General features: G+C 67.2%; 51 protein-coding genes and 1 pseudogene (1 of these 52 only partly in view). 27 read left to right on the top strand and 25 right to left on the bottom strand.

The features are described from left to right. Positions 1–50: 50 nt before the first annotated feature. Positions 51–311 (bottom strand): annotated as a pseudogene (locus tag AX744_RS10405) (helix-turn-helix domain-containing protein); the annotation flags it as partial. A gap of 148 nt (positions 312–459) precedes the next feature. On the opposite strand from AX744_RS10405, the gene hutH reads away from it, so the two are divergent. Genes hutH through hutI form a run of 3 tightly spaced genes read left to right on the top strand, consistent with a single transcriptional unit; the run spans position 460 to position 4,849 of the window. Continuing rightward, entirely contained in the window at positions 460–2,001 is a 1,542-nt protein-coding gene (gene hutH / locus AX744_RS10410; protein WP_061016745.1) for a histidine ammonia-lyase, read from the top strand. Beyond that, positions 1,994–3,673, top strand: a complete 1,680-nt coding sequence (gene hutU, locus AX744_RS10415; protein ID WP_061016747.1) for a urocanate hydratase — start codon at positions 1,994–1,996, stop codon at positions 3,671–3,673. The genes hutH and hutU overlap by 8 nt, the downstream gene beginning before the upstream one ends. A gap of 12 nt (positions 3,674–3,685) precedes the next feature. After that, on the top strand, positions 3,686–4,849 hold the full coding sequence (gene hutI / locus AX744_RS10420; RefSeq protein WP_061016749.1) for an imidazolonepropionase: 1,164 nt from the start codon (positions 3,686–3,688) through the stop codon (positions 4,847–4,849). A 43-nt stretch (positions 4,850–4,892) separates the two neighbouring features. Here hutI and AX744_RS10425 read toward each other — a convergent pair whose 3' ends face one another. The 4 genes from AX744_RS10425 to AX744_RS10440 are packed head-to-tail and all read right to left on the bottom strand — an operon-like array spanning position 4,893 to position 9,941. Then, positions 4,893–6,758 carry a glycogen debranching N-terminal domain-containing protein gene (locus AX744_RS10425; RefSeq protein WP_061016751.1) on the bottom strand — a complete coding sequence of 622 codons (1,866 nt, stop codon included), beginning with the start codon at positions 6,756–6,758 and terminating at the stop codon, positions 4,893–4,895. After that, positions 6,755–7,597, bottom strand: a complete 843-nt coding sequence (locus tag AX744_RS10430; protein ID WP_113680247.1) for a carbohydrate ABC transporter permease — start codon at positions 7,595–7,597, stop codon at positions 6,755–6,757. The genes AX744_RS10425 and AX744_RS10430 overlap by 4 nt, the downstream gene beginning before the upstream one ends. After that, positions 7,594–8,688: a carbohydrate ABC transporter permease gene (locus AX744_RS10435; RefSeq protein WP_061016753.1), complete on the bottom strand. Its 1,095-nt coding sequence runs from the start codon at positions 8,686–8,688 to the stop codon at positions 7,594–7,596. The genes AX744_RS10430 and AX744_RS10435 overlap by 4 nt, the downstream gene beginning before the upstream one ends. A 2-nt stretch (positions 8,689–8,690) precedes the next feature. Further along, positions 8,691–9,941, bottom strand: coding sequence for a sugar ABC transporter substrate-binding protein (locus AX744_RS10440; RefSeq protein ID WP_046746961.1), 1,251 nt, complete (start codon positions 9,939–9,941; stop codon positions 8,691–8,693). A 166-nt stretch (positions 9,942–10,107) separates the two neighbouring features. On the opposite strand from AX744_RS10440, the gene AX744_RS10445 reads away from it, so the two are divergent. Then, on the top strand, positions 10,108–11,112 hold the full coding sequence (locus AX744_RS10445) for a LacI family DNA-binding transcriptional regulator (RefSeq protein WP_058632767.1): 1,005 nt from the start codon (positions 10,108–10,110) through the stop codon (positions 11,110–11,112). Between the two features lie 15 nt (positions 11,113–11,127). Here the strand turns inward: AX744_RS10445 and AX744_RS10450 are convergent, their stop codons facing one another. Beyond that, a complete protein-coding gene (locus AX744_RS10450; protein WP_061016755.1) occupies positions 11,128–12,363 on the bottom strand; it encodes an MFS transporter in 1,236 nt (411 codons plus the stop codon). An 82-nt stretch (positions 12,364–12,445) separates the two neighbouring features. On the opposite strand from AX744_RS10450, the gene AX744_RS10455 reads away from it, so the two are divergent. From AX744_RS10455 to AX744_RS10485, 7 genes are all read left to right on the top strand, one after another. Further along, complete coding sequence (locus AX744_RS10455; protein WP_045262331.1) at positions 12,446–12,751, top strand: ArsR/SmtB family transcription factor; 306 nt, start codon at positions 12,446–12,448, stop codon at positions 12,749–12,751. A 59-nt stretch (positions 12,752–12,810) separates the two neighbouring features. Then, positions 12,811–13,377, top strand: coding sequence for a TetR/AcrR family transcriptional regulator (locus tag AX744_RS10460; RefSeq protein ID WP_061016757.1), 567 nt, complete (start codon positions 12,811–12,813; stop codon positions 13,375–13,377). Between the two features lie 108 nt (positions 13,378–13,485). Beyond that, entirely contained in the window at positions 13,486–14,910 is a 1,425-nt protein-coding gene (locus AX744_RS10465) for a DHA2 family efflux MFS transporter permease subunit (protein WP_061016759.1), read from the top strand. A 218-nt stretch (positions 14,911–15,128) separates the two neighbouring features. Next, on the top strand, positions 15,129–15,905 hold the full coding sequence (locus AX744_RS10470; protein WP_061016761.1) for a DUF2520 domain-containing protein: 777 nt from the start codon (positions 15,129–15,131) through the stop codon (positions 15,903–15,905). Continuing rightward, entirely contained in the window at positions 15,902–16,786 is an 885-nt protein-coding gene (gene panC / locus AX744_RS10475; RefSeq protein ID WP_061016763.1) for a pantoate--beta-alanine ligase, read from the top strand. The genes AX744_RS10470 and panC overlap by 4 nt, the downstream gene beginning before the upstream one ends. Continuing rightward, entirely contained in the window at positions 16,783–17,652 is an 870-nt protein-coding gene (panB, locus tag AX744_RS10480) for a 3-methyl-2-oxobutanoate hydroxymethyltransferase (protein ID WP_061016765.1), read from the top strand. The genes panC and panB overlap by 4 nt, the downstream gene beginning before the upstream one ends. A 123-nt stretch (positions 17,653–17,775) precedes the next feature. Next, positions 17,776–18,819: a hypothetical protein gene (locus AX744_RS10485; RefSeq protein WP_061016766.1), complete on the top strand. Its 1,044-nt coding sequence runs from the start codon at positions 17,776–17,778 to the stop codon at positions 18,817–18,819. 251 nt (positions 18,820–19,070) lie between these two features. Here the strand turns inward: AX744_RS10485 and AX744_RS10495 are convergent, their stop codons facing one another. Then, the gene (locus AX744_RS10495) at positions 19,071–20,681 is read right to left on the bottom strand and encodes a glycosyltransferase family 2 protein (RefSeq protein WP_061016771.1); all 1,611 of its coding nucleotides are present in this window, start codon (positions 20,679–20,681) and stop codon (positions 19,071–19,073) included. A 225-nt stretch (positions 20,682–20,906) separates the two neighbouring features. Here AX744_RS10495 and AX744_RS10500 point away from each other — a divergent pair, with 225 nt between their 5' ends. The 3 genes from AX744_RS10500 (at position 20,907) to AX744_RS10510 (ending at position 25,394) form a co-directional block, all read left to right on the top strand. Further along, positions 20,907–21,542, top strand: a complete 636-nt coding sequence (locus tag AX744_RS10500) for a PadR family transcriptional regulator (RefSeq protein WP_197429215.1) — start codon at positions 20,907–20,909, stop codon at positions 21,540–21,542. Positions 21,543–21,587: 45 nt separating this feature from the next. Continuing rightward, positions 21,588–23,282: an ABC1 kinase family protein gene (locus tag AX744_RS10505; protein ID WP_061016773.1), complete on the top strand. Its 1,695-nt coding sequence runs from the start codon at positions 21,588–21,590 to the stop codon at positions 23,280–23,282. 120 nt (positions 23,283–23,402) lie between these two features. Beyond that, complete coding sequence (locus tag AX744_RS10510) at positions 23,403–25,394, top strand: BCCT family transporter (RefSeq protein ID WP_046746950.1); 1,992 nt, start codon at positions 23,403–23,405, stop codon at positions 25,392–25,394. Positions 25,395–25,433: 39 nt separating this feature from the next. Here AX744_RS10510 and AX744_RS10515 read toward each other — a convergent pair whose 3' ends face one another. Then, positions 25,434–27,113 carry an SDR family oxidoreductase gene (locus tag AX744_RS10515; RefSeq protein WP_082738485.1) on the bottom strand — a complete coding sequence of 560 codons (1,680 nt, stop codon included), beginning with the start codon at positions 27,111–27,113 and terminating at the stop codon, positions 25,434–25,436. A 149-nt stretch (positions 27,114–27,262) separates the two neighbouring features. Here AX744_RS10515 and AX744_RS10520 point away from each other — a divergent pair, with 149 nt between their 5' ends. From AX744_RS10520 to AX744_RS10530, 3 genes are all read left to right on the top strand, one after another. Beyond that, complete coding sequence (locus AX744_RS10520; RefSeq protein WP_061016775.1) at positions 27,263–28,486, top strand: MFS transporter; 1,224 nt, start codon at positions 27,263–27,265, stop codon at positions 28,484–28,486. Between the two features lie 293 nt (positions 28,487–28,779). Further along, positions 28,780–29,262 carry an SRPBCC domain-containing protein gene (locus AX744_RS10525; protein ID WP_061016777.1) on the top strand — a complete coding sequence of 161 codons (483 nt, stop codon included), beginning with the start codon at positions 28,780–28,782 and terminating at the stop codon, positions 29,260–29,262. Then, on the top strand, positions 29,259–29,576 hold the full coding sequence (locus AX744_RS10530; protein ID WP_045262318.1) for an ArsR/SmtB family transcription factor: 318 nt from the start codon (positions 29,259–29,261) through the stop codon (positions 29,574–29,576). The genes AX744_RS10525 and AX744_RS10530 overlap by 4 nt, the downstream gene beginning before the upstream one ends. Before the next feature lie 8 nt (positions 29,577–29,584). On the opposite strand, the gene AX744_RS10535 is transcribed toward AX744_RS10530, so the two are convergent. Together AX744_RS10535 and AX744_RS10540 are read right to left on the bottom strand one after the other, a co-directional pair. After that, on the bottom strand, positions 29,585–30,139 hold the full coding sequence (locus AX744_RS10535) for a MarR family winged helix-turn-helix transcriptional regulator (RefSeq protein ID WP_046746946.1): 555 nt from the start codon (positions 30,137–30,139) through the stop codon (positions 29,585–29,587). Continuing rightward, positions 30,139–30,378, bottom strand: coding sequence for a hypothetical protein (locus tag AX744_RS10540; protein WP_058632740.1), 240 nt, complete (start codon positions 30,376–30,378; stop codon positions 30,139–30,141). Before AX744_RS10540 ends, AX744_RS10535 begins: the two co-directional genes overlap by 1 nt. 149 nt (positions 30,379–30,527) lie before the next feature. On the opposite strand from AX744_RS10540, the gene AX744_RS10545 reads away from it, so the two are divergent. Further along, positions 30,528–30,950: a MarR family winged helix-turn-helix transcriptional regulator gene (locus AX744_RS10545; protein WP_227751321.1), complete on the top strand. Its 423-nt coding sequence runs from the start codon at positions 30,528–30,530 to the stop codon at positions 30,948–30,950. Positions 30,951–31,021: 71 nt separating this feature from the next. Further along, a complete protein-coding gene (locus tag AX744_RS10550) occupies positions 31,022–31,348 on the top strand; it encodes a DUF7882 family protein (RefSeq protein WP_061016778.1) in 327 nt (108 codons plus the stop codon). A gap of 147 nt (positions 31,349–31,495) precedes the next feature. On the opposite strand, the gene AX744_RS10555 is transcribed toward AX744_RS10550, so the two are convergent. Beyond that, a complete protein-coding gene (locus AX744_RS10555) occupies positions 31,496–32,248 on the bottom strand; it encodes an SDR family NAD(P)-dependent oxidoreductase (protein WP_045262344.1) in 753 nt (250 codons plus the stop codon). A gap of 107 nt (positions 32,249–32,355) precedes the next feature. Continuing rightward, on the bottom strand, positions 32,356–32,862 hold the full coding sequence (locus AX744_RS10560) for a MarR family winged helix-turn-helix transcriptional regulator (protein ID WP_058632739.1): 507 nt from the start codon (positions 32,860–32,862) through the stop codon (positions 32,356–32,358). A gap of 128 nt (positions 32,863–32,990) precedes the next feature. On the opposite strand from AX744_RS10560, the gene AX744_RS10565 reads away from it, so the two are divergent. Then, complete coding sequence (locus AX744_RS10565; RefSeq protein WP_061016780.1) at positions 32,991–33,782, top strand: SDR family NAD(P)-dependent oxidoreductase; 792 nt, start codon at positions 32,991–32,993, stop codon at positions 33,780–33,782. Positions 33,783–33,839: 57 nt separating this feature from the next. On the opposite strand, the gene AX744_RS10570 is transcribed toward AX744_RS10565, so the two are convergent. From AX744_RS10570 to AX744_RS10580, 4 genes are all read right to left on the bottom strand, one after another. Continuing rightward, on the bottom strand, positions 33,840–34,982 hold the full coding sequence (locus tag AX744_RS10570; RefSeq protein ID WP_061016782.1) for an epoxide hydrolase family protein: 1,143 nt from the start codon (positions 34,980–34,982) through the stop codon (positions 33,840–33,842). A 257-nt stretch (positions 34,983–35,239) separates the two neighbouring features. After that, positions 35,240–36,043, bottom strand: coding sequence for a hypothetical protein (locus AX744_RS10575; protein WP_061016784.1), 804 nt, complete (start codon positions 36,041–36,043; stop codon positions 35,240–35,242). 72 nt (positions 36,044–36,115) lie between these two features. Then, entirely contained in the window at positions 36,116–36,835 is a 720-nt protein-coding gene (locus AX744_RS21255; RefSeq protein WP_079112065.1) for an RES domain-containing protein, read from the bottom strand. Then, positions 36,751–37,524 (bottom strand): hypothetical protein, encoded by a 774-nt coding sequence (locus tag AX744_RS10580; RefSeq protein ID WP_061016786.1) that lies wholly within the window; start codon positions 37,522–37,524, stop codon positions 36,751–36,753. Before AX744_RS10580 ends, AX744_RS21255 begins: the two co-directional genes overlap by 85 nt. Before the next feature lie 312 nt (positions 37,525–37,836). Between AX744_RS10580 and AX744_RS10585 the strand changes: the two genes are divergently transcribed. Continuing rightward, a complete protein-coding gene (locus AX744_RS10585) occupies positions 37,837–41,538 on the top strand; it encodes a hypothetical protein (protein WP_061016788.1) in 3,702 nt (1,233 codons plus the stop codon). Positions 41,539–41,584: 46 nt separating this feature from the next. Here the strand turns inward: AX744_RS10585 and AX744_RS10590 are convergent, their stop codons facing one another. Continuing rightward, positions 41,585–42,235, bottom strand: coding sequence for a hypothetical protein (locus AX744_RS10590; protein ID WP_061016790.1), 651 nt, complete (start codon positions 42,233–42,235; stop codon positions 41,585–41,587). Between the two features lie 264 nt (positions 42,236–42,499). Between AX744_RS10590 and AX744_RS10595 the strand changes: the two genes are divergently transcribed. The 3 genes from AX744_RS10595 (at position 42,500) to AX744_RS10605 (ending at position 46,600) form a co-directional block, all read left to right on the top strand. Further along, positions 42,500–45,250 carry an NACHT domain-containing protein gene (locus tag AX744_RS10595; RefSeq protein WP_149084206.1) on the top strand — a complete coding sequence of 917 codons (2,751 nt, stop codon included), beginning with the start codon at positions 42,500–42,502 and terminating at the stop codon, positions 45,248–45,250. 76 nt (positions 45,251–45,326) lie between these two features. Next, a complete protein-coding gene (locus AX744_RS10600; RefSeq protein ID WP_061016796.1) occupies positions 45,327–45,644 on the top strand; it encodes an ArsR/SmtB family transcription factor in 318 nt (105 codons plus the stop codon). Continuing rightward, positions 45,641–46,600: an arsenate reductase/protein-tyrosine-phosphatase family protein gene (locus tag AX744_RS10605; protein ID WP_231728787.1), complete on the top strand. Its 960-nt coding sequence runs from the start codon at positions 45,641–45,643 to the stop codon at positions 46,598–46,600. The genes AX744_RS10600 and AX744_RS10605 overlap by 4 nt, the downstream gene beginning before the upstream one ends. On the opposite strand, the gene AX744_RS10610 is transcribed toward AX744_RS10605, so the two are convergent. The 5 genes from AX744_RS10610 to AX744_RS10630 form a co-directional block, all read right to left on the bottom strand. Further along, entirely contained in the window at positions 46,582–47,271 is a 690-nt protein-coding gene (locus AX744_RS10610) for a winged helix-turn-helix domain-containing protein (RefSeq protein WP_061016798.1), read from the bottom strand. The two genes, AX744_RS10605 and AX744_RS10610, sit on opposite strands and share 19 nt — an antisense overlap. Next, positions 47,268–48,041, bottom strand: coding sequence for a phosphate ABC transporter ATP-binding protein PstB (pstB, locus tag AX744_RS10615; protein WP_082738487.1), 774 nt, complete (start codon positions 48,039–48,041; stop codon positions 47,268–47,270). The genes AX744_RS10610 and pstB overlap by 4 nt, the downstream gene beginning before the upstream one ends. Positions 48,042–48,133: 92 nt before the next feature. After that, complete coding sequence (gene pstA, locus AX744_RS10620) at positions 48,134–49,048, bottom strand: phosphate ABC transporter permease PstA (protein WP_061016800.1); 915 nt, start codon at positions 49,046–49,048, stop codon at positions 48,134–48,136. Continuing rightward, entirely contained in the window at positions 49,048–50,004 is a 957-nt protein-coding gene (pstC, locus tag AX744_RS10625) for a phosphate ABC transporter permease subunit PstC (RefSeq protein WP_017201968.1), read from the bottom strand. The genes pstA and pstC overlap by 1 nt, the downstream gene beginning before the upstream one ends. A gap of 14 nt (positions 50,005–50,018) precedes the next feature. Beyond that, positions 50,019–50,984 carry a PstS family phosphate ABC transporter substrate-binding protein gene (locus tag AX744_RS10630; protein ID WP_231728788.1) on the bottom strand — a complete coding sequence of 322 codons (966 nt, stop codon included), beginning with the start codon at positions 50,982–50,984 and terminating at the stop codon, positions 50,019–50,021. A gap of 252 nt (positions 50,985–51,236) precedes the next feature. On the opposite strand from AX744_RS10630, the gene AX744_RS10635 reads away from it, so the two are divergent. Next, positions 51,237–52,706, top strand: a complete 1,470-nt coding sequence (locus AX744_RS10635) for an FAD-dependent oxidoreductase (protein ID WP_017201966.1) — start codon at positions 51,237–51,239, stop codon at positions 52,704–52,706. Here AX744_RS10635 and AX744_RS10640 read toward each other — a convergent pair. Continuing rightward, positions 52,680–53,852 carry an MFS transporter gene (locus tag AX744_RS10640; protein ID WP_061016804.1) on the bottom strand — a complete coding sequence of 391 codons (1,173 nt, stop codon included), beginning with the start codon at positions 53,850–53,852 and terminating at the stop codon, positions 52,680–52,682. The genes AX744_RS10635 and AX744_RS10640 overlap by 27 nt on opposite strands. Then, complete coding sequence (locus AX744_RS10645) at positions 53,849–54,193, bottom strand: ArsR/SmtB family transcription factor (protein WP_017201964.1); 345 nt, start codon at positions 54,191–54,193, stop codon at positions 53,849–53,851. Before AX744_RS10645 ends, AX744_RS10640 begins: the two co-directional genes overlap by 4 nt. Before the next feature lie 83 nt (positions 54,194–54,276). Between AX744_RS10645 and AX744_RS10650 the strand changes: the two genes are divergently transcribed. After that, positions 54,277–55,581 (top strand): FAD-dependent oxidoreductase, encoded by a 1,305-nt coding sequence (locus AX744_RS10650; protein WP_061016806.1) that lies wholly within the window; start codon positions 54,277–54,279, stop codon positions 55,579–55,581. A gap of 61 nt (positions 55,582–55,642) precedes the next feature. Then, entirely contained in the window at positions 55,643–55,801 is a 159-nt protein-coding gene (locus tag AX744_RS20305) for a hypothetical protein (RefSeq protein ID WP_017201962.1), read from the top strand. A 96-nt stretch (positions 55,802–55,897) separates the two neighbouring features. Here AX744_RS20305 and AX744_RS10655 read toward each other — a convergent pair whose 3' ends face one another. After that, positions 55,898–56,748, bottom strand: the 3' portion of a protein-coding gene (locus AX744_RS10655; RefSeq protein ID WP_017201961.1) for an FGGY-family carbohydrate kinase. Its footprint extends 550 nt past the window's final position; the window shows 851 of its 1,401 coding nt (coding positions 551–1,401); its start codon lies off the right edge, out of view; it ends in the stop codon at positions 55,898–55,900.

The following is a 56,748-nucleotide window of genomic DNA, read 5'->3' on the forward strand; positions in this document are numbered from 1 at the left end:
CCTATCCGCGAACCAGCCGGCGGTCCCGGGCTACACCCTCAACTGCGAAGAGCCACCAAAGGTCGGCCTCGTCGCGCCAGGGGCTGTTGCCGGGTGTACCCGCCGGCGAGCTCGAAAGCCGAAGTACCCAGCCCCCAGCGTCTCTCTTCGCGCAGGTGCAGCACGAAGCCGTGAGCGGCCAAGGTGGTCAGCAGGTGATAGACCGTCGACCGCGGCAGCTCGAGCTCGCGCGCGATCGCCGACGCCGCCACGGGGGCCGGCCGTCCGGCGAGATAGCTCAGGATGCGGAGCGTGTTCTCCGCCGCAGGCACCTGCGCGGTCGGCGCGTCGGACACCGGGACGTCCGCCACCCGTGCCTGCGTCCCCGGTGCCTGAGCGCTCGTCGTTTTGTCTGGGATCACAGACACAGCATCGCACGAACGGGTGTCCCGATCGACACGTCGGGTGTGGAATCGAACCATGACCGAACTCGCCCCCGTGCTGGTCGGAGCGGCCCCGCTGTCGCCCGCCGATGTCGTCGCCGTCGTCCGTCATGATGCCCCCGTGCAGCTCGACGCCGAAGCCCTCGCCCGCGTCGCCGACACCCGCCGTGTGATCGACGGCCTCGCCGCCGACCCGAACCCGCACTACGGTCTCTCCACCGGATTCGGCGCCCTGGCGACCACCTTCATCGCCCCCGACCGTCGCCTGCAGCTGCAGGCCAGCCTGATCCGCTCGCACGCCGCGGGCACCGGCGCCGAGGTCGAGCGCGAGGTCGTCCGCGGACTCCAGCTGCTGCGCCTGCAGACCCTCGCCTCCGGACGCACCGGCGTGCGCCCGGTCGTGGTGGAGACCTACGCCGCCCTGCTCAACGAGGGCATCACCCCCGTCGTGCGCGAGTACGGGTCGCTCGGCTGCTCGGGCGACCTGGCCCCTCTCGCGCACATCGCCCTGGCCGCGATGGGCGAAGGCGACGTGCGTGACGCATCCGGCGCACTGGTCCCCGCAGCCGACGCCCTGGCTGCCGCGGGCATCGAGCCGCTCACCCTCGTCGAGAAGGAGGGGCTCGCGCTCATCAACGGCACCGACGGCATGCTGGGCATGCTGGTGCTCGCCCTGCACGACCTCGAGACGCTCCTGCTCACCGCCGACATCGCCGCGGCCATGTCGGTCGAGTCGCAGCTCGGCACCGACGCCGTGTTCGCCGCCGACCTGATGGCCCTCCGCGCACAGACGGGCCAGGCCGAGTCCGCGGCCAATCTCCGCGCCTTCCTCGGCGACTCCCCCATGGTCGCGAGCCACAAGAGCCCCGATGACGGCCGCGTGCAGGACGCCTACTCGCTGCGCTGCTCGCCCCAGGTGCACGGCGCCGCCCGCGACACCCTCGCCCACGCGACGCTGATCGCCGGACGCGAGCTCGCCAGCGTGATTGACAACCCCGTCATCACCTTCGACGGGCGCATCGAGTCGAACGGCAACTTCCACGGGGCTCCGGTCGCCGCTGTGCTCGACTTCCTCGCGATCTCGGTCGCCGACGTCGCCTCGGTCTCCGAGCGTCGCACCGACCGCGCACTCGACCCGGCCCGCAGCCACGGACTCCCGCCGTTCCTCGCGGACGAGGTCGGCGTCGACTCCGGCCTCATGATCGCGCAGTACGCGGCAGCCGGAATCGTCTCCGAGCTCAAGCGTCTCGCCGTCCCCGCCTCGGTCGACTCGATCCCGTCGTCCGCCATGCAGGAGGACCACGTGTCGATGGGATGGGCCGCCGCCCGCAAGCTGCGCCGCGCGATCGACGGCCTCGGACGCGTGCTCGCCATCGAGATCCTCACCGGCGCCCGCGCCCTCGATCTGCGCGCGCCGTTGCAGGCGGGGCCCGCGACCGGAGCCGTTCGTGACCTGGTCCGCACCGTCGCCGCAGGTCCTGGACCCGACCGCTTCCTGTCCCCGGACATGGAAGCCGTCACCGCCCTCGTCCAGTCGGGCGACGTCGCCCGCATCGCAAAGGAGCACACTCATGGCTGAGAACGTCTCATCAGAAAGCACCGCTTCCGGATCGCGAGTCGTCCGCGCTGCCCGTGGCAACCAGCGCACCGCGAAGAGCTGGGGCGCCGAAGCCGCCAAGCGCATGCTCATGAACAACCTCGACCCCGAGGTCGCCGAGCACCCGGAAGACCTGGTCGTCTACGGCGGCACGGGCAAGGCCGCCCGCAGCTGGGAGGCCTACGACGCGATCGTGCGCACCCTCGACGAGCTCGAACCGGACGAGACCCTGCTCGTGCAGTCGGGCAAGCCGGTCGGCGTGTTCCGCACACACGAGTGGGCCCCGCGCGTGCTCATCGCCAACTCGAACCTGGTCGGCGACTGGGCGACGTGGCCCGAGTTCCGCAAGCTCGAAGAGCTGGGACTCATCATGTACGGGCAGATGACCGCCGGCTCGTGGATCTACATCGGCACGCAGGGCATCCTGCAGGGCACGTACGAGACCTTCGCCGCCGTGGCCCGCTCGCTCGGCCGCGACTCGCTGCGCGGCACCCTGACCCTCACCGGCGGCGCCGGGGGAATGGGCGGCGCTCAGCCGCTCGCGGTGACCCTGAACGACGGGGCGGTTCTGATCGTCGACGTCGACGAGTCGCGCCTCGCCCGCCGCGTGGAACACGGCTACCTCGACGAGTACACGACCGATCTCGACGCGGCCGTCGCCCGCGTGGTCGCCGCCAAGGACGCCGGAGAGGCCCTCTCGGTCGGTGTCGTCGGCAACGCGGCCGAGGCGTTCCCCGAGCTGCTGCGCCGCGGGGTGCCGATCGACATCGTGACCGACCAGACCAGCGCCCACGACCCGCTCGCCTACCTCCCGCTCGGCACCTCGGTGGCGGACTGGAAGGCCGAGGCCGAGCGCGACCCGGAGGACTTCACCCGCCGCTCCCGCGCATCGATGGCAGCGCACGTGGAGGCGATGGTCGCGTTCCAGGACGCGGGCGCCGCGGTGTTCGACTACGGCAACTCGATCCGCGCCGAAGCGCAGCTGGGCGGGTTCGACCGGGCATTCGAGTTCCCTGGATTCGTGCCGGCCTACATCCGCCCGCAGTTCGAGGAGGGACGAGGGCCGTTCCGCTGGGCTGCGCTCTCGGGTGACCCGGAAGACATCTACAAGACCGACCGGGCGATCGCCGAACTCTTCCCCGAAGACGCCGCCCTGCACCGCTGGCTCGAGAAAGCCGGGGAGAAGGTGCACTTCGAAGGGCTTCCCGCCCGCATCTGCTGGCTCGGCTACAAGGAGCGCCACCTCGCCGGACTCAAGTTCAACGAGATGGTCGCCTCGGGCGAGCTCTCGGCTCCTATCGTGATCGGTCGCGATCACCTCGACTCCGGCTCGGTCGCCTCGCCCTACCGCGAGACCGAGGCGATGAAGGACGGCTCCGACGCCATCGCCGACTGGCCCCTGCTGAACGCCCTGCTCAACACGGCGTCCGGTGCCTCCTGGGTGTCGCTGCACCACGGCGGCGGCGTCGGCATCGGCCGCTCGATCCACGCTGGTCAGGTGACGGTGGCCGACGGTTCTGACCTCGCCGCCCAGAAGCTGGAGCGCGTGCTGACGAACGACCCCGGCACCGGTGTGATGCGCCACGTCGACGCCGGCTACGAGCACGCGCGCGACGTCGCCCGCGAGCGCGGCCTGAACGTGCCGATGCTCTGAGAGGGTGGGGACATGTCGACGCTCATCACGAACATCGCGGAACTGACGACGAACGTCGCGACGGCTGATGACCGCACCGGGACGCTGGCCGACGCAGCGGTGCTGATCGAGGGCGAGCGGATCGCCTGGGTGGGTGCCGCGGCAGAGGCACCGGAAGCCGACGAGGTCGTGGACGCCGCCGGGCGCGCGATGATTCCCGGATTCGTCGACAGCCACAGTCACCTCGTCTTCGGGGGCGACCGCGCCGCCGAGTTCGAGGCGCGCATGGCGGGGCAGAAGTACGCGGCCGGCGGCATCCGCTCGACCGTCGCGGCCACCCGCGCCGCGAGCGACGACGAGCTGCGCGCGCGACTGCGCGGCTTCCTCGACGAGATGCTCGCGCAAGGCACGACGACCGTCGAGATCAAGAGCGGCTACGGCCTGAGCGTCGCCGACGAGGAGCGCCTGGTGCGCCTGGCGGCAGAGGTGACGCCCGAGGTGACCTTCCTCGGCGCACACGTCGTGCCCGCCGAGTACGCCGACCGCTCGGACGAGTACGTCGACCTGGTGACCGGGCCCATGCTCGAAGCATGCGCCCCGCACGCCACCTGGATCGACGTGTTCTGCGAGACGGGCGCCTTCACGGTCGCGCAGTCGCGACGGGTGCTGGAAGCCGGCATCGCGCGCGGACTCGCCCCCCGCGTGCATGCGAGCCAGCTCGGTCCAGGAGAGGGCGTGCGTCTGGCCGTCGAGCTCGGTGCGGCCTCGATCGACCACGGCACCTATCTGACGGACGCCGACATCGACGCGCTCGCCGGCTCCGACACCGTGCTCACCCTGCTGCCGGGGGTGGAGTTCTCGACGCGGCAGCCGTATCCGAACGCCCGACGCCTGATCGACGCCGGAGTGACCGTGGCGCTGGCCTGCGACACCAACCCGGGGTCGAGCTTCACCTCGTCGATGCCGTTCTGCATCGCCGTGGCCGTGCGCGACATGGGGATGACCCCGGCCGAGGCCGTGTGGGCCGCGACGGCGGGCGGGGCGAAGGCACTGCGCCGCGAAGACGTCGGCGTGATCGCGCCCGGGGCCAGAGCCGACCTCGTGCTGCTGAAGGCGCCGACCCGCATCCACCTCGCCTATCGGCCGGGCGTTCCGCTCGTCGACACCGTCTGGAAGGACGGACGAGCGATCGGCTGAGGCCCGAAGGTGCTCGCCCGATCGCGCGTCCGATCCGTCCGGGTCAGCCCAGGGCCTGCGTCACGACGACGGCTGCGGCCGCCGACCACGCTTGCGGGCGGCACGCGGCGGGATAGGGAAGGGGCGCGCCCCCGGGCACGCGCGCATCACCTGCGTGCAACTCGGGCACGCGGTAGTCGAACCCCTCCGCCAGGTCGAGCAACTGCGCGGCGACCACGCGTGCTTCGGCATCGAGCCCGGCGCGGATCATGCCGTGCACGGCGATCGCGGTGTCGTGCGCCCACACGCTGCCACCGTGATAGCTGAGCGGCCAGTATCCGGCAGCGTCGGTCGACATGGTGCGGATGCCGTAGCCGCTCGACATGCTCGGCGCGGTCAGCAGCGCGGCGCAGGCCCGCTCCTCCTCGGGGTCGAGGATGCCGGTGCCGATCAGGTGTCCGATGTTGCTGGTGAGGGTGTCGACCGGGGCGCCGTGCGCGTCGAGGGCGATCGCGGGGTAGCGGCCCTCTGGCGTGGTGATCCAGTACGCAGCGCGGAAGCGTTCGCGCAGGTCGGCAGCCCACGCCCGCAGCTCAGCGCCGCCGGGTTCGCCGAACGTGTCGAGCAGATCCGCACCGCGCACAGCAGCCTCGTACGCATAGCCCTGCACCTCGCTGAGCGCGATGGGGCCCTCGGCCAAGCGCCCGTCGCGCCACTGGATCGAGTCGCCGGAGTCCTTCCAGCCCTGGTTCGCGAGTCCGTGGCCCGACTCGTCCGCGTAGTCGATGAAGCCGCTGCCCGAGGCGTCGCCGTGCACCGTCATCCAGGTCAACGCGGCGCGAAGTGCCGGGAGCAGTGCCCGCACCTCTCGCTCGGGCATGCCCTCGGCGTGGGCGTCGGCGAGCAGACAGATCCAGAGCGGGGTCGCATCCACCGTGCCGTAGTAGAGCGGCGGCAGGTGCACGCCCTCGTTCGGCAACGACAGGGCGCCGCTGCGCAGCTCATGCGCGACCTTGCCCGGAGCCTCGGCCGTCGAGGCGTCGTGCCCGGTGCCCTGGAGCCGGGCCAGCACCCGCAGCGTCGAGGCCGCCATGTCGGGGTCGACCGCGAGGGCGAGGCGGGCTGCCCAGAGCGAGTCCCGACCGAAGAGAGTGAAGAACCAGGGGGCTCCTGCGGCGTAGAACGCGTCGTCCGGATGGTCGGGCAGCGCGAGGCGGAGCGCAGAGAGGTCGGCGGTCGCCTGCGCCATCCAGCGGGCAGCGCGCGAATCCGCGGGGACGGCGGGCTGCGGAGCCCGCGACGGACGGGCAGCGGTGACGACGAGCGTCGGGTCGTCGAGGTCGACCGCCCAGCCGAGGGCGACGGATCCGCGTGGCGGCACCACCGCATCCCACCGCAGCACCAGGGCCTCCCCGTCCTGCGTCACCGCGGCTTCGGGAGCGGTGAGCGTGAACGACGCCTCGCCTGCACGGCAGATGGATCCGTCCCAGCTCCACGTCGCCTCGGTACCCAGCCCCGCCTTGACCTCCTGCATCGGCGCGAAGTCCGGGAGCACCCGCACTGTCACCGCTGTGGCGACCGGTGCGTCGAGGTGGGAGGTGATCGTGATCCGCTCCGAGAACGCACCGGCGGCGACCCGGCGATCGCGGTCCATCCGCACCTTCGGGTCGGCCGATTCGTCGTCGAGCCCGCGCAGCAGGTCGGTCAGCACCGTCTGCTGCGGCACCGCCGACACGCACCCGATGGACTCGAGCGCGGTGCCGTCGACGGTGATCTCGATGCTCCGGATGTGCCGGACGTCGCCGTGGTAGATCCCGTGGATCGGTGCGGTACCCATGCGGCCGATGTCGTCTGACCAGGCCTGGGTAGGCGCCTCGAGCATGATCACGGCGTCGTCCAGCAGCGGCTGGAGGGGCGGGGTGGGGGTCATTCCTTGACGGCTCCTTCTGTGGAGTTCATGATGCGGCGCTGGAAGACGAAGAACATCACGGCGACGGGGATCGTCATGATGAGCGCGGCCGCCAGCTTGAGCGGATACTGGGTGCCCTGGCTGAGTCCACCGCTGGCGAGGGACGCGACGCCCTTGGTCAGGGTGGTCAGGGCAGGGTCGTTGGTCGACACGATGAAGTGGCTGAGCTCGTTCCAGGAACCCTGGAACGACAGGATCACGATCGTCACGAGCGCGGGCGTCGCCATCGGCAGCACCACCGACCAGAACAGTCGGAACGTGCCGGCGCCGTCGATGCGCGCCTGCTCCTCGACCGACTCGGGGATGGACTCGAAGAAGTTCTTCATGATGAACACCCCTGCCGCATCGACGAGCAGCGGCAGGATCATCCCGGCGTAGGAGTTGAAGATGCCGAGCTGGTTGATCACGAGGAACTTGGGGATGAGCAGCACCACGGTGGGAACCGACATCACCGCCACGAGTGCCGCGAAGACGACACCGCGTCCACGGAAGCGCAGTCGGGCGAGTGCGTACCCGGCGAGCGAGTTGAAGAACACCCGGCCCGCGGTGACGAAGATCGTCACGATCGCGCTGTTCACGAACCACGACGGGAAGTCGGAGTTGCGGAACAGGCGCTCGTACGCGGCGAACGTCCAGACGTCGGGGATCAGCGTGATCCCGCTGGACGCGGCATCCTCATCGGTCTTGAAGCTCGTCGCGACCTGGATCAGGAACGGGTAGATGTAGATGATCGCGAGGATGATCAACAGCGCGTAGAGGGCGATCTGCCAGGTCAGCTGCTTCGACGAGAGCCGTCTCATGACGATGCTCCCTTCGACGACTGGTACGCGCGGATGCGACGCTTCGACACCGGCCGGTCGCGCAGCACCCAGCGCTGCAGGAGCGTGAAGATCACGATGATGACGAACAGGATGAACGCGATCGCCGCACCCTGCCCCCACTCCTGGTTCTGGAACGCGGTCTGGTACGAGAGGTAGGCGGGGGTGAGCGTCGTCTTGCTCGGCGCACCCCGCGTGCCCGTGTAGATCTGGTCGAACACCTGCCAGCAGCCGATGAGGCCGAGGGTCAGCACGGTGAACAGGGTCGGGCGCAGCTGCGGGAGCGTGATGCGCCAGAAGCGCTGCCAGCCGTTCGCGCCGTCCATCATGGCCGCTTCATCGACGTCGGCGCCGAGGTTCTGCAGACCGGCGAGGAAGATGAGCATGAACGTGCCGGAGGTCGTGAAGATGGCCATCAGGATGTACGCGCTCATCGCGACGGACGGACCGGCGAGCCACTCCCACCACGACACTCCGAGTGTGCCGCCCTGGGTGAGCGCCGCGGGACCGGCATCGATGCCGACCGTGCCGAGTGCCAGATGCAGGATGCCGCGCGGATCGTTGAACCAGTTGGGCCCGTTGATGCCGAACCAGGAGAGCACGTCGTTGACGGCGCCGCTGGAGGTGAAGAGGAACATCCACAGCACCGTGATCGCGACGGTGCTGGTCACGGAGGGGAAGTAGTAGGCGGTGCGGAAGAAGCCGCGGCCGCGGAGCATGGCGCGGTTGACGAGGATCGCGAGGAACAGGGCGAGCGCGGTCTGCAGCGGGACCACGAGCAGCACGTACCAGGCGTTGTTGCGCAGTGCGGTGCCGAAGTCCTTGGTCGCGAGACCGCCGTCGGTGAGGACGGCCGAGAAGTTGTCGGCGCCGACGAACGAGACCGATCCGGAGAGGGGGCTGCCGCGGCCGCCCCAGTCGGAGACGCTCACCCACAGCGCCATGAGCACCGGGATGAGGAGGAAGACACCGAGGATCACGATCACCGGCGCCGTGAACAGCCATCCGGCTGCCGCCTCGCCGCGGCGGAGCCCGGAGGCCCCACCGCGGCGAGACGCTGCCTTGACCGCCATGGTTACTCGACGACCGCTTCGAGGTTCGACTGCACGGAGTCGAGGATCGTCTTCGGGTCGGCTGTCTTCAGCGACTCGAGCTGCGAGTTGAAGTCGGCGATCACGTCGGCGGTGCCGGCCTGGTTCGGGGGGAACTGGGCATAATCCGCACCGGCGAGGAACGGGGCGAGCTCGGGGTTCGCGGCGGTCCACTCGTCGGCGGCCGACTTGATCGACGGCATCGGGCCGAACGCCTTCGAGAACGCCAGCTGGCTGTCGGCGCTCGTCAGGTACTCGACCAGTTCGAGGGCGGCCTGCTGGTTCGGGCTGTCGGCAGCCATGCCCCAGCAGTTCGTGAACTGCAGCGTGCCCTTGCCGCCCGCGCCCTCGGGGAGCTCGGCGACCGTGTACTCGAGGCTGCTGTAGTCGTTCGACAGCGCTCCGGTGATCCAGTTGCCCTCGATGACCATCGCGGCGGACTGCTTGCCCAGGGCCTCGCCGCCCCAGCCGGCCCCGACGTCCTTGGCGTAGGCGAAGGTGCCGTCGACCAGGTGCGACTTCACGTAGTCGAGGGCCTCGACGTTGGCGGCGTCGTCGGCGATGACCGTGCCGTCGTCGACGAGACCGCCACCGGCCTGGGCCATGAAGACGCCGACGCGCTGGTACTCGGCGCCGAAGGCCAGGCCCACGTGATCGGCGGTCGTGAGCTTCTGCGCCACGGCGGAGAGGTCGTCCCAGGTCTTCGGGAGGTCGGCGTCGGTGAGGCCGGCGTCGGTCCACATCTGCGTGTTGATGATGAGTGAGAGCGTCGAGAAGTCCTTGGGCGCGCAGTAGAACGTGCCGTCGACCGTGAAGTTCTCGACGAGCGACGGGTAGAAGTCGTCCTTGTTGGAGAGCTGGTCGCCGTAGGCCTTGAGCGATCCGTTGGCGGCGTAGCCGGAGGCCTGGTCGGTGGAGAGGTAGAACAGGTCGGCGGGGTCGCCGGCGGCGAAGCCCTGCGACAGCTCCTGGTCGAGGTTGCTCGCGGTCTGCAGCTTCACCTTCGTACCGGACTCGGCCGACCACGCGTCGACAGCCGACTGCACGGCCGCGGTCTCGGCGTCGCCGGAGGAGCCGATCAGCACCGTGAGCGCGTCGTCGGAGGAGGTGAGCCCCTCGCCGTCGGCCTTGGTGTCGTCTCCGGCGAAACCGGAGCCGCAGCCGGTGAGCACGAGCGCGCTCGTGAGCAGCACCGCCCCGGTGCCGAGGACTGCGCGAGTGGTGTGCCGTGTCATGGTCTCTCTCCTTTGATGAGTCACTGCGGGTTCGATGAATCTCTGGCGACGGTCTCGGGAGGACCGTGCGGGATCGACGCAGAAATTTGAACGATCAAACTCTGCGTGGAATAGGCTAAGCGGGAGTCGCGGGAAGTGTCAACCCGGACACGGATGAGGAGGTGCGATGGCGAAGGCGCCGACCGTCGAAGACGTCGCCGAGCGCGCTGGCGTCTCGCGGCAGACCGTCTCGAACGTGCTCAACACCCCGGACATCGTCCGCCCGGCGACCAGGGAGCGCGTCCTCACGGCGATCCACGACCTCGGCTATCGCCGCCATGCGGCCGCCCGACGACTGCGGCTGCGACGCAGTTCGACCATCGGGATCCGTCTCGATCCGTATCTCGGCGGCATCTCGGGTGTCGTGCTCGACCGTTTCGTGCACGCCGTCACCGAGCGGGCGAGCGAGCGCGGCATGCGCATGCTCGTCTACGCCGCACGTACGCGGGAAGAGGAGATCCAGCGGCTGTCGGAGCTGTGGGAGGGGTCGGAAATCGACGCCGCGATCATCACCGGCACCTCGCGCGACGATCCGCGCGTGCGCAGCCTCGACCAGGACGGACTGCCCTTCATCTCGTTCGGCCGACCGTGGGGTGAAGACGATATCGCCGATCCGCGCCACCTCTGGGTCGACGTCGACGGCGCCGCGGGAACACGGGCGGCGACCGAGCACGCACTGACTCACGGTCGACGGGTGGCGTTCCTCGGATGGCCGACGGGCTCGGGAACCGGCGACGACCGTGAGCGCGGCTGGCGCGAGGCCATGACTGCGGCCGGAGCGCAGGGCGAACGGCTCACCGCGGAGGAGGGGGTTCCCCTCGGGCGTGCCTGTGTCGACGCGGCGCTCGCCGCGGGGCATGTGCCCGACGCTCTCGTCTGCGCCAGCGACTCACTCGCGGTCGGTGCGCTGCTGGCTGTCGCCGCTGCCGGACTCTCGCTTCCCGTGATCGGCTTCGACAACACGCCGACGGCCGAGGCTCTGGGCTTCTCGAGTGTCGAGCAACGGCCCGAGGATGTGGCGACGGCCGTCCTCGAACTCCTCATGGGCCCGACGGGGGAGATCGTCGCCCCGCGCACCCTTCAGGCCGGCTCTGCGCACGCGCTGATCACGCCCGAGCTCGTCGTGCGCTGACGCGCTCCTCCGCTTCTATGCCGTGCGGCGCATACGCAGCGTGAACGCGATACCTGCCAGTGCGATGACGACGATCCCGTAGCCCACGCACACCGCCTCCAAGCCGACGACTCCGACCAGCGCACCCGCGATGACGGCCGGTACGCCGAAGGCCAGATACGCCAGCAGGTAGATCACGGCGAAGGTGTCGGCGCGCTGGGTCGCCGGGATCCGCGGGGCCAGCGAGGCGACGACTCCCGAGAACGCGGTGCCGAACCCCATACCGGTCACGGCGGCCGCGACGAGGTAGAACGGCAGTGATCCGATGCCGAGGGCTATGAGCGACAGCAGGGTTCCGGTCGCCAGGGCCGCCGTGCCGAACAGCACCATCGACCGTGCAGCGAGCTTCCGGAGAGTGAACGCGGTCAGGGCTCCGACGCCGGCGAGCAGCACCACACCGAGCCCCTGCCAGACATGCGCCTCGCCGCCGAGCTCGCCTCGGACGATGTTGGCTCCGAGCGACAGGAACAGTCCACCCGTGGCCCACCCCGCGATGACCGCCGGAGCGCCCCGCCAGAAGTCGGCCCTGATCGCGGTCGGGATCGACAGCCGGAAGCTCAGTGACGCCCAGACGCCCGGCTTGCGCGGTGCGGTCTCCGGAACGAGGAAGAACAGCGCCGCGAGCACGATGTACGCCGTGCTCAGCGGCGCGAAGACATCGAGCAGGGCCTCACCGCTGACGTCGAGCATCACTCCGGAAGCGAGGGCTCCGAGTGCGAGACCGATTCCCGGGCTGAGTGCATTCCACAGCGCGGCGGTACCCGCGCGGCCGCCCGGCGCGAAGTCGAGCACCGTGGCCGAGAGGGCCGAGATGAGCAGGCCGCTCGCGATGCCCTGCAGGATGCGCGCGAGGAACAGCGTCGCCACGGCATCCGCATGCCAGAACAGGAACATGCTTCCGGCGAGCAGTAAGAACCCCGCGATCACGACGGGTCGGCGTCCGACATGGTCCGACAGGGAACCGGCGGTGAGGAGCGTGAGCAGCAGCGCCACCGCGTAGACCGCGAACACGGCACTGATCACGACGGGGGCGAAACCGATCTGCTGCGCCAGCACCGGATAGAACGGCGACGGCGCGCTCGCACCGACCATCATCAGGATCTGCGCGATGATCGCCAGCACGAACCCGAAGCGGGCGCGCGTCTGCGGGGTGGTCGTCGGCAGGGTGGTCGTCGATAGGGGGACGGCGACGATCGGCTCAGTGGTGGTCATGGCGTCTCCTCGTTCGGTTCGAGAATCATCGAACTATCGGAGCGTACGCGCGTTTCGCCAATTGTTCAACTATTATCGAACCATGCCTGGCGACCTTCCTCACCCGGAGCGCTCCGAGATCCAGCTCACCGACGTGCTCTTCGCGCTCAGCGACCCCGAGCGTCTCGCCATCACGCGACAGCTCGCGGACGGCCCTCTCGACATGGCCGCCTGTCATGCCACCGACCCCAACCTCCCGAAGTCGACCAAGTCGCACTTCATGAAGGTGCTGCGCGAAGCGGGTGTCATCCGCAACGAGCCGAACGGGCGCCGGCGGATGCTCACGCTGCGGCGTGACGACCTCGACGCCCTGTTCCCTGGGCTGCTGGACTCGGTGCTGCGCGACTGACTCTGCCTCGGACCGGAGGGCTCTTGCCGACTCGAGAGAGTGAGTGTACAGTCACTCATATGTCCACGACCCGCAGCTCGATCCTCTCCACGGCAGACGCCCGCAAGCCCGTCGTCGCCGCGGCGGCACTGGCGGCCTTCGCTCGAGGCGGGTATCACGGCACGACCGTCGCCGATGTCGCACGCGAGGCCAAGATCTCGCCGGCCTACGTCTTCAAGCTCTACTCGGGTAAGGAGGCGCTGTTCGTCGTCGCCCTGGAAGCCTGCTTCGATGCGATCCTCGTCGCCCTCGAAGAAGGCGCGGATGCCGCGGACGACACCTCGCCCGAGGGTCTGCTCGACGCGATGGGGGATGCCTACGCGCACCTGATCTCCGACCGGAAGCTGCTCATGCTGCAGGTGCATGCGCAGTCGGTGGCGGAGATCCCGGCCATCGGCGAGGCGCTTCGCGCAGGGCTGGAGCGCATCACCGTCTTCGCCCGACAGCGCTCTCGCGCCGAGGATGGCGCCGTGCAGCGGTTCATCGCCTACGGGCAGCTCTGCCACCTGATCGTCACCACGCAGCTCGACGGGCGCCCGGGGGATTGGGTCGCCCTGCTGACCAAGGGGATCACCCACCCCGACTGACGTCGGTCCCTAGAGAGGGCGCTTTCGCTTGCCGTCAAGAGTGAGTGAGCGGTCACTCATCCGCATCGCCGAACCGAATCAACCACCGAACAAGAACAGGAGCCTCCCATGACCTCTCCCACCGCCACCGCGACACGAGCCACCGCCGCGCCGCGCAGCTCCAGGCGTTGGCTCGCACTCAGCGTGCTCGCCCTCGCGCAGTTCCTCGTCGTGCTCGACGCCTCGATCGTGAACATCGCCCTCCCCGTGCTCGGTGCCCACCTCCGCATGAGCACGGCCGCCCTCGCCTGGGTGATCACCGCCTATGTGCTGGCCTTCGGCGGACTCCTCCTCCTCGGCGGACGTCTCGCCGACCGTTACGGACACCGCCGCGTGTTCCTGATCGGCACGGGCGGCTTCGTCGCGGCCTCCGCGCTCGCCGGCCTCTCCATGTCGAGCGAGATGCTCCTCGGCGCGAGGGCTCTCCAGGGTGCTTCGGCCGCGCTCCTCGCCCCCGCGGCGCTCGCGCTGCTCACCCATCTCTTCCCTGACGACAAGGAGCGCACGAAGGCCCTCGGCGTATGGGGAGCCGTCGCCGGGATCGGGTCGGCGGCCGGAGTCCTGCTCGGCGGTGTTCTCACGGCCACCCTCGGCTGGCAGTGGGTGTTCTTCGTCAACGTCCCTGTGGGCGCGCTCGTGCTGATCGCGATCCCGTTGCTCATCACCGGCGACGGCGCCCGCACCCCCGGGCGTCTGGATGCGGCCGGTGCCGTCGCCGTCACGTCGGCTCTGGTGGCTCTGGTCGGCGCCCTCAGTGCTGTCGAGCAGCTCGGATTCGTGAACCCGCTGCCGATGATCCTGTTCGCAGCGGCGCTCGCGCTGGGTGTCGCGTTCGTCCTGATCGAGCGGCGCGCTGCAGAGCCCCTGGTGCCGCTGGCGGTCTTCCGCAACCGCAACCTGGCGCTCGGGAACATCGTGATGCTGCTCGGCGGGGCGGCGATGGTGGCGCTCTTCTTCGCTCTCTCCGTCTACATGCAGGCCGTGCTCCACTACGACGCGCTCGCTGCCGGCCTGTCGCAGCTGCCGCTCGCGGGTGTCCTCGTGCTCGTCGCGGGTGGTGCACCCGCCCTCATCGCGCGCGTCGGCACCCGCCCGGTCCTGATCGGCTCTCTGCTCGTCCTGGCCGGAGGGCTCGCCTGGCTCGCAGCCGCGCCGTCCGATGCCACGTTCCTCGCGCAGCTGCTCGGGCCGACGATCCTGGTCGGAGTCGGTCTCGGCGGGGCTGTCGTGGCGACGACCCAGCTCGCGGTGGACGGCGTCGACGGCGGGGAATCGGGTCTCGCCGGGGGTCTGATCAACACGAGTCAGCAGATCGGTGGCGCGGTCGGACTCGCCGTTCTCGGGACCGTCGCCGGTCTGCGCACCGCGGCGCTGTCCGCGGAGGGAGCCTCCGAGGCGACTGCCCTCACCGGTGGATTCTCCTGGCTCTTCCTCGGCGCGGCGGCGCTCGCCGTCATCGGAGCGGGGATCGTCGTGGTCTGGCCGCGCGACTGAGCTCGGCGGGCGGGAGGCCCCTGGGGTGCGTCCTCGCACCTCAGGGGTTCGTCAATTCCGCCGGAGAGCGAATAGACACGCAAAAGTCGACAAGAGTAACCAGAATGTCATATGTATGTGGTTCTCACGTACGCACTCTGCTCTCTGATTTGGATCGTATGCGGTGCCGGGCGGATACTTCTGGCACCCGCGCCGCGTGACCCGGCCCGGCAATCGACATGCACACATCCGCCTCTCTCGCACCAGGGACGACCATCGCCATCGTCGGCGCCGGCCGTCTCGGAGGCGTACTCGCGCGGGCTCTGCGGGCAGCGGAGCTCGGCGTCGTCGGACCCCTCGGGCGGGACGAGCGGATTCCGGATGTGGATGTCGTCCTCCTCAGCGTTCCGGACGCGGCCATCGCCGAGGTTGCGGCCATCGCCCGGCCCCATGCGCGCTTCCTCGGACATGTATCCGGCGCGACGGCGCTCACCGATGTGGATTTCAGCCTCCATCCGCTGCAGACCTTCACCGGCGACGAGCCCGCCGAGGTGTTCCGCGGCATCGGTGCCGCGATCGCCGGTCGTACGCCCGCAGCTCGTGAGGTCGCGGAGCAGCTCGCCCTCGCTCTCGGTGCACGCCCGTTCGAGGTCGACGACGCACACCGTGCGAGCTATCACGCGGCCGCGTCGTCCGCCTCGAACTTCGTCCTCACCGTGCTCGACGCGGCGGAGGACCTGGCTTCGAATGCGGGGATTCCTCGCGACGTCGCCCGGTCGCTCCTGGCTCCGCTCGTACGTCAGACGGTCGAGAACTGGGCGAAGGACGGCGCTGCCGCTGTGCTGACCGGGCCCATCGCCCGCGGCGACGAGGAGACGGTCGCACGCCAGCGTGCTGTCGCCGAAGGGCTGGAGCTCGACGACCTGTTCGACGCGCTCGCCGCAGCCACGCGCGAGGTCGCTGCCCGACCCACCGCCACCGCATCCGCCACCGCACTCGAGGAGCCCCCGGCATGAGAATCCTCCGCACGATCCGCGAGGTCCGCGCCGCGATCCGAGAAGCCAGAGCCGCGGGTGGGACCATCGGCCTCGTGCCCACAATGGGTGCTTTCCACGATGGCCATCTCTCCCTCATGCGTGCCGCGCGCGAGGCGTCCGACCTCGTCGTCGTGTCGCTGTTCGTCAACCCGACCCAGTTCGGCGCCAACGAAGACCTCAGCGCGTATCCGCGCGACGAGGCCCGCGACGCCGGACTCGCGGAGGCCGCGGGCGTCGACATCCTCTTCGCTCCCACCGCGTCCGAGATCTACCCCGACGGGTTCGCGACGAACATCCACGTCGCCGGTCTCACCGACGTGCTCGATGACGCGATTCGTGGAGTGCACCACTTCGACGGCGTGGCCACGGTCGTCGCCAAGCTGTTCGGGATCGTCCGACCGGACGCCGCGTACTTCGGGCAGAAGGATGCGCAGCAGGTGCTCGTCGTCCGCCGGGTCGTGCGGGACCTCGACCTCGACGTGCGGATCGTCGCCTGTCCGATCGTGCGGGAAGCGGACGGCCTCGCCATGAGCTCCAGGAACGTCTACCTCGACGCGGAGGCCCGCGTGCAGGCCTCCGCTCTGAACCGGGCGCTCGATGCCGGGGCTGCGGTGTTCGAGGCGGGTGATCCGAACGCGGGGAGCATCCTCTCCACGGCGAGACGAGTGCTCGCCGATGCCGGGATCGACCCCGAGTATCTCGAGCTCCGAGATGCCGAGACGCTGCGCCCCCTCGCCCGCGTCGATCGTGACGCCCTGCTCGCGGTCGCCGCACACATCGGGGCGGCCCGCCTGATCGACAACCACGTCCTGCATGTCGCCGATGCCTCGGCGACAACCGATACGGAGGTCAGCGCATGAGCGCTCATGCCGCTCCCCGCACCCAGGTCACCCTCGCCGCCCTCGGAGCGAAGAAGGCGGCCGGTGAGCCCATCGTCATGGTCACCGCGTACGACCACCCGGGCGCACAGATCGTCGAGGCCGCCGGCGTCGACGTGGTGCTCGTCGGCGACTCGGCCGCGATGACCGTCCTGGGCTACGACAGCACGGTGCCGGTCACGCTCGACGAGATGCTGATGCTGACCAAGGCGGTGCGGCGGGGGCTCACAGTGCCTCTCCTCGTCGGTGACCTGCCCTTCGGCTCGTACGAGGCCTCGGACGAGCTCGCCATCGCGACCGCGCAGCGCTTCATCAAGGAAGCCGGCTGCGACCTCGTGAAGATCGAGCGCGGCGGGACGACGGTCCAGCGCGCCAGGGCGCTCGTGCAGGCGGGCGTCCCGGTCGTCGGGCACGTCGGGCTCACGCCGCAGACCGCCACCGCGCTCGGGGGCTACCGTGCGCAGGGGCGCTCCGCCGAGGCCGCACTGGCCGTGATCGAGGATGCGCTCGCGTTGCAGGATGCCGGGTGCTCGATGATCGTCGTCGAGGCGGTGCCGTCCGAGGTGACGGCTGCGCTCATGCCGCTGCTGGACGTCCCCGTGATCGGTATCGGAGCGGGTGGCGCGGCCGACGGACAGGTGCTCGTCTTCCACGATCTGCTCGGACTCTTCGACGGGTCGGCCGCCAGGTTCGTCAAGCGGTATGCCGAGCTGCGGACGGACGCCATCGCGGGGGTCGGGGCGTACGCATCGGAGGTGCGCAGCGGCGCTTACCCCGCGCCCGAGCACGGATACGCGATGGCGCAGGGGGAGGCCGCACGTCTCGAGGAGCTGCTCGCGCGCCGGTAGTTCGCGCCCCGCCGACGGCTCGTGTTCGCAACTCTTCTGCACCGAAGACGGCTTCATCGAGTTCTCGACAATCGGTGGCTTCGAGTCCTGGGGTGATGCCGGGGACGACCTAGCGTTGCGCGGATGGAACTCTCCGAGCACGTCCACGTCACGTGGGCACTTCATGTCGAGATGTCGGTCTCAGGATGCCCCGAGCTCACCCGCGTCATCGGTGTGCCACGGGATGCCCCCTCGTACTGGCTGATCGAGGCCTATCGGCTGAGTCTCGGGCTCGATCCGGAAGCGCCCGAGCTCGAAGCGGACGCGGGTCGGTCGCTGCACATCGACCTGTGTCCCTGGCGGGCCCCGACGCAGCAGGTGTCGGTCCCCGGTGTCGCCGATGTGGTCGACGTGGTGATCAGTGGGCCGTACGCGACACGGATGGGCGACCCGCGGGTCACCGTCGTCGACGCGGAGTCCGTCCCGGTGCTCCCGTCGCCGGTGGGAAGCTGGCAGACACAGCGACCTGCATTCCGCGCAGAGCATGTGGGGTTCGAGCTCGCCCAGCGGTTCGGCCTGGTGCAGCCGCGCCTCGACCCTGCGGCTTGCGGGGTCGGCGGCGATGCTCTCCGTCCGTTCTCACCGCTGGCGGCATTGTGCCAAGGGCTCTCCCCGGTGCGTCGTCTCGCCCTCCTCGCGCACCTCGACGACGCGGAGCTCAACGACCCGGTGCCCTTCGAGGAGACCCCGGCGGGCTCGGAGTTCGCGGAGTCGGCGACGGCCGGCATCCGGATGCTCGTCGCGCGGATCGGCCCCGAGGGTGTCGATCAGGATCCGACCGATGGGTGGCTGCCCCGCGCGATCGTCACCGATGCCGTCGACGCCCTCGACTGGCCGGACACGGCGGTGCCGGGCCTTCCCGACCCTGCCGATGCTCTCGCGTCGCTCGCACGTCGGACCAAAGCGGTGCGCAGGCTGCGCGGGCATGTCGTGGTCACGAACCTCGGACGCGGGCTGGCGGACGGTGAGGTGCGGGCATTCCTACGGATCATCGACGGCGTACGGGCGCTGGGGAGAGAGGCTGTTCCCCAGCGCCTGGCCGCGTGCCGTGACCCTCGCCCTCCTGGCCGTCGCCGATGGATCAGCCTCGACCTTCGACGAGCTGGCCGGCGTCGTCGCGCGCGGTGAGGCTGCGGTGGAGGACGGGCCGGGCGACGGAAGGTTCTCCGAGTGGTCCCCTCGGTCAGGCGACGTGTCAGCGGTGCAGCGAGTGGTCGAGAGTCTCTGTGCGCTCTCGTCGCCGAGCGCGTTCGGCTCGATCACCCCCGCGATGCGCGCCGTCGCGCGGGCGGCGCTCCAGTGACACGGCGGGCGTGTGTCGACGGCGGTGGGCGCGTGCGGATGCGCGGCGTCAGCCGGTCCGTGTCAGCTCTTGCGAGTCAGCTCTTCCTCGTGAGGGCGCGCACGCGGCGGACAGCACGTCCGGCGAGGTCCTTCAGCCGGCCGCCGGGCCACTCGCGGTGCAGTTCGACCGTGCCCTGGTCGGTCGCCACGAGGGTGCAGGAGCGGCCCGCGAGGAGCGGCGACCGTCCGGCGCGGGCGAGCACGGCAGGGGAGGCTTCGAGCGGGGTCTCGAAAGTCCACCCCGCATGTCGGACCTTCACGGTCAGCGCGCCTCCGCGGGAGTCGTCGTCGGGACCGAACACCTTGACGGGGTCGATCGCCACGCGGGCGGAGTCGAGCTTGCGGGGAAGTCGACCTCCGAGACGGCGCTCGGCACCGGTGTCGCGGTCGCGGAGGAAGAGGTCAACCCGGTCGTTGCGCAGCTCGCGGTTGGCGACCACGAGGTTCTCCGGGAGCCCCTCGGTCGTCGAGGCCGGGAGCGAGATGAGTCGCGTCACCTTCTTGGGGCGTGCGGATCCGGACTCGGCGTCCGTCGACTGTTCGACCGTGGATTCGAAGACGAACGCGTCCTGGCCGTTCCTCGTGAGGGTCACGCGGATCGTGAAGTGCAGACCGCCACCGCGAGACCAGTGCACCTCCGTCACGACGGCGCGACAGGTGATCTCGGATTCGAACCGTGCGAGCTCCAACAGGTCGTCACGTCGCCCGGCGCGCAGCAGAGCGGCGCGGATCCGATGCGGGAATCCCAGGCCGGCATCGACGCCGGGTCCGAAATGCTCCTGCGTCAGGGGCGTGACCACATCGAGCAGGCGTTCACGGTAGTCGTCGGGGTACCTGGCCATCTGTCGGCCCGAGAGCCGCTTGAGGATCTTGCCTCGGAACCAGTGCCGCAGAAGACGATCGCGCAGCTTTCCCGGCTCGGTGTGAGCTTCGACGAGATCGAGCACCGTTTCGAGGTGCGGGAAGTACGACTCGGGGTCGATGCGCGAAGAGCTTGCGCTGCCCGGCTCCTTCACCCAGGCGTAGCACGGCTCGCTCGCCAGGACCGAGATCCTCGACGCCGCGAAGTACGCCTGCATCACGAAGAGATGGTCTTCCAGCCGCACCTTGCCCTCGGGGAAGCGGATGCCGTTGGCCCGAAGGAAAGAGGTGCGGAACATCTTGTGCGGTGTCAGCATCTCGAGCAGCGGGTCGGTTCCGAGGACCGCATCCGGGATGTCGTGGCTGAAGATCCGACTCGGAAGGCGGCGGCCGATGCCCACCTCCTTGCCGATGATCACATCGGAGGAGTGCAGGTCGGCGTAGTCGCACAGCTTCTCGAGTGCACGGTCGAACAGATAGTCGTCCTGATCGACGAACTGCACGTACGTCCCGCGAGCCGCATCGACGCCGTGGTTGCGCGGCATGCCGGGCCACCCGGAGTGCGCCAGCGACAGCACGCGTACGTGGGGGCGGTCGCGGGCGATGTCGGCCAGCCGAGCAGAGGTGGGCTCGCCGGATCCGTCGTCGCACAGAAGCACTTCGAACGACGCAGTGCCAAGACTCTGGCGATCGAGTGACGCGATGAGATCGTCGAACGAGGGGCCAGGTCGCCACACCGGTACGATCACGCTCACACGGATGGTGCCCGCGTCGCTGCTGCTCATCTCCGGTCGATCACTCTGTGACAAACGTCTCACTCCCCCAAGTCGACAACTTCCAGAGCTAACCACGTCTTCCTGTGTGCGTCACCGGGCTTGCGCAACGGCCGGGCGTGTGGTGCGCAACAGGTGGAAGTCATCCACGGGTCGAACGATCGAAGACTCCCACCCCACGCCCAGGGTTAACGATATATCGTTGAGTATCGTTCACACCTACAGCAGGAGGTCATCATGAGCAACGCATTCCCCTCCAACCCGTTCAGCGGCAACGGCGGTTCCGGCAGCAGCGGCGGATCCGGCGGGTTGTTCGGCGGACCCGGCTTCGGCGCCGGCTCCGGTGGCCCGGCATCCGCGATCTTCGAGGCGATGGATCAGCTCCGTAAGTCCTTCGAGTCCCGCCCCTCCGGTGGTTCGCGCATGGCCCGCGGTGACGTCCGCACTGCCGTGCTCTCCCTGCTGGCCGAGAAGCCGATGCACGGTTACCAGATCATCAACGAGATCGCCGAGCGCAGCGGCGGCACGTGGAAGCCGAGCGCCGGTTCCGTGTACCCGACGCTGCAGCTGCTCGCCGACGAAGGGCTGATCGAGGCGGAGGAGCAGAACGGCCGCAAGACCTACTCGCTCACCGAAGCCGGCCGCGCGGTCGCCGTCGAGAGCTCGGAGACCCCAGCCCCCTGGGTCTCGTCGAACGGCAAGGACGGTCAGCGCGACAACGCCCGCTTCCACGCGCTGCCGAAGGCGGGCGTCGACCTCGCCGCCGCGGCTGCCCAGGTGGGTCGCAGCGGGTCCGCCGAGCAGGTGCAGCAGACGATCGAGGTCCTCGACGAGGCCCGCCGTAAGCTGTACACGATCCTCGCGCAGGACTGACCGCGCAGTGCGGCATCGGGTGGGGGTCTGCGAAGGGACCACGCGATGACGGATGCTGCGGCACACGGCGTGCACCGCGCCAGGTACCGTCGCATCCTGTCGTTCGCCGGTCGCGAGTTCTTCAAGATCTGGTGGTTCGAACTCGTCCTGCCCCGCTTCGGCATGAGCCGAATCGCGGAGCGGACACGCGGTCAGCGGATGCAGACGTTCGCTCGTCGGTTCCATGTGCTCGCCGTGGAACTCGGCGGACTCATGATCAAGGTGGGACAGTTCATGTCGTCGCGCCTCGACGTGCTGCCGCCGGAGATCACGAAGGAGCTCGAGGGGCTGCAGGACGAGGTTCCGCCCGTGCCCACGCCGGCGATCCGTGCGCTCGCCGAAGCCGAGCTCGGGATCCCGCTCGAACGTGCCTATGCCTGGTTCGATGAGAACCCCGTCGCGGCGGCTTCCCTCGGGCAGGTGCATCGCGCCCGACTGTCGGCGCTCGATGCGGCAGACACCGGGCTCGGCGAGGTCGTGGTCAAGGTCCAGCGACCCGGCATCGACGAGATCGTGGCGGTCGACCTCGCGGCGCTCCGCCGGGTCGCGCGCTGGCTGACGCGCGTGCGCATCGTCGCCGACCGGGTGGATGCGCCCGCGCTCGTGGAGGAGTTCGCCGCGACCAGCCTCGAGGAGATCGACTACCTGCATGAGGCCGCGAGCGCGGAACGCTTCCGCGAGAACTTCGCCGACGATCCCCGCGTCGACACCCCGGAGATCGTCTGGGAGCGCTCGACCCGTCGGGTGCTGACTCTCTCGGACGTCACGGCCATCAAGATCAACGACATCGAGGCCCTCCGCGCCGCAGGAATCGATCCGTCCGAGGTCGCCGCGGTGTTCGCCGAGGTCATGTTCGATCAGGTGTTCACGCACAGTTTCGTGCATGCCGACCCCCACCCCGGCAACATCTTCGTCACGCCTTCGCCGGTGGTCGAGGGCGGCACGGGGCGCGGTTTCCGCCTCACGTTCATCGACTTCGGCATGATGGCCGAGATCCCCGCGAGCCTCCGCGACGGATTGCGCACACTCCTGATCGCGGTGGCCGGCCGAGACAGTCGTGGCCTCGTCGCCGCCGCGCAGGAGATCGGCGTGCTGCTGCCTTCCGCCGACACGGCCGAGCTCGAGCGCGCGCTCACCACGTTGTTCGCCCGTTTCGGCGGCATGGGGTTCGCTGAGTTGAGCAAGGTCGATCCGCGCGAGTTCCGTGATTTCGCCGAGGAGTTCGGCGACATGGTGCGCTCGCTCCCGCTCCAGCTGCCCGAGAACATGCTGCTGCTCATCCGTGCCGTCTCACTGACCTCCGGCATGTGCAGCGGCCTCGATCCCGCGTTCAACGTGTGGGATGCGGCAGAGCCCTACGCCGGCCGTCTGCTTCGCGACGAGAGCGGCAACATCGTGCAGGCCTTCGCGAACCAGGCGATGGGCACGATGTCCACGACCTGGGCGTTGCCCGGCCGCATCGACAAGATCATCACGCGCCTCGACGACGGCAACGTCACCTTCGACACCTCACGACTCGAACGTCGCCTGGACCGGCTCGAGGGCATCGCGCGCCGCATCGGCTCCGGCGTCCTGTTCGCGGCGTTCCTGGTCGGCGGTGCGCTGCTCGTGCCGTCGGTGCCGCCCCTGGGAATCACCCTGGTCTGTGTCTCCGCCCTCCCGCTGCTGCACTCGCTGTTCGGGGGGCGCCGCTCGCGCTAACTGCGACGCGCCCGAAAACCCAGAGCAGGCAGCGTCCGCCCTACGCGCCGCGGTTCGCGCGGACCCTCTGGGTTTCGGCCCCGACACGGTCGGACACCTCGCATGACAAAATGGACTCTCATGGACACTCCTGACGAGAAGCCCGACGAACGCTCCGCAGGATCGAACCCTCCGCGTCCGCGCACGGACACAGTCGGAACCGGTGCCAACCGCCTCCCGGCCAAGGCTTCGGAGACTGCCCGCAAGATCGTCCGCGACATCACGACCGTCCCGCCGCGCAGCGTGCACCCGGCGCTCGTTCCCGGTGTCTCGGTCGAGGAGACGGGGCGCACCTACCGCACCGACCCGCTCGTCTTCGGTGTCGCCGCCGCGTTCGCCCTCGGCTTCATCGCCTGGGGTGTGTTCGCGGGCGACAACCTCGCCGGCACCACGAGCACGGTCCTCGCCTGGGTGGTGGAGTACTTCGGCTTCTTCTTCACGACGATCGCCACGATCATCCTCGTGTTCATGCTGTTCGTCGGCTTCAGCAAGTACGGGCGCATCCCGCTCGGCCGTGACGACGAGGAGCCCGAGTTCTCGATGTTCTCGTGGATCTCCATGCTCTTCGCGGCCGGCATGGGCATCGGCCTGGTGTTCTGGGGTGCCGCTGAGCCGCTGACGTTCTTCGAGAACCCGCCGCCCGGCACCGTCGAGGCGAACACCCTCGAGGCCATGCACACCGCGCAGACCCAGGTGCTCTATCACTGGGGTCCGCAGGCCTGGGCGTTCTACGCGCTCGTCGGTGGAGCCATCGCGTACGGCGCCTACCGCCGCGGCCGCACGCCGCTGATCTCGTCGATCTTCGCTCCGCTGCTCGGCGAGAACCGCACCACGGGTCCGGTAGGCCGCACGATCGACATCTTCTCCATCATCGTGACGTTGTTCGGCACGGCCGCCTCCCTCGGACTCGGAGCGCTGCAGATCGGTCACGGTGTCGAGCTCGTCAGCGGCATCGGCCCACTCGGCAACGGCATCCTCATCGCGGTGATCGCGGTGCTCACGGCCTGCTTCATCGCCTCCGCGGTGTCCGGAGTCTCGAAGGGCATCCGCGCACTGTCGAACATCAACGCCGTGGTCGCGATCCTGCTCGCCTTCTTCGTGTTCTTCGTCGGTCCGACGCTGCTGATCCTCAACGTGATCCCGTCGGTCGCCGTGCAGTTCATCGGCGATCTGCCGACCATGATCGGCCGCTCCGCGTCGCAGGGTGAGACCGCGCAGGCCTTCCTGTCGAGCTGGACGATCTTCTACTGGGCATGGTGGATTTCCTGGTCGCCGTTCGTCGGCATGTTCATCGCGAAGATCTCCCGCGGGCGCACGCTCCGTCAGTTCGTGTCGGTCGTCATCGTGGTGCCTTCCGCCATCTCGCTCGTGTGGTTCGCGATCTTCGGCACGACGGCGATCCAGCAGCAGATGGACGGCGCAGGCCTCACCGTCGACCCGCCGGAGGAGGTGCTGTTCGGGGTGCTGGAGAACTTGCCGTTCCCGCTCATCACCAGCATCGTGCTCATCCTCCTCATCGCGATCTTCTTCATCACCGGGGCTGATTCCGCCTCACTCGTCATGGGCACGCTGTCCCAGCAGGGCCGCCCGGAGCCATCGCGGTGGGTCGCGGTGGTGTGGGGAGTGCTGGTCGGCGTGATCGCCGCGGTGCTGCTCGTGAGCGGATCGGAGGGCAGCGGGCTGCAGTCGCTGCAGAACGCGACGATCATCGCGGCGCTGCCGTTCGCGATCATCATGACGTTCATGATGATCGCGTTCATGAAGGACCTGCGGCGGGATCCGCTGATCCTGCGCGACCGGTATGCCCGCGCCGCCGTCCGCCACAGCGTCATGGCCGGGCTCGAGGAGTACGGCGACGACTTCGCCCTCGTGCCTGTCGAGTACGACCACTCGGAGGACGACCTCGCCTGGATCGACGAGGACACCGTCGACGACACGTTGGCCGAGGTGTATGAGGCCGCGACCGAGGCGATCGACATCATCCCTCCCGCGGAAGTGGATGCCGTTGTCGATGCCGCGTTGGAAGACGGCCCGAACGACCCGGACCCCGCCCCGCAGCCGCGCGCGGATTGAGGGTACCCCGGCCTCGTCTGGGGGCGTCGGGTCAGGCGTTCACGCGGGATCAGGCGACTTCGCGGTGAAGTCGCCTGATCCGGCGGGTTCGTCTGTCCCGGCGGGTTCGCCTGGGACGGTGGGTTCGCCTGGGACGGCGGGGTCGCTGGTCTCCGCGGGGTGGGGCGGCGCCGATGGAGAGGTCTCGAGGTCCTCGGCGGCGGCCGTGATGCGTGCTGCCATGCCCGCGAAGATCGCGCCGTGGAAGGGCAGCACGGCGAGCCAGTAGAGGCGTCCGGTGAGACCGCGCGGGAAGAAGATCGCGCGCTGCTCGTAGCGGGCGCCCTTCGCATCGGGCACGGCACGCAACTCGAGCCATGCCTCTCCCGGCACCTTCATCTCGGCGCGGAGGCGCAGCAGCGATCCGGCATCCGTGGTCTCCGCCGCTTCGACGCGCCAGAAGTCGATCGCGTCGCCCACGCGTGCGGCGGTACGGCTGCGGCGCCCGCGGCTGAGGCCTACGCCGCCCACGATGCGGTCCATCCAACCGCGCACCGCCCACAACAGGGGCGAGGAGTACCAGCCGTTCTCTCCGCCGATGCCGAGGATCACGCGCCACAGCTCTGTGGGTGACGCGGTCGTCGTGACCGAACGGGAGTCGGTGAACACGGTGCGTCCCGCCCAGTCGGGATCGCTCGGCAGCGGGTCGCTCGGAGCGCCCGAGACCTCGGAGTCCTGCCAACTGGTCTCGATGGTGTCGCCTCGCACACGGCCGAGCGCCAGGTCGACCGCGCGCCGATACGGGGTCAGACCGCCTTCGGGCTGGGGGATCAGCTCGTCGATGGCGTGATCCTTCATGATGCACTCGTTCTGCAGCGACGCCACGAGCGGGCGGGCGATCGACCGAGGGACCGGCGTCACGAGATTCACCCAGTGCGAAGCGAGGCCCGGAGTCAGCACGGGGAGGGCGGCGATGGCCCGCTGGCGCAGTCCCGCCTCCACCGCGTAGCCGTTCATCATCTGGCCGTAGCGCAGCACGTCGGGGCCGCCGATATCGACAGCGCGGTTCACGTCGGAATCCACCTGCGCTGCCCCGAGGAGGTAGTGCAGCACGTCGCGCACAGCGATGGGCTGGATCCGGTTGCGCACCCACTTCGGCGCCGGCATGTACGGCAGCACGTCGGTGAGGTGGCGGATCATCTCGAACGACGCCGATCCCGACCCGATCACGACGCCCGCCTGCAGCACGAGTGTCGGCACTCCCGAGTCCAGGAAGATCTCGCCGACCCGCACACGCGAGCGCAGATGCGGGGAGAGCTGTGCATCATCCGGATGCAGACCGCCGAGGTAGACGATCCGCCGCACACCCGCTCGCGCAGCCGCCTCTGCCACCGTCTGCGCCGCGCGCTCGTCGCTCTCCTCGAAGCCCTTGCCGGCCGACATCGAGTGGATCAGGTAGTAGACGACGTCGACGTCGTCCATGGCCGCAGCGACGGCATCCGCATCATCCGCCGACCCCTCGACGATCTCGCAGTCGGCGCCCCACGGGAACGACGCCGCCCGCGCCGCGTCCCGCGCCAGCACACGCACGCGGTATCCGGCGTTCAGCAGCCGCGGAGTCAGTCGACCGCCGATGTAGCCGGTCGCCCCGAGCACCAGAGCACGCGGGGGAGTCCCGTCGTCGCGGGGGATGGCGCGCAGAGCCTCTTCACGACCGGTGGGCTGGGTGAGTTCGGACATGGCACGAGCGTAGGCCCGAGGATGCGCGCGCGGGAACGGGGTTGCGGCCTACGTCGGGGATGAGTAGAGCTGCGACGCAGGGAGCACTGTCGGGGGCACATGCGTGATCGTGTCGGTCGCGGCCTGCTGTGCACCGTACGATCGTAGACATGGCCTCCATCGAATCGATTCGACGATCTGTGCCCGACCAGGCATCCCGCCGCGCGCGCATCGCCGTCTCCGCGCTCTTCCTGACCAATGGGGCGCTGTTCGCGAACATCCTCCCGCGGTACCCGGAGATCAAGTCCGCTCTGGGGCTGGACAACCTCGGGTACGGATTCGCGATCGCGGCATTCCCCGCCGGCGCCATCGCCGCCGGCCTTCTGGCCGCAGTGCTCATCCGTCGGTTCGGTTCCGCTCGCATCGCCGTGATCGGCACCGTGTTGACGAGCTTGGGTCTGCTGTCGGCGGCCCTCGCTCCGTCAGGCCTGCTGTTCGCGGTGGCCCTGTTCCTCGGCGGAGCGTCCGACGCGATCACCGATGTCGCCCAGAACGCCCACGGCCTGCGGGTGCAGCGTCGCTACGGGCGTTCGATCATCAACGGCTTCCACGCCATCTGGTCCATCGGTGCGGTGCTGGGTGGGGCGATGGCTGCAGTGGCGATCGCACTGGAGCTGCCGCTGGCCGTGCACCTGGGCATCTCGACGGCCGTGTTCGCCACGGTCGCGCTCGTCGCCCTGCGCTTCTGCCTCCCCGGCCGTGACGACGAGGTCGACGAGGAGGCCACGGCCGAGCCGGCCGAGCTCGCCGGAACACTCCGCCGCGGAGTGACGCCGCGTACCGTCATCGCGATCATCGCCCTGACCCTCATCGCCATGGCCGGCGCCGTCGCCGAGGATGCGGGCAACTCCTGGGCGACTCTGTATCTCGCCGACTCGCTCGGAGCCGCTGCGGCGATCGCTCCTCTCGGTTTCATCGCCCTGGTCGGTGCGCAGTTCATCGGTCGGATCATCGGCGATCCGCTCACGGACCGCTTCGGACAGAGGTGGGTCGCGCGGGTCGGCGGCGCCATCGCGGCGGTCGGCATGACGCTGGCGCTCGCGTATCCGTCGGTGCCCGGCACGATCCTGGGGTTCGCGGCCGTCGGCTTCGGCATCGCCACGCTTATCCCCGCGGCGATGCATGCCGCGGACGAACTGCCGGGACTGCGGCCGGGCGTCGGGCTCACGGTCGTGTCGTGGCTGCTGCGCCTCGGGTTCCTGCTGTCTCCGCCGTTCGTGGGGTACATCGCCGAGAACGAGAGCTTGCGGGCGGGGCTCCTCGTCGCGCCGGTGGCCGCCCTCGTCGCCGTGGTGCTGGCGGGCTTCCTCGAGAAGCGGCGTCCCCGCGTCTGAGTCCGGCACGGGGTGCTGCGGCTGGGGTGCCGGTGTGCCCTTGCGTTCCGCGGGTTCCGGATGGCGGAAGAAAACACGGATGCCGGGCGGTCTTCCTGCGATTCCTCATGCATTCGTGACTTCCTCCGACAGGTGACGCCGGCGTGAGGCGCGATGCAGAGTGAGCGATATGCGGTGAGCGGTGAGCTCACTGCAACTCTAGGGTTGCGCATGGAGTCGAGAGGTGCAACTCTGGAGTTGCAGTGGGCTGATCCGGCCGGCGGGACATGCAGGAAATCCCGAAAGGACCCATCATGGTGAACATGACCCACAACGAGGCATCCGTCGTCGACGATGAGACATTCTCGGTGCGGCGGAGCATCCAGATCGCGGCACCCGTCGACAAGGTGTGGCGAGCCGTGGCAGAGCCGCAGCACATCTCGCGCTGGTTCGGGCGCACGGTGCTCGAGGGCAGCGGCGTCGGAGCGATCGGCACGATGACGTTCCCCGGCTACGACGTGATCCCCCTCCGGGTCGAGGAGTTCGACGAGCCGCGGCGCATCACGTACCGATGGAACAATGACGATGCCCTCGGCGCGCTGCCGGACAGCATCGACGAGTCGACCTCGACCGTCTTCACCTTCACGCTCGAGGAGGCGGATGGCGGCACGCGGCTCACGGTCGTCGAGAGCGGGTTCGAGCGCACCTCCGACCCCAGGGCCAACCTCGAGTCGCACCGCACCGGCTGGGATCTGGAGCTCGACAAGATGGTCGCGCTCGTGGAAGGCGAAGCGTGACGACCGAGACACTGCTTCCCGTGTTCGCGGCACTCGCGGACGAGACGCGCTGGAGCATCCTGACGGCACTCGGCGAGGGGGATGCCTCGGCATCCGCCCTCGCCGGGCGCCTTCCGGTGTCCCGTCAGGCGATCGCCAAGCACCTCGCCGTGCTGCAGGAGGTGGGACTCGTCGAGCCGGTTCGGGTGGGGCGCGAGGTGCGCTTCCGCGTCGTCGGTGCCGAGCTCTCCGCGACGGCCGCGAAGCTCGACGTGATCGGACGCGAGTGGGACCGCCGCCTCGCTGCGATCAAGGAGATCGCGGAAGGGCTGTAGCGCGGGGGTCACTCCGCCGCGTGGGGGCCCTTCTCGTCCCGGATCACATTCCGGAGCTCCTGGTCGAGGTCGGATGCCTCTTCGATCGACGCGGTCATACCGGCGAGGAACCGTGTGACCACGGCCCGCTCCTGGTCGGAGAGCTCGTCGACCAGGGTGAGCATGCGGCGATGCATGGCACCGAGGGTGGCCCTGACCTCCTCGTCGCTGCTCACGCTCGGAACCACGACTCCGGCGCGGCGGTCCGTCGGATGCGCCTCGCGACGGACGTGTCCGCCCTTCTCGAGGCGGTCGATGAGAGTGGTCGTCGAAGCGGTGGAGATGTCGAGCATCCTGGCGATGTCGATCGGACGGACGATGCGGCCCGCGCGCTGCTCGCGCAGCAGGAAGCGCAGCGCCATCAGGTCGGTCTCGTTCATGCCCATCGAAGCGCGGGTGCGCGCACGCATCGCGGTCTCGGCCGCGCGGTAACGCCGCAGCATGTTCAGGACATCGACGGTGCTGGCGCTCTCGGCGTCGGGGTACCAGTACCCCGAGCGTGCGTACTCCTGGGGCTCGGTCATCAGGCCACCGCCTCTCCGTCTGCCACGGGAGAGGACTCCCGCGTCAGCATCTCGATCGCACCTGTCGCGACCCCGGCGGGGACGATCAGGAGGAAGCCGCCCGTGATCGCGTCGTTCTCGGCCACGATGATCTGCTCGATCCGATCGCGCGGGACGGTGGGGAACTGTCGTTCCAGGCGCTCGAGGAGAGCGGCGTAGTCGATGTACTTCTCGTCATCGAGTGCGGATCGCTCGACCATGACGTCCTTTCTTGCGGTGTATCCATCCTCTCACCCGTGCGACGGTGTGATGCACGCGGGATTTTGCTAGTCAGACAGATAAAAAGACTTCCGAGCTAAGATGGGTTTCGGAATCGATGAGGGGTGTGATGGGGAACAGTCTGGGGGTCATGGCGTCTCGGCTCGACCGCGACGTCGATGAACTGCTGCGCGTGGAGGCGCGGCTCGCGCGGCGCCTCGTGGCGGGGCGCCAGCCCAACGAGACCGACCGCTCGGCCCTTCGCTTCATCGCAGCGGCCCCGGTCGATGCGCCCGTGACTCCGAGTGATCTCGCCGCTCACCTGGGGGTCAGTACTGCGGCGATCACCTCCGTGATCAGGCGTCTGTCCGATCGCGCCCAGATCGTGGTGACGGCGCATCCGGACGACAGGCGCTCGAAGGTGATCCGTCCTTCACTCCGCGACATCAACTCGCCCGCGGACGAGGTCTCGCGGCGGGTGGCGCGGGTGGAAGAGGAGTTCACCTCCGCCGAGCTTGCCGTGATCTCGAGGTTCCTGCGGCGGCTCACGGCGGAGATCGATGCGATCGAATAGTCCCGTTTGCCATTTAGCTAGCTAAACTAGTAATCTAATTCCTGTACAAAACGCACAGGAATGAGGGACTCATGGGCCAGCTCAGTTACGCCGGGGAATCGCAGATCGTGGAGATCGACGATGCGACACTCGCCCACCTTCGACTCGTCACCGTGACCAAGCTCCGCCGCGGAGAATCGTTCCCGCTCACCCTGCGCACGTCGCGATCGGGCACGGAGACGCTGTGGATGCACGCCTCGATTCCCGTGCGCTTCGCCGTCGCGGAGGAGATCGAGCTTCAGCGCCCGCTGCTGGTCAAGATGATGGCCGCAGCGAGTTCTGCGCACGGTCTGGACCTGACGGACCTGGAGCTGGCGCCGCTCCTCTCTCCGGCGCCTGCGATGCACGCGGTCGCCTGATAACTCGCCTCCGCCGCCGACGTGCTCCTGGGCAAGGCGTGCGCGACGACGGCCGAGGCTCGCAGCGACGACATCGGGGGGTGTCTGCGTCGCTGCTGATGGCATCCGACCACCGGGAATCGGGTCCCGGGGTCGGATGCCATTCGTTCAGAGGGCGGTGTAGCCGCCGTCGACCAGGTGGTAGCTGCCGGTGATGAAGCTCGCGGCGTCGCTGGCGAGGAACGCGATGAGGTTCGCGACCTCGTCGGCCTGCCCCAGGCGTCCGATCGGGTGCTTCGAAACGAGGAAGTCCTTCGCCTCGGGTCCCATGTTCGCGAGCAGCGGGGTGTCGATGAATCCGGGGCCTACGGAGTTCACGCGCACGCCCTGTGCCGAGTACTCGAGTGCCGCCGACTTGGTCATGCCGACGACGCCGTGCTTGGCGGTGACGTAGGCGGGGGAGTTGGCGAACCCGACGCTGCCGAGGATCGACGCGATGTTCACGACCGAGCCGCCGCCGTTCGCGAGGATCGAGGGGATCTGCGCCTTCATGTTGCGGAAGACCGCGTTGAGGTTGATCGCGATGACCTTGTCCCAGGCCTCGTCCTCGTACTCGGCCGTCGGAGCGGACGCTCCACCGATGCCGGCGTTGTTGACGCCGATGCGCAGCGGGGCGAGGGAGTTCGCCAGCTCGATGGAAGAAGCGATCCACGAGGCATCGGTTGCATCGCCGACCGAGGCCTCGGCCGTGCCACCGGCGGCGCGGATCTCCTCGACGACCGCGTTCGCGTGATCCGCGTTCAGGTCGTTGACCACGACGGATGCACCGTTCTTCGCCAGCAGGAGGGCGGTCGAGCGACCGATTCCGCTGCCTGCTCCCGTCACGATCGCCGAGCGGTTCGAGACGTCGTACTGAGCCACGAGAGACTCCACTTCCGGGCGGGCACGGTGCCGGGAGATCTTCTCGGACGGTCCGTCCTTCACTCCAGCCTACGCCTGAAACGCGGAGGTGGATTCACATGAATGGACTAGTCGCGCCCGGGATCGCCCGCTCCCGGTGTCCAGATCGGATCAGGACTGATCGCCGCGGAGATGCGGGTGCTGATCGACCCCAGCTGTCGCGCCTGCGCGGCGGTGAGCGTGTCGAAGACGAGGCGCTGCACCAGCCCCTGATGGCCCGGCGTGGACTCGGCGACCTTCGCGTGGCCTTCGTCCGTCAGTATGCCGAGGGTGAATCGCCCGTCGGTCGCGTCGATCTCCCGTCGCACCCATCCCTTGGATTCCAGTCGCGAGATCGCGCGCGACAGGCGTGACAGTGTGCAGCTCGCATAGGTGGCGAGGGTGCTCAGGCGAAGGCGACGATCCGGTGCGGAATCGAGCGCGAAGAGGATGCCGTGCTCGAAGTGCGTGAGGCCGCTGTCGCGCTGCAGCTGCGCATCGAGAGCTGTGGGGAGGCGCTCCAACAGCGTGGCGACGGAGGACCAGATCGCCAGCTGATCGTCGCTCAGGTGCGGGGCATTCGGCCGCTCGGACATGCCTTCAGGATAGGGCATTCGGGCTCGGGTCTCCGCGGACCTTCACTTTCCCAAGCAAGCAAAACGACGTAGAGTGACTTTCCTGAGCAAGTAATGCGACGTCTTCGGCGTCGGAAGGAGGAAGCGGAGTGGATCTGCAACTGCAGGGCAGGACGGCGTTCATCAGTGGCTCGAGTCGAGGGATCGGATATGCGATCGCCGATGCGCTCGCCGTCGAGGGCGTGCGAGTGATCCTGAACGGACGCGACGCCGCGGCAGTCGATGCGGCCGTCGGGCGGCTGCGAGCCGCGCACCCAGGGGTGACCGCGTCGGGGATCGTCGCGGACTTCGCGAATGCGGAGGACGTCGCGAGACTCCTCGATGAATTGGGAGACGTCGACATCCTCGTCAACAACGTGGGCCTGTTCGGGCTCGCGGAGTTCGAGGCCGTCGACGACGCCGGGTGGCAGCGCTACTTCGAGGTCAACGTGATGAGCGGAGTCCGGCTTGCACGACACCTGCTGGGCGGGATGATCGAGCGAGGCTGGGGCCGGATGATCTTCGTCAGCAGCGAGTCGGGGGTGAATGTCCCCGCGGACATGGTGCATTACGGCGTGACCAAGGCGGCGATGATCGCTCTCGGCAACGGCCTCGCGAAGCTCACCCGCGGCACCTCGGTCACGGTGAACACGGTCCTGGGTGGGCCGACCTATTCCGATGGGGTCGCTGCGGCGGTCGAGGCTGTGGCGCAGGTGCAGGATCTGTCGCCGGAGGCCATGAAGCAGGTCATCATCGGCAAGAACCGCACCACTCTGCTGGAGCGGTTCCTCGACCCGACCGAGGTGGCCGATCTGGTCGCATACCTCGCGAGTCCCCGCGCGTCGGCCACGAACGGGGCGGCTGTGCGCGCGGACGGCGGGGTGCTCACGTCGATGCTGTGATCAGTCGAGGGGGCGATCGATGCCGCCGCGCCGCTTGGTCCGCGATGGGCGGTGGATTCACGCGGGGGATGCGTGCGGCAGTGAGCGTGCGAATGCGGAGATGTCGTCGGCGAGCAGGGCCGGCTCCTCATGTGGTGCGAAATGGCCCCCGCGTGGCATCCGGGTGTAGCGGACGAGGTTGTACGTGCGTTCGATCCAGCTCCGCGGCGGCGACGCCAGGTCGTGCGGGAACAGGGCGACGGCGGTCGGCACCTCCACCCGTTCTATGCGTGAGGTCAATCCCGCGGCGTGCTCGTAGTAGGGGCCCAACGACGTGCCGATCGAGTTCGTGAACCAGTACACGGACGCCAGTGTCAGCAGGTAGTCGTCGCTGAAGCGGGAGGAGACGTCGCCGCCGCAGTCGCTCCAGGATCGATGCTTCTCCAGGATCCACGACAGCAATCCGACAGGGGAGTCCGAGACAGCTGGCGCCAGTGTGAGCGGCCGCGTCTGCTGCTGATGCTGATATCCGCCTTCGGACGCCGACCACTCCTGTACCCGGTCGAGGTGAGCCTGCTCTTCGGCGGTGATCGACTCCTCGTCCACGTGTGCGGGAGCGGCTGTGGACAGCAAGTGGATGCCGACCACCTCGTCGGGGTATGCCTGCGCGAGACGAGAGGTGATCCCCGCTCCCAGGTCGCCGCCGTGCGCGAGGTATCGGGGGAAGGCGAGATGATCCGTCATCAGCAGGTGCCACAGGTCGTGCGTCTGCACGCCGAGTCGGGGGCGTTGCGGTGAGAACGGCAGTCCGGGAAGCGCGGGCACGATCACCGTGGCGGCGTGGGCAGGATCGCCCCCGAAACGCGACGGCGTCGCGAGGCGCCGAGCAACATCCACGAGTTCGAGTGCTGTGCTCGGCCAGCCGTTCGTGAGCAGAACGGGAACGCCGGTCCCTCCCTGCTCGGCATCGAAGCGGAGATAAGCGACAGGCGTCCCGTCGATGTCTGCGTGCCGCCAGGGCAGCTCCTCGATCTGTTGTTGCTGCGCGCGCCAGTCGAAGCCGTTCAGCCACACGTCGACGAGCCGGCGAAGCTCCGCCTGCTCGGTGCCCGCCTCCCAGCCCTCCACGGGCCACGGCTCGGCCCAGCGCGTGTTGCGCAGCCGCCGGCGCAGATCCTCGAGGTCATGCTCGCCGACGTCGAGGAGGGAGTGTCGGGACACGGGAGACCTCTTCCGGGATGACGTGGGCTGTGATGCGACGGTATCGCGGGGTGCCGACACCGAGGCGCGATTCACGAATATGTCAGAATCGCGATGAAATCGGACTAAGTCCGATGTAAAGCGCTAAGTTCACTGCCTCACGAACGGGCTGATCCGATCATACGGATCGGGTCGGACATCTCGCCTCACGGAGTTCTGAATCCCCATGGCGCGCATCTCGGCGACCCAGCGTTCCCCGTCGGCCAAGCAGGACAGCTCTAGCGTCGAAGCTCGTAACCCTGTTCGTTTAGTAGGTTGATTGCGATCTCGAGCAGCGTCCCAATGAACTCGATGAGGTCTGCAATCAGCTCCTCGTCTGGTTCGTACAGAGCCCCGCCCATCTGAGGCGTAGATGGGGGCGTCTCGATCGCGTGGCGCAGAGTGGTGATGAACTGCCCGTGCGCGTGGGCCGAGGTTATCGCCCAATAGTTGAAGGTCTGCAATGTGGGGCCCGGAACGCGACTCGCTATCTTCCTTGTGATCGAGGAGGGATCGATCAATGGTGCGCTGAGAACGTCTTCCGGATCGGATCCGAGGTTGCTCGCCGTGGTCCTGAGAAAACGTCCGAGTGCTGCTATTCCCTGTTCGGTCTTGTCATCCGGCGTTCGCGCTTTGCGCAGAGCGTTGGTCAGCTTCAGCCCGTGCCTGTGCTCGATACGAGCAATCTCAAGTGCCCTGCGGACTCTAGAAGGGGAATCGGTACCATCCAGAATCCAGATCACCTCCACGAGCCCCTCCAACACAGGACGGAACAAGGTGTAGTCAGCCTGCATATGAAGGAGCAACACGTCCTCTTCGGGGCTGGCGGCAAGCTCCGCCCAGGCGGATACGTGGTCTGCAACGGTGAGGACGAGCCCGGAGACTATGGCATGAGGGATGACGATGTTTCCTGCGAGGGCTTGATCTTCCTCCGCCATCGACCCCTTTCGAACCGTGGGCACTCCACTCTTGATCGCCGCCGCGAAGTCCCGGAATCCTTCGACAGCACCGCTGAGAGTCTGCAAGGTGGAACGCTGTGTCATAGCACTGAGCGTACGGGGGGATCGAGCGTCATCTGATAATCCGAGATCGCAGATTGCCGTCCTGGGGTGGTTCTACTTCTTGACGCGGTAGCCGAGTCTCTTCACGGCTTTCGCGAGGTACACGTTCGCACTGGAGGAGTCCAGTCGGGTGTGCACCAACGGCAGCTGCGGGAACGAGTCCTCGGCAGGCGAGAACAGCGTCACCATCGGGCCGAAGTCGATCGATGACACGTGGTAGAGCCCGTCGATGCTCGACCCAAGTTGGTCATGGATCGCATTCGCCCAGTTCCGTGTGTATCGCTTAGGCCCCATCTGGATCGAAGAGGTCGTCCCGTTGATTACAGGCCAGTTGCTGGTGAGATCCAGTAACCGAAGCTCACGCGTCGGACGCCAAGCCGCGAGGGTGTTTCCACGAACGCGCCGATTGATTAGTCGGCCCTTCTGAAAAACCTCGCCGAGAGCTGTCGTAGATCCAGCAGCTGCGTACATCACGCCATAATCAGCATGATGCTGCTGTGGCTCGGGATGCGGGTCAAAGCGCATGGTTCTGATCGGCCCGAAGTGCCGCAGCTCATCCCACGCCTGCGGGTGAGGACCTCTTGTAGCGAAGACCCGCCAGAGGATCCCATCGAATGATCTCAGGTGCTCACGAGCGTCGAGTGTGAGCGGCGCCGGGGGTGTTGCGGGGACTTTCGCGTTCGACGGGCTCACGTGATGTCGGCGTCTTCGAGGATGTCCACTACGGGTGCAGGATCCTTCGCGGCAGCCAGCCACTCGATCGGCGTCATCCATTCCTGGGGGTCGACAGACTCATCGCTCGACCGCAAGTCGTCTTGAGGTGTAGTCATGAAGCCTTCGACGTCGGCCGGATCCCAGTCGGACGGGATCGCTCGGACGAGCAGGGGAAGGTGGGGGATCGTCGAGACCTTTTCGCCGGGAATGAACTGCCATCGAGGGTAGAGGCGGATCCTTCCCGCCCGGAAGCCGTACAGGGTGTTCTTGCTCTGGCGGTGACGCACACTGGAGGCATCGATGCCGAGGAGCGCTGCGACTTCGGATGCGGTGTAGGTGTTGGTTAGGGCGCGCACGTGAGTCTCGCGTTCGAGTTTGGCGAGCCCACCGCTGGTGACGAATGCGGCTGCCTCGGCGAACTCCTCCGGAGTGAAATCGCCGGACTCGATCAGGAAGTCGGCTTGCTGCTCTGTGAGGCCCAGCTCGGTCGATTGACGGTCGGTCATGGCATCGGCGAGCTCGTCGATGAGTGCGTTGAACACGGATACGTCGACGTTTGACGTCTTCGCCACCTGTGCAAGGCGCTCAACACCGGCTTGTACGTCGGTCTTTTCTGGGGCCTTGGTCGCCACGACGAGCTTCGGTTTCCCGTCGAGGAATCGACCTGTCGCGGTGCCGCGGTTCACAGTCGTCTCGCGGGCGGCGACGCGAGCTGAGGAGGCACGGGTGCGACTCTTCTTCACAGCCATCTTGCCTCCTCGTGGCGGCATCTAGTTAGTGCGTACACGCATTATCTTACGCGCGCTTTTGCGTGTATGCATCCCCGTGTGGTGCCGAAGGTGAGAGCGGTCAAGCGCTCCTGGACCGGGAGCAGCGGCGTTGTAGGGGGCATGTCGTGCGCCTTCAAGGCGGCTCCCCAACTCTTGCCACCTTCCTGCCCGGCGCAACGCTTTCAACGCGTAGCAATCAACGAGGATGTCGTTGGCCTACGCTTGAATGCTTGCGTGGGGAAGAGCAAAAACACTCGTAGAAACAAGCGGCCTCGATCTCAACGGTCGGCGGTGAGCACCGTGCAACGGGAGCCAGACGCACTCGAACTGGCCTTGTCAGCGTACGATCCGGACGAGCTCTGGACGTTGATTTTCGCCGCCGCCACGTCCCCGGGCAACAGGCATCGGTCGGTGACATTGGGAAGCAGCTTCGCGGCTGCGCTACGAGCCTCCGCCGCTCCGGCGCCGGACGAGTACCAACCGCTGCCGTCGATCCAAGCACTGTCCGATCTAGCGGCTACCACCTATGGGATCGGACTGGAGCGTGAAGATTTTATCGCCACCGACCCCACCCGAACTGTCTTCCTCGCCGTCGGCGCTGAGCCGCTGCGCGCGGTGCCTGGCCTCACCGAACGGCCGGTCGCCGACCTCACGCGTGCGCTCAGAATGGCGGAAGCGGTAGACGGTCGCCTCCACCGGCGATTTCGATTCGGTATCGCGAACGTGGTGAACGTGGCGATGAGGTACGGCGATTTCTGCGTGCGCCACCTTGCGGACGCATGGGTACCAGCCCCGGACCTGGAGCTCAACGATGAGGTCTCATTGCCGGACGTTGAGTATGAAGCGACGCGGGCCTTCCTCAACCTGGATCCCCTCGACCACATCGAACTCGGTGAGGCTGACAAAAGGGCGTTGGAATGGATGACGAACTCCGCAAGTAGGGCCGCGTTCGACGTGGAGAGTCTCTCCAGTCCGTTCGAAAGGTTCCTTCGCTTTGCTGACACGGCGGGTGGACACCGATGGGTGCCGCCACTCTTCATCCCGGAGATCATGGCTCATGCCGCCCGAGAGCTGGTGTCTGCGCTCGACCGAGACAGCCAAGCACGAAAGGCCCTCCGGAGCTCTTGCCTGAACCAGATCCGTCAAGCCCTGTGGCGTTTCTCCCACCAGTTGATCGAACCCCCGCCCTCCAGCGAAGGCGCCGCCATCCCGCTTCGAGGGATTGACGTTCAGTGGTTGGTACCAGTGAATCCGTCCACTTTCATCGCCGTCTCGGTCATCTACGTCCCCGACCTGGGGGCCTCGCCGCCGCCATACATCGGCTCAGTGGAGCTGGCGAAACAGGTGAGGGCGCAATCCGGCCCTGTGCCGGTGCGGATGGCGGGCGGGCGACGCGGAACCATCAAGTCGGGCGCGGAGGTCATCCCGTTGACGGTGTTCGCGGCGCCCGGTCACATCGCTGTGCCGCAGGCGGTCGGCGAGGCAAAACTCGCGCTTGAAGACCTGACATGGATTGCGGAAACTGCCACGTCCGACGATGATCTTTACGCATTCGCGCGGGATCTGAGCGCTCCCGATTTCCCTGAGAGCTTCGGGTGGGAGGCGATCAACTACTGGGAGCCGTGGAAAGCTAATGGCAAGTCTTTTTTCAAGGGTGGTGTGGTACCCAATGCCGTCTACTTTGAAGCGCACGCGGGCGAGGCCGAGTGGGATCGAGCGGTAGAGCTATCGGATCTCGAAGTGGCGCTCATCGGGGTTGGGCTTCCACCGATTCGAGACCTCCGAGCGGCAGAAGTCGCCCCGGGGCCCGTCGCAAACGTCGCGATAATCGCAGGCGACCCCACGTATGACGCCACCCGCGGTGTCAACACCGCGCCGAGTGTTGACGGGTGGTCGCTCGCTCTCACCGAACCCCCCGTTGCCGTGGCACGGGGGGTTCTAGAGGCAGCATCTACCGACCACCGACGGTTCGTCTTCGACTTATGCGGCGGGCTAATCTACGGCTTCGCTGCGCTTGGTGATCGATGGCGTTCCGCGCACCAGGCGATCGATGTGCCCGGATACGTCCTCTACCTCCACGTATCGGAAGCAGTCCCGGGTGAATCGTCCGGCGTGGTCACGCCGTATCTCGACCCGCATGTGCGTGCCATCGACGAACCGGTCAACGTTTTGTGGCGCATCGATGTCGAGGGCTTCGCCGACTCAGCGAATGGAGATCCGCAGGCGGCGAATCTCCTAACAGCGGACGCAGTGTTCGATCTGCTCCGCGCGGGAGGCATGGATGTCGACACCGCAGCGGCGCTCCGCGACCAGTGGCGCACAGCGAAACCCTTTCTCATCTTGGAGATGAAGCAGGCACGGACCACTCTCAATCACCTGCCTGATCCGTGGCGTCTACGACCCTCTGACGAAAGCCGTATGGTTGCGGCGTTGGGGCGACGACTCCACGATGCCGGCGTTCAACCTGGCGAGTACCGAGCGGATGATGCGAATCGACTTATCCGCGAACATCTTGCGCCCCTTGCTCTCGAAACCCTGACTGAAGGAATCAAGAGCCACGATGGGAGCGAGGTGGTGCTGACGGGTATGGAGCAACTGGCGAGGGTGATGGACAGCGCCATTCATCAGCAAGACGATCTATCCCGAGTCGCAGCGAATCTCTCGACCGAATGGGATCCGCTCACCCGCACGGCCGAACTCTCGGCGGAGACACTTCAGCTTCGTCAATGTAACGAGATCGTGGTGGAAGCCGCCCTGCGCATCCTGGACAAGCCGGCGGCGACGAAGCCGATCACTCCTCAGGCATGGAGCGGTCTCCTTGCCGCCGCAGATGCGTACCTCACCGCGACCACATTGAGCGAGCGGATGTATCACCAAGTCGCGCCCGCAGTCATCACCCTCAGCCCGATGTACGAGCTGACCGTGGACGACGATCCGCATCCCGACGCATCGGCGTGGGGCCTACGAAACGACGAACTGACCCGTGCAGCTGCGGGCATTCGGCTGCACGGCACGCAAGACGACGACTCGCTGCAACAGGCGAACGAAGAAGACCACGTCGAAGATGCGTTCCAGCAGGCATGGGGAGCGACGTCGCAGGACATGTTCTCCACCCTCGCCGCGCTCGCAAAGTGGGAGACGTTTGAGCCAGGCAGGACGACTGCCCACGTCACCGTGGCCGAGGCCACAGTGTGGGTCTGTGATGCGCTGGGCTCGGGCGCGGATGAGTCGCAAAGATCGCGTGTCGAAGCTGCCATCGAGATGCTCACGAGCACGGCCGTCCAGATGCAAGCCGTGGAGTGGAAGCCCTGGCAAACGCGCACTCGGCGCCATCGGCTCCTCGTGCAACCGCTGGTGCAAGATTCGGATGGACGACTCATTGTCAGCCCCCAGTACCTGCTGACCTCCTTTCAGGTCTACTACCGCCACCTCCTCCAAGGGGTTCTTCCCTGGGCGGGAGACGTTCCTCAGCCTGTCAGCAACGCGCTTGCGGACCGCCGTGCGCGCCGCAATATTCGGTTCGAGAGATTCCTTCAGAACCGGCTAGAGGAACTCGGCTACACCACGGTCGCCCGCGTGAAACCCAACGACCACGCGCGGCTCGGCGTGCCGACTCTCACCACCGAGGTCGACCTCGTGTGCGGACGCCCTGGCGATAGCACCATCTGGTTGATCGAGGCGAAGGACCCTGCGTCGGTGCATGGATTCGCTGAGACGGCGCGACAACTGCGCACCTTCTTCCGCGACCAGGTAGGAGACCGCGGGACCAAGCCCAGCTACACAACTCAGCTCGCCCGCAAGGAGAGCGAACTAGCGCCCCACGTCGCGAGCATTGCGACGCGTCTCGGGATCGGCGACCCCCCTGACGGCGAGGAGTTTCACCTAAGCACCCTCTTCGTAACCCGAAACCTCACTCCGGCAAGCTACGTCGACGAGCAGTTTCAGGTTGAGACGGCGACGGAGTTTCTCGCAGCTCGAGGCCACACACATTAGACGACGTGTGAGCGGTGCGCGCTACGCCGTTGCGTTGCCACGAGCTCTATCGCCACTTCTGACCTTCGATAATCCGGGCCAGAGCTGCTACGTCGCCGCCACGCCTGAACCATTCCACAGGGCTGTGCTGACCGTCGGTGACCATGGTCGACTGCGGCGTCGCCATCAGAGCAGATACCGACATCCATCCCTTGTCTTTTACGATGTCGATGATCTCGGTTAGGTGCGGTAGGAGTTTCCCCGGCGAGGAGAGGCTGAACTGCCACGACGGAAAACGCCGGGACTGTGCAACATCGACCATGTACAACTCGCCGCGGTCGGCGGCAGCAAAGAGCGACTCTTCGTCCATATGCAAGAAGCCAGCGGCTGCGGAAGCAGATACGGTCTGGAGCACGCTCGTCAGAAGAGTGCTCGCTACACTCGCGAGAAGACCCCCGCGAGCAACTTCGATCGATGTCGCCTCGAGCGACTCTGGCGTGAACGCCTTGGACTGGATGAGATAGCTGACCTCCTGCGGAGTCAGCTCTTCCTGATCCGCGATCGGTCGCTCTGCGCGGAGCTGGTCAGTCAGCGCTCGAACGATGAAGTCCCCGTCCGCGTTCAACCGGCCGACGGCGTCGACGAACGCCGCGATCGCATCGGTGGATGGCTGTGCCTGCCAAGGGCGGGTTCGTGGCTGGCCTTTGGTTTCATCCATGTGCGACAGCGTAGATGAGCCTCCGCTGGAAGGGGAGGTCTCCCGGGGAATCGACGGCGCGCATCCCATAGAGCCGATGACAGTCGGCGAGATCGCAGACGTCGTCTGCTGGGCCCGGGCGCGCCTGCGGGTCTGGTTGGGGCGCGTTCGCTCGCTACCCAAGAGAACCCCGACGCTATCGAACGCCTCTGCTTGCTTGGTTCAACCGGATGGGAGAACAGCACTGGTGCAGAATGTCACTGGAGCGCCTGTTCGGCGTCGACGTTGACCCGGAAGGACTTCGTGGGCCACTACAACCTCAACCGAATGGGCTGGCAGCAATTCGAGCACATGCTCCAGGCGCTCGCGAAGGCTGAGTTGGGCAATGGTGTCAGGCCGTTTGGTTCAGGTAGGGACGCGCAGCGCGACGCTACGTTCGACGGCCGCGTCGACTTCCCGGTCGGGGCGGGCGCGAAATGGGATGGCTACGGCGTCATTCAAATGAAGTACAACGAGAAACCGGTCTCAACGACGGCTGACTGGCGGTGGTTCCTTGACGAGGTCCGCTCCGAGCTGCGTGGCTGGCTCGTAAAGAAGAGGGTCGGCGAGAAGACGCCGGAGTACCTGCTTTTCTCCACCAACGTCGTGCTGACCGGGACGAAAGACACTGGCGGTCGTGACCAGTTCGACCAGCTTCTTGCCGCCAACGCAGAAGACTTGGGGCTGCGTGGATGGTACGTGTGGGACTACGACGAGATTCGCGTCATGCTCGACACCCACACGTCTATTCGACAGCGATACCTAGAGCAGATCGTCACCGGCGACTTTCTTGCGCAAGTCGCCGAATTGCTCCCCGAGAAGACGGCTCTCGAGGCGGATCGGCTCGCTGGGCACGCCGTCGCCGAGCTGATCAACCGGCAATGGGTTCGAACGGGCGATGCGGGGTACAACGATGCGTCGAAAGTGACACTCGCGGACATTGCAATCGATCTGCCCTTCACGGCGGGCGTGACCGCGGACGCGGAAGGCCAGTCGCGGAGGATGACCGCCGCCGAGACGGTGCGCATCGGCGACCTCCACCTGTCAACCACCGCCGGCCGTGGGCCCCATGGGGTGGTCATCGTCGGAGGCCCGGGTCAGGGCAAGAGCACGATCGCCCAAGTGATCGCCCACACGTATCGTGTCGCCTTCCTCGCTGACACGAACGTCGAGGAGTACGGCGAGAGGGCTAAGCGCGCCTTCGATGGCCTCGACACACGGCTCAGGAAGGCGGGTATCCCGAACCCGCAGAAACGTCGATGGCCGTTCGTGATCGAACTGGCGAAGGCGGGGGCCGTGATCGCATCCTCCCCGTCGACGTTTTCGTTGCTCACCTACATCGCCGATTCCATACTGATTCGGGGGAAGAAGTCGGACCCGAGTGCGTTGCTGGACTGGTTGCGCACCTGGCCGTCATGCCTCGTGCTCGACGGCCTTGATGAGGTGCCTGACGCGAAGATCCGCAGCCGGCTCATCGAGGCGGTCACAGCGCTGGTGAGCGAGCTGAGCTCGGAGAAGGCGGACGTGCTCTTCGTCGCCACAACACGCCCACAGGGGTATCGACGGGAGTTCGACGACGCGTTTCCCTGCACGCAGATCACCCTGTCTGAACTCACCGAGACGGAAGCGATCAGCTACTCGGAAGCTCTCACCGCGTTGCGGGCAGCCAATGATCCAGACCTCGCTGAGCAGGTTGCACAAAGGCTCATCACGGCGGTCCACGAACGAGTCACGCAACGACTGATGACCACACCGTTGCAGGTGACGATCATGACGGCTCTCGCTGAAGAGGCAGTCGACCTTCCGACGGATCGATTCGAGCTGTTCGACCGGTACTATCGCGTCGTCTACGACCGTGAACTGGCGAAAAGCGAAGCCTTCACGGAACTGAAGTCGCTGCGCCCCCACATCGACCATCTTCACGAGCAGGCCGGGCTCAAGTTGCAGGCACGAACTGAGCGACCAGGGAACTCGGACGCTGTCCTCACGAAATCCGAGATCTCGCGTATTCTTCGCCACCGGCTCAGCTCGGCCGGATTCGAAGAGAGTGAATCGGAGTCGATCGCGACGACCCTCCTCAAACTTTCGACGGAACGACTGGTCATGCTCGTCTCTCCGAAGACATCGAAGTACGAGTTCGAAGTGCGATCGTTGCAGGAATATATGGCGGCTCGCGCGATCACCGATGGTGACGAACAGGTCGTCTTGCAGAACCTGCGCGAACTCGTTCCATCGAGTCACTGGCGCAACACGTGGCTGCTCGCGGCGGGACGCCTGCTGAAGCGTCGAGAGCACCTCATCGATGACGTCATCGACATCGTCGTTCGATACGACATTCAATCTGCCGAGTCGCCGATCACAGCCCTCGGCGCGAGCCTCGCTGGCGACCTCTACCTAGACAACTTCGGGATCGAGTTCCCGGCGACACGACGCAAACTCCTCAGCGCCGCTGTGAACCAGTTCGCAGATCTCGCTGATGGCATGCCGGCCGGCGTTGCGAACCTTCTGGCGACTGCGTTGGAACAAAGCGAGCGAGAGCACGCCATCGTGCTTGATGCCCTGCACGAGCTCAGCCGCGAGAACCCGTCCAACCTTGCCACCCGCGCATTGAGCGACAATCGCACCGGTATGTCAGATCTCGCCAAGCAGGCACGAACGACGTTGACCGAGGGTCGGAAGTACATTAGACCCGAACCCGGACCGATCCACGCTGATGCGGCGATCCTCGCACGTGCTCTCGCCCGGGCATCCAACCCAGGCGCGGAGGTCCTACTCCTTGTCGAGCAACTGCAGACGCCTGGTGCTGTCTGGCGGGGACGTTCGCTCGGAGTCTCGGTCGACATGCTGATTGCCCTTGAGAGAGACGCCGCTCGCCCCGCCCTTGCAGCTGCCGCGAAGAGCTTGTCTCAGAGCAGCCCGGCAAGCGCCGCCCTCAGTATCGAGCTCCTCCGGTTGCACGCCGCGTCGAAGCTTCGAGGCGACACGTTCGCAAAGTAGTCACACCGCCGTCGCGCACGACTCAAGCACAAGCACAGCTGAGAAGCACGCAACGTTCGGCAACTAGAATCATGCCGTGACCGCTCAGCCTGCACCGAAGCCTCGGCTCGGAGGTGCGCTCGAGCGCGGTGCGGCCGAGGAACTTGCCCGCACGCTGCGAGCTGTCGCCGACCCGACTCGCCTGCAGATCTTGAGCATCATTCTGGGATCCGCGGACGAACGTGCGACTGTCGGGCAGCTGGCGGACATGCTCGGTTTGCGGCAACCAACGGTGACGCACCACGTCCGGATACTCCTTGATGACGGGTTCGTCACGAGGGTGCAGGATGGCAAGCTCGGATGGATCTCCGTCCATCCCGAGCGTCGTGCCGCGGTCGAAGATTTTCTCCGATGAGCGAGAAGCACACGCACCGTGTCGGGCGACCACTCGACGAGCAGGCGGCTCGGGATCGCGCGGTGCAGGTCGCAGTACTCGGTAACCCCGAGACCCTGCGCACCCTGAGCGCCTTGGCATCCGGTATGCACGAATCTGACCTTGCCGGCGAACTCGGTATCGATTCCACCGGTGTCGATCAAGCGCTCAGGTCATTGCAGATGGCCGGTCTCATCCGGCGCGAGAAGAGCGATGCATGGATGCCAACGATCGACGCGTGGGTGCGTTTCGGACGTCTGCTCAGCAGCGATTCTCTGACAGCGGGATCCCCAGAGAATCCCGTGATGGCGCTTCCTCGTGCGGTTGGCACCGTGGTTGAAGACCTCGCGTATCGCTTCAGTTCTACGTTCAGTCGAGAAACGGTCGCAGGATACGTCGCTCAAAGCTATCGGCTGCTGAGCCAACGGACGCGGGTCCGTGAGCACCTGTTGACGATGACGGCGCGGTACGCCGCGGACCGCCTAGACGCTCTCGCCACGGCCCAAGGCCTGGTACTACGGGACACCCCGGAGGTGCTATTCGTCTGCGTGCAGAACGCTGGGAGGTCGCAGATGGCGGGGGCGTTCTTGCGGCATTTCGCGGGCGGACGTGTTCACGTGCGCACCGCCGGGTCTGCTCCATCGGACACAGCGCATCCTCGCGTGGCTGCGGCGCTGAGCGAAGTCGGGGTTGAGCTGTGGGGCGAGTTCCCCAAACCGCTCACGGATGAAGTCGTGCGTGCGGCGGACTACGTCATCACGATGGGGTGCGGCGACTCGTGCCCGATTTTCCCCGGGCGACGCTACATGGAATGGGATCTCGCCGATCCGCTCGAGCTCGATGATGTCGGTCTTCGCGCCGTGCGTGATGAGGTCCGCTCACGGGTTCTTGACCTTCTTCAGGAACTGGGCATCGAGGCTCAGGAGGCGAGCCGGTAGCCGGCGACGCGGACAGTTTCGATCAGCGCCTGTGCTGGTGCGAAGGCGGCCAGTCGCGAGCGGAGTTTTGTCATTGCTACCCGCACTGAGGCGTGGGGATCTTCGAGGTCGGATCCGAAGGAAAGTGCTAGAGCGTCGATGCTCACACTGTCTGGGTAGGCGCGGATGATCTGATGCAGCAGCTCGAATTCTCGTGCGGGTAGCAGCAGCGCGTGATCTTGCCAGCGCAGGCTTCTGTGCGAGACGTCGAGCGTCAATTCCCCGATACGCAGTGTGCGATCTGGAGGGGCGGATCGTGGATGCAGCCGTGACACTTCGCGCAGTCGGTCCGGGGTGACGGGGAGTCGGACGGTACCGCGCACTCCGGCACTCATCGCCGCTGCGATTGTCGCGGTTTCCGTCGCATCGGAGATACCCAGGAATAGGGCACCGTCGCACACGGGACCCGCGATCTGGATGATCGCGGCGAGCTTCTCGAATGGTTCTCCGCTGCCGAGGACGAGGGATGCGTGATGGTCGTGCGCGAGGTCAGCGAGCGCTTCGACGACTTCTGCGTGGACGGTAACGGGGACTCCCGCATGGCGGAACTCGGCAAAGCTCCCGCGCAGTACGTCGGGTCCGCGTCCGTGGAGCACGAACCGCGGGTTCCCATCCCTGCCGGTGTCGGTCATCCGAATCGTCCGCTGATGTAGTCCTCGGTCCGCTGGTCTTGTGGCTGTTCGAAGATGTTGCGGGTGAGGTCGTATTCGACGAGCACGCCGGTGCGGTCACCGGTGCTCTCGTCGGCGAGGGCGGTGAAGAATGCGGTGCGATCGGCCACGCGCGCTGCCTGCTGCATGTTGTGGGTGACGATGATGATCGTGTAGTCCTTGCGAAGCTCGTGCATGAGGTCTTCGATCCGAGACGTGGCGATCGGGTCAAGGGCGGAGCAGGGCTCGTCCATCAGGATCACGTCGGGTTGTACAGCGATCGTCCGCGCGATGCACAGGCGCTGCTGTTGACCGCCGGAGAGGCCGAACGCGGATTGCTTGAGCTTGTCCTTCACTTCGCCCCAGAGGGCGGAGCGGGTCAGTGCCTCTTCGACGAGGTCGTCCATGTTGTCGACTTTCATCCCGGTGACCCTAGGGCCGTAGGCGATGTTGTCGTAGATCGATTTCGGGAACGGGTTGGGCTTTTGGAACACCATGCCGATCCGCCGACGGACCTCGATCGGATCCACGGCTTTGGCGTAGATGTCCTCGTCTTGGAAGAGGACGGTGCCTTCCACGCGGGCACCGTCGACGAGGTCGTTCATGCGGTTCAGGGAGCGCAGCAGCGTTGATTTTCCGCATCCGGAGGGGCCGATGAGCGCGGTGATCTCGTTACGCCCGAACTCGAGGTTGACGCCGGTCACGGCCCGGAACTCGCCGTAGTACACGTTGACGTCTTCGCAGCGGATCAGGCCACTGGGGGTGGCGGCGAGCCGTCGTGTTTCGGCGGCATGGAAGTTCGTGTGCGTCGCTGTCGCGGCGCTGCCTGTGGGAGTGCTCATGGTTACCACCGTTTCTGGAACTTGTTGCGGATGAAGATCGCGAGCGCGTTCATCAGGATGAGGACGGCGAGCAGCAGGATGCTGGTGGCGCCGGCGAGTTCGTGGAAGCCTTCTTGCGGGCGGCCGGTCCAGTTGAAGATCTGGATCGGCAGCGTGGTGTAGCCGCTGAGGAGCCCGTTCGGGTCGAAGGTGATGTACACCAGCGCGCCGAGCACGAGCAGCGGGGCGGCCTCCCCGAGTGCGCGGGAGAGCGCGAGGATGGAGCCGGTTGCGATCCCGGGAACGGATGCGGGGAGCACTTGTCTCCACGTGGTCTGCCATTGTGTGGCGCCGAGTGCGAGAGATCCGTCGCGAATCTCTCGCGGGACCGCGCGCAGTGCTTCTCTGGTCGCGATGATGATCACCGGCAGGATGAGCAGTGTCAGGGCGAACGCCCCGCCGATGACGATGTTCTTGTTGGTGACGCCGAGCATCGAGAGGAACGCGAGCGCGAGGAGCCCGTACACGATCGAGGGCACTGCGGCGAGGTTCTGCACGTTGAGTTCGATGAACCGGTTGAACCACCGCTTCCGGTCGGCGAACTCTTCCAGGTGCACGGCGGCGGCGATCCCGAGCGGGAGTGTCATCACGGCGGTCGCACCGATCGCCCACACGGATCCGAGGATGGCGGGCCGGGCTCCGGCCTCGTCGGGGTCGGCGGAGGGGAAGTTGAACAGCAGCGCCGTGGAGAGCTTGTTCTGCCCGGTGAGGAAGATCGTGATCAGAAGGGTGATGAGCACCGCGAACGCGACGAACAGGGAGAGCCACAACAGCAGCAGGAACGCCAGTGCGCTCGGGCGCATCTCACCGTTGCGGCCGGTCGCGATGGGGGCCGAAGCGCGCAACGGCTGCGTCGCGGTCGTCGAGGTGGGGGACATCAGTAGGCCTCCCGGAAGCGGCGGACGAAACGGATGCTGATGAAGTTGATCAGCAAGGTGATGAGGAACAGCAGCAGCCCGACCGCGAACAGGGTGTTGTATTCGAGGCTCCCGACCCGGGAGTCGCCGAGCGCGGCGTTGGCGATGAATCCCGTCATCGTCTGCCCCTGATCGAGCGGGTTGGTGACGAGTTGCGCTTGGTTGCCGGCGGCGATGGCGACGATCATGGTTTCGCCGACCGCTCGGGAGATGCCCAGTACGACGGCCGCGACGATCCCGGACAGGGCGGCGGGGAACACGACGCGGAGGGTGGTCTGCATCCGGTTCGCCCCGAGCGCGGCGCTGCCCTGGCGGAGCGCCTGCGGGACAGCGGACATGGCGTCTTCTGCGATCGACGCGATCGTCGGGATGATCATCACACCCATGACGAGGCCCGCCGCGAGAACACTGAACGCCCCGGTTGGAAGGTGAAGCCAGTCCCGCAGGACGGTGCCTTGCACGAACTGCAGGGCGAAGAACCCATACACGACCGTGGGGATGCCCGCGAGGATCTCGAGCAACGGTTTGAGAACCTTGCGGACGCGGGGGCGGGCGTACTCGGCGAGCAGCGTTGCAGCCCCGAGCCCGAACGGCACCGCCACGAGCAGCGCGATGAGCGTGGTCCACAAGGTCGCGGTGACCAGAGGCAGCACGCCGAACGACGCGTCCGCGAAGCGTGGCGCCCACCGGGTGCCGAACAGGAACTCCAGGACCGGGACCTCGGCGAAGAAGCTCAGCGACGGGATAAGCAGCGCGATGAGGATCCCCACCGTCGTCACGACGGTGACGGCTGCAGCCAGGCGCAGGGCGAGCTTGATGAGGAACTCGCCGGGGCGGCGGCGGCCGGCGAAACTGCTGGCGGGGGCAGGGGCCCGGCCAGAAGCCGGACCCCCACGCCGTTCAATGATGGCGGTCATGGAGCGTGCGGTGCTCAGCCGAGCGAGGCGAGCTCGTCGGTGGCGGTGGTGACCTGGTCCTCGGTCAACGGCACGAACAGTGCACGCTCAGCGATCTCCGCGGAGTTGGCGACGTAGAAGTCGATGAACGACTTCACCTGCTCCTTGTCGACGTACGAGGCGTTGTTCACGTAGATGAACAGGGGGCGACCCAGCGGGGTGTAGGTGCCGTCCTGCACGGTCTCGGTGCTCGGCATCACGCCGTCGACGGCGACTGCCTTCACGACACCTTCGTTCTCTTCGACGTAGCTGAGGCCGAGGAACCCGATCGCGCCGACGTCTCCCGCAACGCCCTGGATGGTGATGTTGTCATCTTCGGAGGGGCTGTAGTCGGTGCGGATCGCACCGTCTTCGCCGTTGATCTCCTCGGTGAAGTAGTCGAACGTGCCCGAGTCGGTGCCGGCGCCGAAGAGCGTGATGGCCTGGTCGGGGAAGCTGGGATCGACCTGGTTCCAGTTCGTGATCTTGCCCTCCGCCTCCGGCCCCCAGATCAGGTTGAGCTGCTCAACGGTCAAGTCCTCCGCCCAGTCATTCTCCGGGTTCACGATGACTGACAGGCCGTCGTTGGCGGCGACGATCTCGGTGTACTTGATGCCGGCGGCCTCGCAGTCCGCAGCTTCCTCGTCCTTGATCGGACGCGACGCGTTGGACACATCCGTCTCGCCGGCGCAGAACGTCTTGAAGCCACCACCGGTACCCGACGTCGCGACCGAGACGTTCACGCCGCTCTCCTCATCGCGGAACAGGTCAGCGGCGGCCTCAGTCAGCGGGGCGACGGTCGACGAACCGTCGGTGTTCACCGAACCGGTCAGTCCGCCCCCGCTCGCGCCGGATCCAGAGGTGTCACCACCGGAGGGCTGCCCGCCGCACCCGCTCAGGGCTAGTGCCCCGACCAGGACCAATGCGGTGGACGCGAAGATCTTTGCTGTGGACTTTCGCACGTGTGCTTCCTTCATCTCAGGTATTCGAGGGATGAAGCAGCCGAGTCGCCGCTTCACATAGATGCTTGTCTATCCGACGTAGTTATAGAAGGCTATCTATATGAACGCGGGGTTAACGGGGGCGAAAGGGTTCGTTGATCTTCCCGCCCGGGTGTCGGATCGTGCCGTGATCGACGCGATGATCAGGTGCGCGGACGTCGCGCGCGTCAGTGAGGCTTCGCAGGCGGCGAGGTCTCGACAGAAAGGACTCACATGCACCTGGTCGTGATCGGGGGAAGTGACGCAGGAATCTCCGCGGCGCTCCGTGCCCGAGAGGTGGACGAATCCGCTGATGTGACGGTCGTCGTTGCCGATGCATACCCGAACTTCTCGATCTGTGGCATCCCTTACTACTTCTCGCGGGAGGTGCAACCGTGGCAGTCGCTCGCACATCGCACGCTTGCCGATCTGGAAGCGGCCGGTCTCCAGGTGCGCACCAACACGCTCGCGACGGGCATCAGCGTCAATGCCCGCACACTCACCGTGCGGAACAACGGTGGAGCGGAGTCCGCCATTCCTTACGATGCGCTCGTCGTCGGGACGGGCGCATCCGCCTCGACGGCGGGTATCCACGGGACCGACCGGCTCGGGCCTGCGGACGGGGTGCATACGCTCCACACGATGGGTGACACCTTCGCTCTTGAGAACTACCTCGATGAGCATCAACCGTCGACGGCAATCATCATCGGCGCGGGGTACGTCGGCCTCGAGATGGCCGAAGCGCTCACCATCCGCGGGCTCCAGGTCACGCAGCTGCAACGCGGACCCCAGGTGCTCTCCACCCTCGACACGGAACTCGGAGCGCTCGTGCGCGACGAGCTCGACCGCAACGGCGTCACGGTGGAAACGGGCATGCAGGTGCACGATATCGGCCGCGACAGCGGGCTCCTCGCGGTCCAGGGCACCCGCGACGGTGCCCCGTTCGTGCGTCGCGCCGAGCTGGTCCTCGTCGTGGTGGGTGTGCGCCCCAATGTGGAGCTCCTCACCGGAATCGGGGCACGAACCGGAGCCGGCGGCGCCGTCATCGTGGACGAACGGATGCAGACAGGGATCCCGCAGATCTGGGCGGGCGGGGACGGTGTGATCACCCGTCATCGCCTTCTCGGCGACACGTATCTTCCGCTCGGCACGACCGCGCACAAACAAGGGCGAGTCGCGGGCGCGAACGCGGTCGGCGCCGATGCGCGATTCCACGGCAGCCTGGGAACCCAGGTCGTGAAGGTGTTCGACCTGGTGGCTGCCCGCACGGGCCTTCGAGATCACGAAGCCGAAACCGCGGGGCATCGACCGCACAGCCACACCGTCACTGCCGACGACCACAAGCGCTACTACCCCGGTGCCACCCCCATCCACATCCGCGTGACCGGAGACTTCGAATCGGGGCGTCTCCTCGGCGCGCAACTGCTCGGATCGCGCAGCGCCGAGATATCCAAGCGCGTCGATACGTTCGCGACAGCACTGCACCACAGCATGTCCGTAGACGCGATCAGCGACCTCGACCTGTCCTATACCCCGCCGCTCGGCTCCCCCTGGGATGCGGTGCAGATCGCTACCCAAGCGTGGAGCACGTCAACCCGCGCAGCGGGATCAACGACCCCTGTCCACGCCGGTGCGTCTCGCAGCTCGGAGGCGGGCGGCATTGACCGGGCGGCGAGATCAGGTGAAGCGGGCGAAAATGAGTGAAAGCCCGGCGAACCCGACAGCAACCCATGCCATGGCGGAGTACGACCCCGTCGCCACCGCGATGAGCGGGCCGAGTGCGGGACCGACCGCACCGATCGCCGTGATCGGTGCGGCGAAGACACCATTGATCGAGCCGTAGTTCCGCGTGCCCCACCGGTCAGCGACGGCAGAGCCCTGCACGAGCGTCTGTGCACCGCGCACGGCTCCGACCCCCACGCCGATACTGATGAGCAGCCACGGCGGCCCAGGCACGATCGCGAGCAGAGCAAGCCCGATGACGCTCAGCCCCGCCGTCGCCGCCAACGCCACCCAGGGTGCGGCGGCGTGTGGGATGGCGACATACAGCAGTCGGCCGATCACCTGGCCGGCGCCGAGCAGCCCCAGCGCCCAAGCGGCGACCTCGTACGTCATCCCCTTCTCAGTGAACAGAGGAATGATCGCGAGTGTGACGCTGAACAGCGCCGCCGCCAAGGTGAGCATCGACGCCTCAAGCATCCAGAAGCGCCGCGTGCGCACCACGCTCGCCACCGTATGGTGATCGGCCGACGCATCATGGACGACGGGCGGCCAGGACGACTCGAGAAAGAACCAGTGCAGCGGTGTGGTCGTCACCACGAGGACGACGGCGAGGACAAGAAACACCGACCGCCAATCCATCACCGTCAGCAACACGGCGACGATAGGAGCGAAGACGGTCGACGCCAATCCTCCCGCGAGGGTGAGGATCGTCATCGCACCCCGGCGGCGGTCTCCATACCGGCGAGCGATCACCGTGAACGCGGCCTGGTACAACACCGCGGCCTGCGCGGTCCCCGCCACGATCCACCCCGCCGTGAACACGACAAGATTCGGCGCGGCCGCGACGATGACCAGCCCACCCGCACCGACAATGCTTCCCGCGGTCATGATCATCCGAGGCCCACGCTCGTCGAGCCAGCGCCCGACAACGACGCCCGCGATCGCCGACGCAGCGAGTCCACCCGAGAACGACAACGTCACCAGCGCCACGGGCCACCCTGTCGCGTCCGCGATCGCGGGCGAGGCGACGATCAACGCATAGAACAGAACCCCCCAGCTGATGACCTGCCCCAGCGACAGCGCGACAAGCCGCCCCCCGAACCGGGAGCCCGGGGCCCGGGCCGTCACACCGAACGCAGGGTGTCCGCGGCGGCGTCCAGCGCCCCGTCGGTGATCGCGAAGTATGCCCACTTCCCTCGCTGCTCGCGGGTGACAAGCCCCGCGTCGGCGAGCAACTTCATGTGGTGCGACACCGTGCCCTGCGACAGTCCGACCGGCGCGGTGAGGTCGCAGATGCACGCCTCCCCACCGTCACCGGCGGCAATCAGCGACAACAGGCGCACCCGTGTCGGATCCCCGAGCGCTTTGAACACCCGTGCGACGCGCTCCGCGTCCTCGACCGTGATCGCTGCTGTCACCCGAGGGGCGCAGCAGGACGTCGAGGTGTCGAGGGTGGCAGGAAGACTCATGACACCAGTATCGCACGCATTGACAAACTTCGATAGGAGGAGCAGGCTATTCATATTGAAGTTTTTCGATTTGAGGAGATGTGATGAGCGAGCTTCCCGTCGTAGTCATCGGCGCCGGCCCCCAAGGGCTTGCTGCGGCCGCCCACCTGACGGAGCGTGGCATCGCCGTGACGGTCGTTGAGCGAGGCGATGGGCCAGCTGCTGCGGTGTCCGAGTGGGGGCATGTGCGCCTGTTCTCCAGCTGGCCGGAACTCACCGACACGGCCGCCCGGCGTCTGCTGGAGCCGACCGGGTGGACCGCACCGCACTCGGGCTACCCCACGGGAGCCGAATGGGTCGCCGGCTACCTGGACCCGCTCGCCCGCGTCTTCGGTGACCGCGTCGTCTACTCGACGATCGTCACCGGTGTCGCCCGCAAGGGCCGGGATCTGATGGTCGACAGCGGCCGTAAGGGGCAGCCGTTCATCGTGCATACCCGGGACACGCAGGGGGCAGAAGGGCGGATCTCCGCGCGCGCCGTCATCGACGCCAGCGGCACATGGACGCTCCCGAACCCTGCCGGGGCGGACGGGCTGCCCGCGCTCGGCGAGCGGGCCGCGGTCGCGGCCTCACGGATCTCGTACCGCATCCCGGAGGATGTCTCCGCGTGTGCGGGGCAGCACCTGGTCGTGATCGGTGCCGGGCACTCCGCAGTGCATGCCGTCCTCCGGCTGAGCGAGCTGGCGCGCAGAACCCCAGGCACCCGGGTGACGTGGCTGCTGCGTCGCGGTACGACGGGCAACGTCTTGGGTGGTGGAGCGGGCGATGAACTGCCCGAGCGTGCAGCTCTGGGCACCCGAGCGCGCAAGGTGATCGAAGCCGGTGTTGTCGAGGTGGTGACGGGCTTCCGCGTCGCCGAGTTCCACGACGAGGCGGCGGGGCTGCGCATCGTCGCGGAGAACGGCAAGGAGGTCGACGGGGTGTCCCGCGTGTTCGCGCTGACCGGATTCCGCCCCGATGTGAGCATCCTGTCGGAGATGCGCATCGACCTGGATGCGTCCTTGGAGGCGGTCGCCGGGATCGCGGAAGAGATCAACCCGAACGTCCACTCCTGCGGATCGATCGGCGCCACCGGGGCCCGCGACCTCACCCAGCCCGAGCCGGACTTCTTCATCGTCGGCGCGAAAAGCTACGGGCGCGCCCCCACCTTCCTCGCTCTCACCGGGTTCGAGCAGGTTCGCAGCGTCGCCGCCCACCTCGCGGGCGACCATGCAGGCGCCGAGCGCAATGAGCTCGTCCTTCCCGACACCGGCGTCTGCGGCGGATCCGGAGACTTCGACGGGGCCGGCAGCAGCTGCTGCGCAGCGCCCGTCATCCAGCTCGAGCCCACCCGCGTCGCCGTCGGCTGACCGGCCGCTCGAACCACCACCCAGCGCCCCGCCGGGCGCAATCAACCCAAGGAGTACTCACATGGCCAACCAGCTGATCGAGAAGAACGTCACGATCGAAGACCCCCGCGACGGCACCCCGCTCGCCGTCACCATCCAGCTCGAGCTGGATCTGTCCGACTGTGCATGCACGCCGCGCACGCCCTCCCTGGGCAACCCAGTTGGATACGGCTCCAAGTAGACCTGGACGTCGAACCTCGGCCCCGCGAAGGGGAGCTCTTCCACCTCGGGCGAGCTCCCCTTCTGCATGTATCGCGGGACATCTGCCGTGAGTGACTTATGGGGAGAACAGCGTCCGCACGCGGGGAATCACTCGTCTGTACGTCTGACGGACTTCCCCGTACGCGCTGACGAGTTCGAGGTCGGGCTGAATTTCTTGTCCTGTCCCCACCATGGCAGTGATGGCGTCAGCCCAGGTGGGGTGCAGCCCCGTCCCGACGGCCGCGCAGATCGCTGCCCCCATACCAGCTGCGTCACGTACACGGGGTGTGCGCACGGGTACCCCATATACGGCAGCCAGGATGCGCAGCATGAGATCCGATTCGCTTCCACCGCCGGTGACGATGAGGGAACGACGGTCTCGCCCGAGCGCGCGGCGCGCACGGGCGTCAGCGCTCTCGGTCTCGATCGCGAGCGCCTCGAGGATCGCCCGATAGATGTGGAACCGTCCCTGCGTGCCGTCGAAGCCGACCAGCGCCCCGCGCCGCCACGGCTCATCCGCGGGCGCGAGCCAGTCCAGAGCAGCGACGAGGCCGCCCGCGCCAGCCGGGACGTTGTCGGCACCGCGGTTGAGGTCATCTTCCGACGTTGCCTCGATGGACCCGGATACGACGTCGCGGAACCAGCTGACCGTCCACATGCCGCGTCGCACTCCGGCGCTTTCGTAGAGGTATCCGCCGGGCTGTGACGAGAAGTTCGTCCACACGTCTGGATGCGGTGGCAGCGGACGATCCCCTGGCGTCATGGTCGCGACGTACGTGCCCAGGGACAACAATGCGTCCCCCTCGTCCTGGAGCCCTGCACCCAGGGCTTCGACGGCCTTGTCGTTCGACGTCGCGATCACGGGGATTCCCGCGGGCAGACCGAGCAGCAGTGCTACCTCGGAGGCGAGAGTGCCGAGTGCCTCGC

It is taken from the genome of Microbacterium sp. CCH5-D1 (assembly GCF_001557335.1).
In the GTDB taxonomy this organism is placed as follows: Bacteria; Actinomycetota; Actinomycetes; order Actinomycetales; family Microbacteriaceae; genus Microbacterium; species Microbacterium oxydans.

Coding starts and splice junctions, on each gene's coding strand:
- hutH (WP_061016745.1), top strand. CDS start 460: ATGACCGAACTCGCCCCCGTGCTGGTCGGAGCGGCCCCGCTGTCGCCC.
- hutU (WP_061016747.1), top strand. CDS start 1,994: ATGGCTGAGAACGTCTCATCAGAAAGCACCGCTTCCGGATCGCGAGTC.
- hutI (WP_061016749.1), top strand. CDS start 3,686: ATGTCGACGCTCATCACGAACATCGCGGAACTGACGACGAACGTCGCG.
- AX744_RS10425 (WP_061016751.1), bottom strand. CDS start 6,758: ATGACCCCCACCCCGCCCCTCCAGCCGCTGCTGGACGACGCCGTGATC.
- AX744_RS10430 (WP_113680247.1), bottom strand. CDS start 7,597: ATGAGACGGCTCTCGTCGAAGCAGCTGACCTGGCAGATCGCCCTCTAC.
- AX744_RS10435 (WP_061016753.1), bottom strand. CDS start 8,688: ATGGCGGTCAAGGCAGCGTCTCGCCGCGGTGGGGCCTCCGGGCTCCGC.
- AX744_RS10440 (WP_046746961.1), bottom strand. CDS start 9,941: ATGACACGGCACACCACTCGCGCAGTCCTCGGCACCGGGGCGGTGCTG.
- AX744_RS10445 (WP_058632767.1), top strand. CDS start 10,108: ATGGCGAAGGCGCCGACCGTCGAAGACGTCGCCGAGCGCGCTGGCGTC.
- AX744_RS10450 (WP_061016755.1), bottom strand. CDS start 12,363: ATGACCACCACTGAGCCGATCGTCGCCGTCCCCCTATCGACGACCACC.
- AX744_RS10455 (WP_045262331.1), top strand. CDS start 12,446: ATGCCTGGCGACCTTCCTCACCCGGAGCGCTCCGAGATCCAGCTCACC.
- AX744_RS10460 (WP_061016757.1), top strand. CDS start 12,811: ATGTCCACGACCCGCAGCTCGATCCTCTCCACGGCAGACGCCCGCAAG.
- AX744_RS10465 (WP_061016759.1), top strand. CDS start 13,486: ATGACCTCTCCCACCGCCACCGCGACACGAGCCACCGCCGCGCCGCGC.
- AX744_RS10470 (WP_061016761.1), top strand. CDS start 15,129: ATGCACACATCCGCCTCTCTCGCACCAGGGACGACCATCGCCATCGTC.
- panC (WP_061016763.1), top strand. CDS start 15,902: ATGAGAATCCTCCGCACGATCCGCGAGGTCCGCGCCGCGATCCGAGAA.
- panB (WP_061016765.1), top strand. CDS start 16,783: ATGAGCGCTCATGCCGCTCCCCGCACCCAGGTCACCCTCGCCGCCCTC.
- AX744_RS10485 (WP_061016766.1), top strand. CDS start 17,776: ATGGAACTCTCCGAGCACGTCCACGTCACGTGGGCACTTCATGTCGAG.
- AX744_RS10495 (WP_061016771.1), bottom strand. CDS start 20,681: ATGAGCAGCAGCGACGCGGGCACCATCCGTGTGAGCGTGATCGTACCG.
- AX744_RS10500 (WP_197429215.1), top strand. CDS start 20,907: ATGAGCAACGCATTCCCCTCCAACCCGTTCAGCGGCAACGGCGGTTCC.
- AX744_RS10505 (WP_061016773.1), top strand. CDS start 21,588: ATGACGGATGCTGCGGCACACGGCGTGCACCGCGCCAGGTACCGTCGC.
- AX744_RS10510 (WP_046746950.1), top strand. CDS start 23,403: ATGGACACTCCTGACGAGAAGCCCGACGAACGCTCCGCAGGATCGAAC.
- AX744_RS10515 (WP_082738485.1), bottom strand. CDS start 27,113: ATGTCCGAACTCACCCAGCCCACCGGTCGTGAAGAGGCTCTGCGCGCC.
- AX744_RS10520 (WP_061016775.1), top strand. CDS start 27,263: ATGGCCTCCATCGAATCGATTCGACGATCTGTGCCCGACCAGGCATCC.
- AX744_RS10525 (WP_061016777.1), top strand. CDS start 28,780: ATGGTGAACATGACCCACAACGAGGCATCCGTCGTCGACGATGAGACA.
- AX744_RS10535 (WP_046746946.1), bottom strand. CDS start 30,139: ATGACCGAGCCCCAGGAGTACGCACGCTCGGGGTACTGGTACCCCGAC.
- AX744_RS10540 (WP_058632740.1), bottom strand. CDS start 30,378: ATGGTCGAGCGATCCGCACTCGATGACGAGAAGTACATCGACTACGCC.
- AX744_RS10545 (WP_227751321.1), top strand. CDS start 30,528: ATGGCGTCTCGGCTCGACCGCGACGTCGATGAACTGCTGCGCGTGGAG.
- AX744_RS10550 (WP_061016778.1), top strand. CDS start 31,022: ATGGGCCAGCTCAGTTACGCCGGGGAATCGCAGATCGTGGAGATCGAC.
- AX744_RS10560 (WP_058632739.1), bottom strand. CDS start 32,862: ATGTCCGAGCGGCCGAATGCCCCGCACCTGAGCGACGATCAGCTGGCG.
- AX744_RS10575 (WP_061016784.1), bottom strand. CDS start 36,043: ATGACACAGCGTTCCACCTTGCAGACTCTCAGCGGTGCTGTCGAAGGA.
- AX744_RS21255 (WP_079112065.1), bottom strand. CDS start 36,835: ATGGATGACGCCGATCGAGTGGCTGGCTGCCGCGAAGGATCCTGCACC.
- AX744_RS10580 (WP_061016786.1), bottom strand. CDS start 37,524: ATGGCTGTGAAGAAGAGTCGCACCCGTGCCTCCTCAGCTCGCGTCGCC.
- AX744_RS10590 (WP_061016790.1), bottom strand. CDS start 42,235: ATGGATGAAACCAAAGGCCAGCCACGAACCCGCCCTTGGCAGGCACAG.
- AX744_RS10605 (WP_231728787.1), top strand. CDS start 45,641: ATGAGCGAGAAGCACACGCACCGTGTCGGGCGACCACTCGACGAGCAG.
- AX744_RS10610 (WP_061016798.1), bottom strand. CDS start 47,271: ATGACCGACACCGGCAGGGATGGGAACCCGCGGTTCGTGCTCCACGGA.
- pstA (WP_061016800.1), bottom strand. CDS start 49,048: ATGTCCCCCACCTCGACGACCGCGACGCAGCCGTTGCGCGCTTCGGCC.
- pstC (WP_017201968.1), bottom strand. CDS start 50,004: ATGACCGCCATCATTGAACGGCGTGGGGGTCCGGCTTCTGGCCGGGCC.
- AX744_RS10635 (WP_017201966.1), top strand. CDS start 51,237: ATGCACCTGGTCGTGATCGGGGGAAGTGACGCAGGAATCTCCGCGGCG.
- AX744_RS10645 (WP_017201964.1), bottom strand. CDS start 54,193: ATGAGTCTTCCTGCCACCCTCGACACCTCGACGTCCTGCTGCGCCCCT.
- AX744_RS10650 (WP_061016806.1), top strand. CDS start 54,277: ATGAGCGAGCTTCCCGTCGTAGTCATCGGCGCCGGCCCCCAAGGGCTT.
- AX744_RS20305 (WP_017201962.1), top strand. CDS start 55,643: ATGGCCAACCAGCTGATCGAGAAGAACGTCACGATCGAAGACCCCCGC.